Genomic DNA, 50,982 nt, shown 5'->3' with positions numbered 1-50,982 from the left:
AGACCAGGGCCCGCTCGGGCGGGTCCAGATAGAGGCTTTCGCGTGGTGCGGTGGATCAACCCAGCGTGGAAATAGCCTGGTTGAACGTCTTCGACGGCCGCATCACGGCCTCCGCCTTCGCCGGGTCCGGCTGGTAGTAGCCGCCGATGTCGACCGGCGCCCCCTGCACGGCGAGCAGTTCGGCCACGATGGTCTGCTCCTGCTCGGCCAGCGTCTCGGCGAGCGCCGCGAACGCGCCGGCGAGCTGCGCGTCCTCGGTCTGCTTCGCCAGCTCCTGCGCCCAGTAGAGCGCCAGGTAGAAGTGGCTGCCGCGGTTGTCGATGCCGCCGACCTTGCGGCTGGGCGACTTGTTCTCGCTCAGGAACGAGCCGGTGGCGCGGTCGAGCGTGTCGGCGAGCACCTGGGCGCGCGCGTTGCCCGTCGTGGTCGCGAGGTGCTCGAAGCTGACGGCCAGCGCGAGGAACTCGCCCAGGCTGTCCCAGCGGAGGTAGTCCTCCTTGACGAGCTGCTGCACATGCTTCGGCGCCGAGCCGCCCGCGCCCGTCTCGAAGAGCCCGCCGCCGTTGATGAGCGGTACGACCGAGAGCATCTTGGCGCTCGTGCCGAGCTCCAGGATCGGGAAGAGGTCGGTCAGGTAGTCACGCAGGACGTTGCCGGTCACCGAGATGGTGTCCTCGCCGCGCCGGATGCGCTCCAGCGAGAACGCGATCGCCTCGACGGGCGTCTTGATCTCGATCTGCAGCCCGTCGGTGTCGTGCTCGGGCAGGTACGCGTTCACCTTGGCGATCAGGTTGGCGTCGTGCGCGCGGCCCTCGTCCAGCCAGAACACGGCCGGGTTTCCGGTGGCGCGGGCGCGGCCGACGGCCAGCTTGACCCAGTCCTGGATCGGCACGTCCTTGGTCTGGCACATCCGGAAGACATCGCCGGCGCTGACCGTCTGCTCCAGTACGGCGTTGCCCGCCGTGTCCACGACGCGCACCGTGCCGGTGGCGGGGATCTCGAAGGTCTTGTCGTGGCTGCCGTACTCCTCGGCCGCCTGCGCCATCAGACCGACGTTGGACACCGAGCCCATGGTCGACGGGTCGTAGGCGCCGTGGGCGCGGCAGTCGTCGATGACGACCTGGTAGATGCCCGCGTAGCTGCTGTCGGGGATGACGGCGAGCGTGTCGGCCTCGCCGCCGTCCGGGCCCCACATGTGGCCGGAGGTGCGGATCATGGCCGGCATGGAGGCGTCGACGATGACATCGCTCGGCACGTGCAGGTTGGTGATGCCCTTGTCGGAGTCGACCATCGCCAGCGCCGGGCCCTCGGCCAGCTCGGCCGTGAACGACTCCGCGATCTTCGATCCCTCGGGCAGCGACTCAAGACCCTTGAGGATGCCGCCGAGGCCGTCGTTCGGGCTCAGACCGGCTGCGGCGAGCGCCTGGCCGTGCTCCGCGAACGTCTTGGGGAAGAAGGCGCGCACCGTGTGACCGAAGATGATCGGGTCGGAGACCTTCATCATCGTGGCCTTGAGGTGCACCGAGAACAGGACGTCCTCGGCCTTGGCGCGGGCGATCTGCGCGGTGAGGAACTCACGCAGCGCGGCCACGCGCATCGCGGACACGTCCACGACCTCGCCGGCCAGCACGGGCACCGACTCACGCAGGACGGTGGTGTTCCCGTCGTCGCCCACCAGCTCGATCCGCAGGGTGCCGTCCTCGGCGATCACGGCGGACTTCTCGGTGGAGCGGAAGTCGTCGGCATCCATGTGCGCGACGTTCGTCTTCGAATCGGCCGTCCAGGCGCCCATCCGGTGGGGGTGCGCCTTGGCGTAGTTCTTCACCGAGGCGGGGGCGCGGCGGTCCGAGTTGCCCTCGCGCAGCACCGGGTTCACGGCGCTGCCCTTGACCTTGTCGTAGCGCGCCCGTACGTCCTTGTCCTCGTCCGACTTCGGGTCGTCCGGGTAGTCGGGCAGCGCGTAACCCTGCTGCTGCAGCTCCGCGATCGCCGCCTTCAGCTGCGGGATCGACGCCGAGATGTTCGGCAGCTTGATGATGTTCGCCTCGGGCGTCTTGGCCAGGGCGCCGAGCTCCGCGAGCGCGTCATCGATCCGCTGTCCCGCTTCGAGACGGTCGGCGAAACCGGCGATGATCCGTCCCGCCAGCGAGATGTCACGGCGCTCCACCGTGACCCCGGCCGTCGAGGCATAGGCCTCGACCACAGGCAGGAATGAGTAGGTGGCCAAGGCCGGGGCCTCGTCGGTGTGCGTGTAAATGATGGTCGAGTCTGTCACCGGGTGCTCCGCTCCACGTCTGCAACATTGCTCGACATCAAGATATCCCTTGGCCCGGGGTTGCTCGACAGTGGCCCGTACTGAGCGGTATCCGTGTCGAATGAGACATCAACGTCTCATTTGGGCTATGGTTGTCTCATGACAGTCGATCGTGACCAGGTGCTGCGTACGGCCGCCGCCCTCCTCACCCGCAAGGCGACCGCCACCATGGACGAGGTCGCGCGGGCCTCCGGCATCGGCCGGGCCACCCTGCACCGGCACTTCGCGGGGCGCGACGCCCTGGTCAAGGCGCTGGAGGAGCTGGGCATCCGGGAGTTCGAGGCGGCGCTCGACGCGGCGCGGACGGACGAGGGACCCGCGAGCGACGCGCTGCGCAGACTCGTCGCCGAGGTCGAGCCCGCCGCCGGGCTCCTGGCCTTCCTGGTCACCGAGAACCAGCTCTTCGAGGGCGAGGTGAACGAGGGCTGGGACCGGCTCGACGCCCGGGTCGCCGGACTCTTCCGGCGCGGACAGGAGCAGGGCGAGTTCCGCATCGACCTGCCCCCCGCCTGGCTCACCGAGGCGTTCTACGGACTCATCGGCACCTGCGCCTGGGCCGTCCAGGACGGACGGGTCGCCGCGAAGGACTTCCAGTACATGATCGCCGAGTTGCTGCTCGGCGGAGCACGACGGAGCGTGGAGCAATGATCAGCACCGACCTGACGGCGACGGAGACGGACCCCCGGCACCGCCCGGGGCGCTGGCTCGCCCTGTCCGTACTCGTCCTGGCCGTGCTGCTGGTGGCGGTCGACGCCACGGTCCTCGGCCTCGCCACACCCTTCCTGAGCGAGGACCTCAAGCCGTCCGGCACCCAACTGCTCTGGATCGGCGACATCTACTCGTTCGTCATCGCCGGCCTGCTCGTCTCCATGGGCAGCCTCGGCGACCGGATCGGCCGCAAGAAACTGCTGCTGACGGGCGCCGTCGCCTTCGGTGCCGTCTCCGTACTCAACGCGTACGCGACCAGCCCGGAGATGATGATCGTCGCGCGGGCGCTGCTGGGTGTCGCCGGCGCGACGCTGATGCCCTCCACGCTGGCCCTGATCCGCAACATCTTCCACGACCCCAAGGAGCGCAGCCTTGCCATCGGCATCTGGGGCGCCGCGGCCTCGGCGGGCGCGGCCGTGGGTCCGGTCGTCGGCGGATTCCTGCTGGAGCACTTCTGGTGGGGCTCGGTCTTCCTGATCAACCTGCCCGTCATGGCGGTCCTCGTCGTCGTGGGCGTGAAGCTCCTGCCCGAGTCGAAGAACCCCGCACCCGGCCCCTGGGACGTGCAGAGCGTGCTGCTGTCCCTCGTCGGGATCGTCGGTGTCGTGTACGCCATCAAGGAAGCCGCCGCGCACGGGCTGCGCTGGGACATCGCCGCCGCGGCGGTGGTCGGCGTCGCCGCGCTCGTCCGCTTCGTCCGCAGACAGCTCAGGATCCGCCACCCGCTGCTCGACATGCGGCTGTTCAGGAACCGAGGCTTCTCCGGAGCCGTACTCGCCGACCTGCTGACCATCCTCGGCCTGTCCGGGCTCGTCTTCTTCCTGTCGCAGTATCTGCAACTCGTCCAGGAGCGTGGGCCGTTGGAGGCGGGCGTGGCCGAACTGCCCGCCGCCGTGGGCGCCGTGACGGCCGGCCTGCTCGCCGGCCGGGCGGCCCGGCGGTTCTCCGTACGGCTGGTGGTGGCCGGCGGCCTCGCCGGTGTCGGCCTGGCGACCGCCTCACTCGTCGTACTGACCGAGACCACCGGCTATCCGATGCTCGGCGCCGTGCTGCTGGTCGTCGGCGTCGGCGCGGGCTTCTCCTTCACCGTGACGGCCGACGTGATCCTCTCCAGCGTCCCCAAGGAACAGGCGGGCGCGGCGTCGGCGGTGTCGGAGACGGCGTACGAACTGGGCGCCGCGCTCGGCATCGCGCTCCTCGGCTCGATCGTCACGGGCGTCTACCGGGGCTTCCCCACCCCGGCGGGCGTACCCGCCGAGACGGCGGCAGCCGCACACGAGTCACTGGGCGGCGCGGTGGAGGCGGTACGCGTCATCCCCGGCCACCAGGGAGCGGAACTGGTCGCAGCGGCCCAGGAGGCTTTCGTCCACGGCCTGCGCATCGCGGCGGGCGCGGGGGCGGCGGTGCTGCTCGCGACATCGGTGGTGGCGTGGTTCCTGCTGCGCGGCCAGAAGCTGGAGGACGGCGTCGAACCGGCCACCGCGGCGATCGAGGACAGAACACCCAGCCCGTCCCGCGACTGAGGACACCCGCCCGACGGGACCGGCGCCCGCGCTCCTCCCACGAGGGGATGCGGGCGTCGGCGGGGTCGGCCCGGCTCAGGCAGCCTTCGCCTTGGTGGCGTACATGTCCACGTACTCCTGCCCACCGAGCCGCATGACCTCCGTCATCACGGAGTCGGTCACCGCCCGCAGCACATAGCGGTCGCGGTCCATGCCGTCGTACCGCGAGAACTCCATCGGCGCGCCGAAGCGCACCGTCACCTTGCTCGGCCGCGGCATGCCCGACCCGTTCGGCTGGATCTTGTCCGTGCCGATCATCGCGAAGGGGATCACGGGCGCGCCGGTCATCAGCGTGAGCCGCGCGATACCCGTACGGCCCCGGTACAGCCGGCCGTCGGGGGAGCGCGTGCCCTCCGGGTAGATGCCGAACATATGGCCGTCCTCCAGCACCCGGCGGCCGGTCATCAGCGCCGCGACACCGCCGCGCCCGCCGTCACGGTCGACCGGGATCATGCCGCAGCCGGTGAAGAACCAGGCCATCAGCCGGCCCTTGAGCCCCTTGCCGGTGACGTACTCGTCCTTGCCGATGAAGAAGACCTGACGGCTGCCGCAGACGAGCGGCAGGATCATCGAGTCGATGAAGGTGAGGTGATTGCCGGCGAGGATCACCGGACCGGTCCCCGGGATGTTCTCGGCGCCCTCCACCCGTGGCCGGAACATCAGACGCAAGATCGGTCCGAGCACTGCCTTGACGAGCGCAAAGCGGGACAACGGGGTCCTCCGGTTGGTGAGCGGTCGTATCGAGCCGACTAACTCTCTGCAGGTGAGGACGATACTCGCGGGTCGGCCCCCCGCGCACATCGGGTTCATCGATCGGATACGCAGTGTTGACACGAGTTTCCGATGTGTTCGCGCCAGATCTGCCCCGTGTAGGGGGTGACTGCCTACGATCAAGCCCTCGCTTGACAGGTGCGGGACAGCACATGGACATCACATGAAGGAGCGTTCATGACACAGGGTGCGAGCAACATCCCGGGACGACGGACCGTGCTGGGAGCGGCGGTGCTCGGCTCGGCCGCACTCGGTCTCTCCGTCGGCACGGCCGGTACGGCGCAGGCGGCGCAGTCCGACGGGCGCGGCGGCAACCACCGCCCGCCGCACAAGGGCCTGCCGGTGCCGACGATCGTCGGACACCGCGGCGCCAGCGGCTACCGGCCCGAGCACACCCTCGGTTCGTACCAGCTCGCGCTCGACCTCGGCGCGCACGTGATCGAGCAGGACCTCGTGCCCACCAAGGACGGTCATCTCGTCTGCCGTCACGAGAACGACATCACCGGCACCACGGATGTCGCCGACCACCCGGAGTTCGCCGGGCGCAAGACGACCAAGAGTGTCGACGGGGTCAGCCTCACCGGCTGGTTCACCGAGGACTTCACCCTCGCCGAGCTGAAGAAGCTGCGCGCCAAGGAGCGCATCCCGCAGTCCCGTCCGCACAGCACCCTCTACAACGGCCGTTGGGAGATCCCCACCTTCGAGGAGGTGCTGCGCTGGGCCGACGAGGAGGGCCGCCGCCGGGGCGAGCCCGTGTGGCTGTACGTCGAGACGAAGCACCCCACCTACTTCCGGGGTCTCGGTCTCGGCCTGGAGGAGCGGCTCGCGAAGCTGCTTCGCCGGTACGGCAGGGACCGCCGCGACTCGCCGCTCTTCCTCCAGTCCTTCGAGCCCACCAGCATGCAGCGCATGGCCAAGCTGGTCTCGACCCCGCGCGTCGTGCTCTTCGACGCCGCCGACACGCAGCCGTGGGACTTCAAGCAGTCGGGCGACCCGCGTTTCGTGGCCGACCTGATCAAGCCCGAGGGGCTGAAGTGGATCGCGTCCTTCGCGCAGGGCATCGGCCCGTGGGTGGACCTGATCATTCCGCGGGACGCGGCCGGCAAGCTGGGCAAGCCGACCACGCTGGTGCGTGACGCCCACGCCAAGGGCCTGATCCTGCACCCGTACACGATGCGCAACGAGAACAGCTTCCTGCCGGCCGACTTCCGGATCGGTACGGATCCCAACGCGTACGGCGATGCCTTCGGAGCCTTCAAGACCTACTTCGAGCAGGGCATCGACGGCATCTTCACCGACAACCCGGACACCGGTCTGCTGGCGGCCGCCGACTTCAACAAGGACTGATTCCGGCAGCGACGTGTAGTCCGTGCCCCGGCCGGGTGGTTCCCCGCCGGGGCACAACCGGTTGCCGTGGCCGCCGAGTTGGGCATCGGACCGCGGAACGTACACCTGACCCCCACCCCGGCCCCATGGCTGCGATGTTGTCGCCCGACGGCCCCACCCACCGCGAAATCACAGGAGAGTTGGGTATCTCACAGGGTGGTTTGGAGCCATGGCGTTCCCCATGCCTGTGATGCCTGGGCAAAATGCTCACCACAGAGGTTGCAGCTCCTGAACTCCGGGGAAAGGAGCGGTAGACAACCGGCGGCAGCAGGTGAGCGGGAGGCATGCACACATGGGCATGAGCGTGACCATCTCAGCAGCGAGTGCGCAGGACGCGGAACACATCCTGAAGCTGCAGTACCTGTGTTACCAGAGCGAGGCCGAGCTCTACGGTGACTACACCATCGAACCGTTGACCCAGACCCTCGACGACCTCAAGGACGAGATCGCCCGCGGCCACGCTCTGGTGGCCAGGCTCGGCGGCGAAGTCGTGGCCTCCGTGCGGGGCGTCATCGACTCCGAGGGCACGGCCAGGATCGGCAAGCTCATCGTTCATCCGCGGATGCGGCACCACGGTCTCGGCGGCCGGCTGCTCGACGCGATAGAGGGGAGCTTCGCCGGAGCCGAGGCGGCCAAGCGCTTCCAGCTCTTCACCGGCCATCGCAGCGAGGGCAATCTGCGGCTGTACCGGAGCAAGGGGTACGCGCCGGTGGCGAGGGAGACGGCCGGTCGCGGTCTCACGCTCGTGACGCTGGAGAAGGAGGCGGCCACCGAGGCGTTCGTCGCCAGCGCCTGACGGTCATCGACCGCCCCAACCCTCGACCCCCAACCCTCGACGCTCAATCCCCGACCCTCGACCGTTCGACCCTCAGACCGCTCAACGACCGCTCAACCCCGTCGGGACCTGCGCAGCCACAGCATCCCCGTGATCGGCAGCAACACGGGAATGAAGACATAGCCCCAGCCGAACCCGGACCAGACCGTCGCGTCGGGAAAGGCGGAGGGGTCCACGATCGTCCAGGTCCCGACGGTGAGCACACCGACGAGTTCGCCGCCGCAGCACACCAGCGCCGCCTTCCGGGCCGTCTCGCCGCCCCGTACGAGCGTGTAGGTGATGAACACGTACACGACGGCGGCGATGCCCGACAGCGTGTACGCCAGCGGTGCCCGGTCGAACTTGGTGGCGATCTCGAAGGCGGTCCGCGACACCGCGCCGACCGACATCACCCCGTACAGCCAGACGAGCAGCAGTCCGGGCCCCTCGACCAGCCTGGTCCGCCCCGCCGGCCGGCCGTCCGTGCTCGTGCCCGCGTCGGCCCCCGCGCCCGCGTCCGCCCCTGTCCCGGTCTCCACGGTCAGCCTCCCCAGATGTCGTACAGACGCACTTCGAGTACGGCGAGGACGACGGCGCCCGCCGAGACCGTCGCCGAGCCCCAGCGGGTCCGCTCGGCCAGGGACAGGAATCCGGCCGACGGCACGGCGGCGAACGCGCCGATCAGATACGAAACGAAGATCACCGAACTCTCGGCCGGATCCTCACCACGCGCCAACTGAACGATTCCGATGACCAGTTGGGCGAGCGCCAGCACCGTGACCACGGCCATGCCGATGAAGTGCCAGTCCTTGGTGGGCTGGTCCCGGTACGCGGCGAAACCGCACCAGGCGGCGAGGACGAGAGCGGCCACGGAGACCGCGACCGTCAGGGCGACAAGCATGACGACGAGAGTATTACGGCCCGATAAGCCCGGTGCGCTCGCCCCTGTGAGGAGCCGGGCCGCCGACCTCGGCGCCGGGGGCCGCCATGACCGTGACCGTGGCCTTGGCCACAACCCACGACCGGGCCCGACCGGCCGCCGACTTCCCCGCCGACGACCTCACGCCCCTGTCCGTGCAGGTCAGAGAGGTGAATCCGGAGATCGACGCCGTCTTCGGACTTCTTCGCCGCACCTCCCGGCGGGCCCGGAAGACGTATCCGCTATCCGGACAACCGGCCGAACCGGGGATATACGTCTGCTTTACTTACCGACATGACCACGACGAGCAGCCGCATCCTTGCGACCGAGGCGATCACGACGCCCGGTGCTCGCTGTCTGTGTCGAATGTGCGCCCACTGAGGGCCCCTGCCTGAGTCTCGCGCCCCGAAGCGAGGCCCGACAGAAGCGACGCCACATCCGTGGTTACGTCTCGTAGCTCCGCACGTCCCTCACGCGTGACCGGCCATGACTGGCCGCGAGCCGCCGTGAGCCGACGCGCCGTGTCGCGCCGCGCCCTGTCGGACCGCCCGAATCCCCGTGCCCCGCCCGGCCGCAGCGCCGTGCACCCGACAGTGACGGAAACCCCCTGTGATCACCACTACGGGCCTGACGAAGGTCTACCGGTCCGGCCGGTCGCGCGGCCATGAGATCACCGCGCTGGACGGCGTCGACCTGCACGTACGCGAGGGCGAGGTCTTCGGAGTCGTCGGCCGCAGCGGCGCCGGGAAGTCTTCCCTCATCCGCTGCGTCAACCTCCTCGAACGTCCCACCGCCGGCACCGTGACCGTCGACGGGACCGACCTGACCGCGCTCGCCGGGCGCGGCCGACGGGCCGGCAAGGAGCTGCGCCGCGCGCGCAGTTCCATCGGCATGGTCTTCCAGCACTTCAACCTGCTGTCCTCGCGCACCGTCCAGGACAACATCGAACTGCCGCTGGAGATCCTCGGCCACTCCGGCCAGGAACGCTCCCGCCGGGCACTGGAACTGCTCGACCTCGTCGGTCTCGCCGACAAGGCCAAGAGCTACCCGGCCCAGCTCTCCGGCGGCCAGAAGCAGCGCGTCGGCATCGCACGCGCCCTGGCGGGCGAGCCGAAGGTGCTGCTCTCCGACGAGGCGACCAGCGCGCTCGACCCCGAGACCACCCGCTCGATCCTGCGGCTCCTGCGCGACATCAACCAGCAGCTCGGCCTCACCATCCTGCTGATCACGCACGAGATGGAGGTCGTCAAGACGATCTGCGACTCGGCCGCGCTCATGGAGAGGGGCCGGATCACCGAGTCCGGCACGGTCGGCGGGCTGCTCGCCACCCCCGGCTCCCTGCTCGCGCGCGAGCTGTTCCCGGTGGACGGTGCCCAGGCCGGACCCGGCGGCACGGTCATCGACGTGACATTCCACGGCGAGGCGGCCACCCAGCCGGTCATCTCCCAGCTGTCACGCACCTACAACATCGACATCTCGATCCTCGGCGCGGCGATGGACACCGTCGGGGGCCGCCAGATCGGCCGGATGCGCATCGAACTGCCCGGCCCCTTCGAGGAGAACGTCGTGCCCATCGGCTTCCTGCGCGAACAGGGACTCCAGGTCGAGGTCGTGGAAGCGGTCGAAGACGACGTGGAAGCGGACGGAGACGCCGTGGAAGCGGATGGAGACGCCGTGGAACCGGTCGGGGACGCCGAAGACGTCGCCGCCACCGAGCAGCCCGCCGCGCTCACCAAGGAAGGTGCGAAGTGACCTGGTCCGAGATGCAGCCACTGCTCAGCCAGGGGACGCTCGACACCCTCTACATGGTGCTGTGGTCGGCGCTGGTCACCGTCGCCGGCGGACTGCCGCTCGGCGTACTCCTCGTCCTCACCGACAAGGGCGGCCTGCTCCAGAACGCCCCCGTCAACAAGGTCGTCGGCGTGATCGTGAACATCGGCCGCTCGCTGCCCTTCATCATCCTGCTGATCGCGCTGATCCCCTTCACCACCTTCGTCGTCGGCACCTTCATCGGCCCCACCGCGATGATCGTGCCGCTCGCCATCGGCGCGATCCCCTTCTTCGCCCGGCTCGTCGAGACGGCGATACGGGAGGTCGACCACGGCCTGGTCGAAGCCGTCCAGGCCATGGGCGGCTCCATCCCCACCATCGTCCGCAAGGTGCTGCTCCCGCAGGCCCTGCCGTCGATCGTCTCCGGCACGACCACCACCGTCATCGCGCTCATCGGCTACTCGGCCATGGCCGGCGCGGTCGGCGGCGAAGGCCTCGGCTCCAAGGCCGTCACCTACGGATTCCAGCGGTTCGAGAACGGCTTCATGATCGCCACGGTCGTCGTGCTGATCCTCGTCGTCACCGTGATCCAGCTGATCGGCGACCTCGCCGTACGGCTGCTGACCCGCCGGACCCGTACCGCGTAACCCCTCAGATGTCCCACCGGCCCGCACTCCTTGTCCGGGCCCGACCACCGAACACCGGAAAGAGGCACTCTTCGTGCGCACTCACCTCAAGATCGCGGCCGCCGCTGCCACCGCCGCCCTCGCCATCGGCCTGAGCGCCTGCGGCACCTCGTCCGACCCCGCCGAGAAGTCCGCGGACGGCGCCAAGGCCGACGAGTCCAAGCCCCTGCTCGTCGCCGCGTCCCCGACGCCGCACGCCGACATCCTGAACTTCATCAAGGACAAACTGGCGGCGGACGCCGGACTCAAGCTCGACGTCAAGGAGTTCACGGACTACGTCCTGCCGAACACCGCCACCGAGAGCGGCGAGGTCGACGCCAACTACTTCCAGAACAAGCCGTACCTCGACGACTTCAACAAGAAGAACGACACCCACATCGTTCCCGTCGTCAACGTCCACCTGGAGCCGCTCGCCCTCTACTCCAAGTCGGTCAAGGACCTGAGCGGCCTCAAGTCCGGTCAGACCGTGGCGATTCCGAACGACACCGTCAACGAGGGCCGGGCCCTGAAGCTCCTCGCCGACAACGACGTGATCACGCTCGCCGACGGCGTCGAGGGCAGCGGCACCCTGGCCGACATCAAGGACGCCAAGGGCCTGAAGTTCAAGGAGCTGGAGGCCGCCACGCTGCCCCGCGCCCTGAACGACGTGGACGCCGCCGTCATCAACGGCAACTACGCCATCGAGGCCGACCTCAACCCCGCCACGGACTCCCTGGCCCTGGAGAAGACCGAGGACAACCCGTACGCCAACTTCCTCGCCGTCAAGGAGGGCAACGAGAAGGACCCGCGCGTGCTGAAGCTCGCGAAGCTCCTCAACTCGCCCGAGGTGGAGAAGTACATCAAGGACACCTACAAGAACGGCGCGGTCCTGCCCGCCTTCGGCCCGCCCGCGTAATTTGTCCGTGCAACCCGGCCGTCAATCCGGTACGAGCCCCGCACACCCCGGCCGTGTGCGGGGCTCCCCCGATGCTGCATGCTGTGCATTTACGACGGACTGAGGCATGGAGCTGAGCATGACTACCACCTTTCCGGACGTCTCCATCAGCACCGAGCGGCTGGTGCTGCGCCCGTTCGAGGCCGCGGACATCCCGGCGCACATCGAGATGATGAACGACGAACCGGTCATCGCGTGGACGTCGGCACCGCACCCGTACAGCGCCCAGGACGCCGAGGACTGGGTCGGCGCAATCGCTCCCGCGGAACGCACCGAGGGGCGCGGACTGGTCCTCGCCGTCACCGAGTTCCTGACCCAGCGCCTCGTCGGCCTCGCGCGTCTCCAGCACACCAACTGGCGCGCCCGCACGACCGAGATCTCCTACGTCACCGCCCCCTGGGCGCGCGGCGAGGGCTACGCCACCGAGTCGGTGCTCGCCGTCGCGCAGTGGCTCTTCCGCGACCAGAGCTTCGAGCGCATCGAGTTGCGCACCGCCGCCGACAACACGGCCGCCCAGCAGGTCGCGCAGAAGGCCGGCTGCATCAGCGAGGGTGTCCTGCGCAACGCGTGGATAGCGCGTACGCAGACGGAGACCGGCGGCTGGATCGACATCCGCACGGACCTCATCGTCTGGAGCCTGCTGCCGGAGGACCTCGAAGGCGTCGCCGAGCAGATGGCGGACGCGGGCGGCTACGGGTTCACCGACTGGAACTGAACCCCGACACCAGGACCCCGGCGGTCTCGTGCCCGCGAGGACCCCGGAACCCCCGGCCCCCGGCAGACGGCAGGCCGGCCGGCGGGTACCCTCACACGCACCGCCCCGGTGCGGACCCCCCTCACGGCACGACCGATCCGCCGCGGCTCCGGCCTGCGCCGAAACAACCAGCCACACATCGACCCGCGCCACAACAACCTGACGACCTCTGGGGAGACTGACGACGATGGCCGACCGCGTCACGGTGATCGGCTGGGACGGCTCGCCCCTCGCGCCTGCGGCCACGTCCGCCCTCGCCGCGGCCACCCTGGTGGCCGGCGCCGCCCACCATCTCGCCCTGCCGGAAATACCGCCGGACGCAGAACGGATCCGCCTCGGCAGCGTCGACCTCGCCGCCCGCAGGATTGCCGGACACCGCGGCAGCGCCGTCGTACTCGCCGACGGCGACCCGGGCTTCTTCGGCGTCGTACGCACCCTGCGCGCCCCCGAGCACGGCCTTGAGGTCGAAGTCGTACCCGCCGTCTCCGCCGTGGCCACCGCCTTCGCCCGCGCCGGAATGCCCTGGGACGACGCGCAGGTGGTCGTCGCCCAGCAGCGCACACTCCGTCGCGCCGTCAACGTGATCCGGGCGCACACCAAAGTCGCCGTCCTCACCTCACCGGGCGCCGGACCCGCCGAACTCGCCCTGCTCCTCCAGGGAGTTCACCGCACCTTCGTCATCTGCGAGGAACTGGGCACCGACCGCGAACAGGTCACCGTCCTCACCTCCGACAAGGCCGCCGACCACGTCTGGCGCGACCCCAACGTCGTGATCGTCGTCGGCGGCATCGGCACCGCGCCCGTCCGCACCGGCGGCTGGCTCGCGGGCCACGACCCCGAGTACCCGCCCGCCGTTCGGGGTTGGGCGCTGCCCTCCGAGGAGTACGGCATCGACCTCGACGAGGGCGAGTCGACCTGGCTGCGCGCGGCCCAACTCGCCCGGCTCGGCGCCCGTACCGGCGACCTCGTCTGGGACATCGGCTCCGGCAGCGGGGCGCTCGCCGCCGAGGCGGGGCGCTTCGGCGCGGCCGTGATCGCCGTCGACGCGGAACCGGGGGCGTGCGCCAGCACGGCCGCTGCCGCCCGTCGCGCCGGCGTACAACTGGAAGTCGTGGAAGGCCGTGCGCCCCACGTGCTGGAGAATCTGCCCGAGCCCGACGTCGTACGCATCGGCGGCGGGGGAGTGGACGTCGTCATCGCCTGCGCCGACCGCAGGCCCGCGCGCATCGTGACCCACGCGGCGACGCGGGACGAGGCCGAGGCCATCTGCGGCGCGCTCCGCGAGGGTGGTTACGTGGTGGAATGCGTCCTGCTCCAGTCCGTCGAAATGGACACCGGAGCGTGGTCGGAGCGTGAACGCTCCGTGGTTTTCCTGGTCTCGGGCAACCGGCCGGACCGCGCCCCCTGACCCCGTTGTCAGAGGCGCGGGGTAGGCTGACCGATCGTTGTACCGCAGCCGTTCGTTCGTCGCTTCGTTCGTCAATGTCCGGAAAAGGGGGTCGTTTTGGACCCTCATGTGGTACGGCTGCACCGGGGGACGCGCAACGTGGCGCAGCCCACAGAAGGCTGCCGCAGATCACCGTGTGTCGGCCGCGAGAATACGTGAGGGTCGCGGCCCGATTCGTGCCGCGCGGCGCCCACGCTCGTTGACACTGACGGGCGCCGGACGCGCCGCCGAATCGGGCGCCCCGGTCGAAGGGCCGTAGGAGCACAACCAATGGGCGAGGGGTACGCATGACTGACACCGGCCAGGTCCCGGACGAGGGACAGCCGGAGAACGCAGGCATGGTGGAGCAGCCGGGCGACCCCGCTGCCGGCTCCTACGCCTACCTGGGCCCCTCCGAAAGTGCTCCCGAGGACGACGACCTTCTGCTGATGCCGAGTTCGCAGGGCGCGTGGGGCGATCCGCAGCCGGCGCCTCCGGCGGAGCCGTTCGCGCCCGCGGCGCATGTCGTGCCTGTGCCCGAGCCCGTGGCCGCGGCGCAGATCCCGCAGCAGATGGGGCAGGCCGAATTCGCGCCGCAGCAGCCGCAGTCGCAGCTCGCGACGTACTCGCAGCCGGTGCCCGAGCCGGGGCCGGTTCCTGTGCCGCAGTCCGACTCGCTCGGGCACGGCCAGGTGTCGTACCAGCCCCAGACGCCGCCGGAGTATCCGGCGCCGGACATGGCCCATATGCAGGTGCAGCCGACGCAGTCCGCGCAGCCCGCAGCCCAGCACGCCGAGTTCGCGGTGGCGCCGGAGACGTACGCGCCGGCGGAGGCCCTGGTGGAGCCCCAGGTTTCGGAGGCCGTACCGCAACCGGCCCCCGAGTTGGCGCAGGAGTCTGTCCAAGAGGCGCCGCAGGAAGTCGCCGAGGCGCCCGCGCCGCAGACGGTGGCAGCGCCCGCGCCCGTGGCGGCGCCCGTGACCGAACCGGACGCGCACGAAACCGGTGGCCGCGACTCGGGCTCGGTCGACCTCGGGGCCGTACGGGTCCCGACCGCCACGCCCACACCGACGCCGCCCCCCGCGCGTCGGCCGCTGCACATGGGCCCGCCGATGCCCGACTCCACGGGTGGCGTGGTGCGTTCGCTCGCCGACCGTGGTCCCACGAGTACGCCGCCGACCCCCGTTCGCGTACGGACACAGGGGCCGCCCACGACCGGCCCCGAGTATCTGGACATCCCGCGCGAGGAGGCCGAGGCGCTGCCGGGGCCGCAGCTCGGCGCGATTCCCGTGCAGGGCGCGGACCCGTGGGCCTCGCTGCCGCCGCAGTCCGAGACGCCGGTGGCGGAGGTAGCGGTCGTGGTCGCCGAACCGCAGGTGGTGGCGGAGGAAGCCGTCCCCGAGCCTTCCGCAGAAACGGTCGTCCCTGATTTCGGACCGGAGTTCGCCCCGGAGCCGGTGGTGGAGCCCGAACCGGAGCCCGTGCCGGTCCAGGAAGTCGCGCCGGAGCCCGAACAGGAGCCCGAGCCCGAACCGGTGCTCGACGCGGTGGCCGAGCCGACTCCCGAGCCGGTGGCCGAGGAGCTTGTGGCGGAGCCCGCGCCTGAGCCCGTCCCCGAACCAGCCCCCGAACCCGTCGCCGTCGCCGTCGTGGCCGAGTCCCCGGTCGTCGAGCCGGTCGAGGCGGAGGAGAAGCGCGAGCCGATAGCGCTGCCTGGCGCGGCCCCCGCCCCGCCCGCCCCTGCCGAGCCGGAGGCCGTACCCGCGGCACCCGTGCCTGAGCCGGAGCCCGTACCGGTCGCGGCGGAGGCGCCCACCCCGGAGCCCGCACCGGCCCCCGAACCCGCACCGGCCCCGGCACCCGAGCCGGTGGCCACAGCGGTCCCCGTCGCGGCCCCGACCCCCGTGCCCGACGCCGAGCCCGAGGCTCCGGCCGTCGCCGACGACGCGTCACCCCCCGCCCCCGGCTACGACGACGCCGAGCGCGAGGCCGTTCTACGCGTGATGCGCGAACGCCGCGACATCCGCAACGGCTTCCGCTCCGACCCGATCCCGCACGAGGTGCTGCTGCGCGTCCTCGAAGCCGCGCACACCGCCCCCAGCGTCGGCCACTCGCAGCCCTGGGACTTCGTCGTCATCCGTTCCGCCGAGACCCGGCAGACCATGCACGAACTGGCCCAGCGCCAGCGCGACGCCTTCGCCAAGTCGCTCCCCAAGGGCCGGGCCAAGCAGTTCAAGGAACTGAAGATCGAGGCCATCCTCGACACCCCGGTGAACATCGTCGTCACCGCCGACCCCACGCGCGGCGGCAGGCACACCCTCGGCCGCCACACGCAGCCGCAGATGGCGCCGTACTCCTCCGCCCTCGCCGTCGAGAACCTGTGGCTCGCCGCCCGCGCCGAAGGACTCGGCGTCGGCTGGGTCAGCTTCTTCGACGAGCGCGAGATGGTGCGCGCGCTCGGCCTCCCCGAGCACCTGGACGTCGTGGCGTATCTCTGCGTCGGATACGTCGACGAGTTCCCGGAGGAGCCCGAACTGACGCAGGCGGGTTGGTCCAAGCGCCGCCCGCTGTCCTGGGTCGTCCATGAGGAGACGTACGGCCGCCGGGCCCTGCCCGGTGAGGAGCCGCACGACCTCCTTAAGGAGACCATCGCCGGCATCCGCCCGCTCGACGCCAAGGCGCTCGGCGAGGCGTGGGAGCGGCAGAAGCGGATGACGAAGCCCGCCGGGGCACTCGGCATGCTGGAGATCATCTCCGCGCAGCTCAGCGGTCTTTCCCGGATGTGCCCGCCGCCGATCCCGGAGCCCGCCGCCGTCGCGGTCTTCGCGGGCGACCACGGCGTGCACGCGCAGGGCGTCACCCACTGGCCCCAGGAGGTGACGGCGCAGATGGTCGCCAACTTCCTCGGCGGCGGGGCGGTCTGCAACGCCTTCGCGAACCAGGTCGGCGCCGAGGTCTGTGTCATCGACGTCGGCGTCGCGAGCGAGCTGCCCGCCACACCGGGCCTGTTGCCCCGCAAGGTCCGCTCGGGCACGGCCGACTTCACCACCGGCCCCGCGCTGACCCGCGAAGAGGTGCTGGCCGCGATCGACGTGGGCATCGAGACCGCCCGCGATCTGGTGGCGGCGGGCAACAAGGGCCTGCTCACGGGCGAGATGGGCATCGCCAACACCACGGCCTGCGCGGCGCTGATCTCGGTCTACACGGACCTGGACCCGGCCGAGGTCACCGGGCGCGGCACGGGCATCAACGACGAGACGCACGCGCGCAAGATCGACGTCGTCCGGCGCGGTCTCGAACTCCACCGCCCCGACCCCGCCGACCCCATCGGCGTCCTCGCGGCCTTCGGCGGCCTGGAGCAGGCGGCGCTCGTCGGCTTCCTGCTGGGCGGCGCGTCGCTGCGTACACCGGTCATCCTCGACGGTGTGAGCGCGGGAGCGGCGGCCCTTGTCGCACGCGCCATCGCCCCCGAGGCACTGGCCGCCTGCATCGCGGGCCACCGCAGCGCCGAACCGGGCCATGTGGCCGCGCTCAACAAGCTGGGCCTGCGCCCCCTGGTCGACCTGGACCTCCGCCTGGGCGAGGGCACGGGCGCCCTGCTGGCGCTCCCGGTGGTCCAGAGCGCGGCACGGGCGATGCACGAGGTGGCGACGTTCGACTCGGCGGGAGTGACGGAGAAGTAGCCGCAAGCGTCTCTGTCCAGCCCCGCCGACACGTCATCCAGCCCCTCCGGCGTTTGAGGAGCGGGGTCCGGGGCGGAGCCCCGAAACCCAGCCCGCCCGGCGTTTGAGGGCACGGCCGAAGGCCGTACGGGGTCCGGGGCGCAGCCCCGGTTGTGGGAAGGGGCGGGTAGGGGAAAGCTCCGCCACCGGCCAACCCGAGCCCCGCACTAAGCTGGAACCGCTTCCCACCAGCCCCTTCACCACCCCGCACCGTCCCAGAGGAGCCCCCAGCGCCATGGCCGAGCATCCCGCCTACCCCGTCGGCCTCCGTCTGGCCGGGCGCCGCGTCGTCGTCATCGGGGGCGGGCAGGTCGCCCAGCGCCGCCTGCCGGCACTCATCGCGACCGGCGCCGACATCCTGCTCGTGTCGCCGTCCGCGACGCCCTCCGTGGAAGCCATGGCCGACGCCGGCGAACTGCGCTGGGAACGCCGCCCGTACACCGAAGGCGACCTGAGCGACGCCTGGTACGTCCTGGTCGCCTCCAACGACGCCGAGGCGAACACCCGTGCCTCCGCCGAGGCCGAGCGGAACAGGACCTGGTGCGTACGGAGCGACGACGCCGAGGCCGCCACCGCCTGGACCCCGGCCACCGGCCGCAGCGATGGCGTCACCGTCGCCGTCCTCACCGGACGCGACCCGCGCCGCTCCGCCGGCGTACGTGACGCCATCGTCGAGGGCCTGCGCGACGGCACCCTCGCCGCCCCCCGCCACCGCACCCGGACCCCCGGCGTCGCCCTCGTCGGCGGCGGCCCCGGCGATCCTGAGCTGATCACCGTCCGCGGCCGGCGCCTCCTCGCCGAGGCCGACGTCGTCATCGCCGACCGCCTCGGCCCGCGCGACCTCCTCGACGAACTCCCGCCGCACGTCGAGGTGATCGACGCGGCGAAGATCCCGTACGGCCGCTACATGGCCCAGGAGGCGATCAACAACGCGCTGATCGAGCACGCCCAGGCGGGCAAGGCCGTCGTACGGCTCAAGGGCGGCGACCCCTTCGTCTTCGGCCGGGGCATGGAGGAGGCCCAGGCCCTCGCCGACGCGGGTATCCCCTGCACCGTCGTCCCCGGCATCTCCAGCTCCATCAGCGTCCCCGGCGCGGCGGGCATCCCCGTCACGCACCGGGGCGTGGCACACGAGTTCACCGTGGTCAGCGGCCATGTCGCCCCCGACGACCCGCGCTCCCTGGTCGACTGGCCCGCGCTCGCCCGGCTGCGCGGCACGCTCGTCCTGCTGATGGCCGTCGACAAGATCGGCGCCATCGCCCTGGCCCTCATCGCCCACGGCAAGTCGCCGTCCACCCCCGTGGCGCTGATCCAGGAAGGCACCACGGCGACCCAGCGCCGCGTCGACGCGACACTCGAAACGGCCGCCGAAGCGGTCGGCGCGCAGGACGTACGACCCCCGGCCGTCATCGTCATCGGCGACGTGGTCTCCGTCGGTCCCGACCGGGGCACCGGCGGCGGGACCGGCCGTGGCTGAGATCGTCACCGTCGAGGCGGCCCCTGACGGCTCCGCCGACCCCCGCCTCGCCGACTACACCGACCTCACCGACGTCGAACTGCGCCGCCGCCGCGAACCCGCCGAAGGCTTGTTCATCGCCGAGGGCGAGAAGGTCATCCGCCGCGCCGTGGCGGCCGGTTACGAGATGCGCTCCATGCTCCTGACGGCCAAGTGGACCGACGTCATGCGCGACGTCATCGACGAGACCACCGCACCCGTCTACCAAGTGGCGCCGGACCTGGCCGAACGCGTCACCGGCTACCACGTCCACCGCGGCGCGCTCGCCTCCATGCACCGCAAGCCCCTGCCGCCGCCCGCCGACCTCTTGCGCACGGCACGCCGCGCCGTCGTCTTCGAGGACATGGTCGACCACGCCAACCTCGGGGCCGCCTTCCGTAACGCGGCGGCGCTCGGCGTCGACGCGGTGCTCCTCACCCCGCGCTGCGCGGACCCGCTCTACCGGCGGGCCGTGAAGGTCTCGATGGGCGCCGTCCTCCAGGTCCCCTGGACCCGGCTGGAATCCTGGCCGCGCGACGCCGGCCTGCTGAGCGAGGCGGGATTCGTCACCGCCGCCCTCTGTCTGGACGACAAGTCGATCACCCTCGACGAACTCGCCGAGCGGCGTCACGACAGGCTCGCGCTCCTCTTCGGTACGGAGGGCGACGGACTCACGGCCGGCGCGCTCGCCGCCGCCGACCTGCGGGTGAGCATCCCGATGGACGCCGGGGTGGACTCCCTCAACGTCGCCGCCACCTCGGCCGTCGCCTTCTACATGACGCGGCCCCGAGGCTGATCCGGCCTACAACTGCTGCGCCGCCGCGATCCCCAGCGCGACCACCAGCGTCACCACCACGAAGACGATCAGCCGCTGGCGCAGCAGCCGGGGATTGGCCGGCCTGCGTCCGCCGCGTCCACCCGACGTCGTACGCGCCCCGGGCCTGGTGCCCTGACGGCCGCCGGTACGTGAGCCGGTGCGGGACGAGCCTTCGCGGGGCCTCGGCGGACGCCCGCCGCCCGTGCGCGGCGCCGAACCACGCGAGCCGTGCGCCCGGGAGTCGTGCCCGCCCGCCGTACGCCCCTGCGTGGACCGCTCGGAACGGTCCGTCCGCTCCTGCCGCTCCTGCCGTTCGATCCGCTCCGGCCGCTCCGTGCGCTCGGTCCGCTGCGGCATCCGCGCCGTACGCTCCGGAATCCGGCCCGTCGGCACGTCCTGCCCGCTTCGCTCCCGCTGCGCCGGCGGCCGTCCGTCCGGCAGCCCCTGAGCCTCCCGCGCCGCGATCTCCTTGAGCCGCATCGACAGCTGGAGCGTGCTCGGCCGCTCCTCGGGGTCCTTCGCCAGACAGGCCCGCACCAACGGCGCCAGCGCGTCCGGCACCCCGTACAGCTGTGCCTCCTCGTGCACCACCCGGTAGAGCATGACTTCCGAACTGCCGTGCCCGAAGGGCGAGTCGGCCGTCGCGGCGTACGCCAGCGTCGCGCCGAGCGCGAAGACGTCGGTCGACGGGGTCACCGCCGCGCCGCGCACCTGCTCGGGCGCGAGGAAGCCGGGCGACCCCACCGCCGTACCGACGTGTGTGAGCGTGCTCGCCCCGGTCGCCCAGGCGATCCCGAAGTCGATGATGCGCGGGCCCTTGGGGGAGAGCAGGATGTTCGACGGCTTCAGATCGCGATGGACGACCCCGGCCTCGTGCACCGCGAGCAGCCCCTCGGAGAGCGCGGCTCCTACGGAGGCGACCTCGGCGGCCGACAGCGGCCCGTCCTCGGCCACCTTGTCGTGCAGCGAGGGCCCGGGAACGTACTGGGTGGCGAACCACGGCCGGTCCGCGTCGAGATCAGCGGCCACCAGCCGGGCCGTACAGCCCCCGCGGATCCGCCGGGCCGCCGAGACCTCGCGGGCGAACCGGGAGCGGAACTCCTGGTCCTCGGCGAGATCGGGCCTGATCACCTTCAGCGCGACCCGCTGGCCACGCCGGTCGGAACCCAGGTAGACGACCCCCATGCCGCCCTGGCCCAGCCGCCGGTGAATTCTGAACGAACCGACGACACGCGGGTCCTCGCGCCGGAGCCGCATCATCGCCATGTCCATCCCCGCTGCCCGGTCGTCCGTGTGACGTGGCACAGCTTACGTACCCGCGCCCCGGGGCGCTCATAGGCCGCGCCCTCCGGGACGGATCGATTGTCAGTGCCGGGTGAGAAACTTGAGGGGTGGTCAGGGGACCGCGGATCCAAGGTCCTCAGGCCCGTGCGAGATCTCAATGGTCCGTCGCAGAAGGGGGATTGGATCAATGAAGGGTGACCGCGTGGAGATAGTGGTGGACGCGGGTGACACGACACGTACGTACGAAGTCGTGGCAAGTCGGGCAGGCCGCCGGGTGGAGACGGCGGTGCGTCGAGGAGTGGTGGAAGTGAGTGAAGTCACCCGCAACGGTTCCGTGGTGCGTACGGCGCGCTTCATGGCCACCCGGGTGCTCGCTCTGGTCGAACAACCGGTGCCCAGGGAGGACCTCTCCGAGCGTCCCCTCAGGGAAGACCCGCAGGCTTAGGACCCCCTCTCCACCCAGGGGAGTACGCGCAGGGGGTACCGGTCATCCTCCGGGAGGCCCGGCAATCGGTACGCGGGCATGACGACCCAGGCACGGCGCTTACCTAATGTTGTTGTCAAGCGGCGGGTGCAGCACTCGTCCCCCGAGGTCAGACACTCGCCGCTGCCAGACACGACAGGAGAAGGACCATGGCCGACACGGCATCGCGAGCGATGATCCGCACGCAGGGACGCAGGGCATTCGACGCGTTCGGCGGGCGGAATTCCGGTTCGCGCCACCCCTTGGTGGCGACAGCCATGGTTCTCCCTCTCGCGGCCCTGCTGGTCGTCGTATTCGGCGGCTGGGAAGCAGTGGTCACACAAGCGTCGTCCGTGGGCGTGATGCTGGGGCGCTGAGCGGCGCCCCAGGTTCGGGAGAGCGGCCCGAACCACAGACATCCGGCCAACAACCCCGTGGGGACGGGGGTGCGGCGGACGGCAGCGTTTGGCCGGTCAGCTGGGGAGCTGACCGGCCATCGCGCTGTCCGGACCCGTTTCGGCCCCTCATCCCCGAGACCGTACGAGACCTACGCGCCGTACGAAGCCCGCGTAGGCTCCCGGCGGGAACACACCGCACCGGGGGACACCACCGTGACCACATCCGCCTCCACGACCGCGGCCGTCGTACGCGCACTCACCGTCGCCGCCCGTCACGCCGCCCACCCGGAGGCCGCCGACCCGGCCGCGGGATCTCCCTGCCGGGCCTGCGGACGCGACGAGACCGTGCTCGCCGACCGGTCCGACGGCGTGGTCGTACGACACGGGGCCGCGGTCGCCAAGGCCCACGCGCCCGCCACCGACCCGGCGGGACACCGCGCCCGGCTCTCCGTCGCCGCGCATCCGCTGCTCGCCGGGATCCTGCTGCCCCCACTCCCGGCGACCACGACCACGGCCACAGCGACGGCCACGGCCGCCCCGCACATCGAGGGCCGGCCCGTCACCGCCTGGCCGTACGGCACCCCCGTCGACCCCGACCGCCCCGACGACGCGCCCTGGGAAGCGGCGGCGACCCTGCTCGCCCGGCTGCACGCCGTACCGCCCGCCGGCCTCGCGCCGTCGCCGCTCCCGCCCATGCGCGGCCCACTCAAGGCCGCCCGGGCCCTCGCCCGGATGCGGGCCGCCGGACACCACCCGGCCACCGCCGACGTGGAACGCGCCTGGGCCGGCCTGCCCGCCTGGGCCAGGGACGAGGCGCCCGCACCCGTCGGCGGGCTGCTGTGCCACGGGGACCTCCACCTCGGGCAGCTCGTACGGCACCCCGTACCGGACGGCCCGTGGCTGCTGATCGACGTGGACGACCTCGGACTCGGCGACGCCGCCTGGGACTTGGCCCGCCCCGCCGCCTGGTACGCCGCCGGTCTGCTGGCCCCCGACGAGTGGCAGCGGTTCCTCGGCGCCTACCGCTCGGCGGGCGGTCCCGCCGTACCGGCCGACGGCGACCCCTGGCCCCGGCTCGACGTCGCCGCCCGCGCCCTCACCGTCCAGACCGCCGCCCTGGCCGTCGCCAAGTCGACCGAGCAGGGCCGTGAACTGGACGAGGTGGAGGAGACGATGATCGAGACCTGTGCCCGAATTGCCACACTCCCGGCGAAGTTGGCGGCCGGACCCTCGTCGTAAGGTGAACTGACCGTCGCCGGGAGGCATTCCGGCGATGCCGACCGAACGGCGAGGAGCTGACCCGACCCATGCAGTGCCCCAAGTGTCATGCAGCGATGCACACGTACAACCGCAACGGTGTCCAGATAGAGCAGTGCAGCGGCTGCCGGGGGATCTTCCTCGACTACGGCGAGCTGGAGTCCCTCACCCGCCTTGAGGCGCAGTGGGGACAGCAGGCCCCGCCCCCGCCCGCGGCCCCCGGCGGCTACCCCGCTCAGGGGGCCCCCGGCTATCCCGCGCAGGCGGCGCCGGCTCCCGCGTGGGGCGCGCCGCACGGTGGTCACCACGGCGGTCACCATGGTGGCCACCGTCAGAAGGGCTTCGGCCGGATGCTCTTCTCCTCCTGATTCCTGGTCGAACCCCGCGCACGACGAAGCCCCCGGCCAACAGGCCGGGGGCTTCGGGCTGTGCGCGATACTGGGATTGAACCAGTGACCTCTTCCGTGTCAGGGAAGCGCTCTCCCGCTGAGCTAATCGCGCAGGGTGACCCCGCGTGTACTGCGTGCGCGATACTGGGATTGAACCAGTGACCTCTTCCGTGTCAGGGAAGCGCTCTCCCGCTGAGCTAATCGCGCGGGAATCCAAGTGGATCCAGTGGACGATACTGGGATTGAACCAGTGACCTCTTCCGTGTCAGGGAAGCGCTCTCCCGCTGAGCTAATCGTCCTTGGAGGTGGAGACGGGATTTGAACCCGTGTAGACGGCTTTGCAGGCCGTTGCCTCGCCTCTCGGCCACTCCACCAGGAGTACGGGGGACGGGAATTGATCCCCCAACTCGAGCGGACGACCAGGTTCGAACTGGCGACCTCAACCTTGGCAAGGTTGCGCTCTACCAACTGAGCTACGTCCGCGTGCCGTTTCCCGGTCCCTACTGCGTGGTCCGGCGACGTGGTGAACTCTAGCGGATTACGGGGCCAGTACAAAAACGCGTTTGTGCAGCGTGCTGCCGTGCGTTCACGCTGCGGCACCTCCACGGCGCCGTCGCGACACGTTCGCGGTGCGTCCCGGCGGCCGTCCTAGACTCGGCATCGTGTACGACCTCCCTCCGCTGGCCCGCTTCGGTGATCTCGTCGCCACCGATCTGCGCGATGTCACCCGTGACCCGGAAGCCCTCGAATCCGCCGGCTTCTGGGCCGTAGCCATGGACTTCGAAGGGCGTCTCACCTGCGCCCGCTTCGGCGACGTACGCCGCGAACCGGTGCCCGTCCCCGTTCCCGGGCAGTGGCGGGGCCCCGCGGCGGGCGACTGGGCGACGTCGCTCGACCGGGCCGCGTACGTCTCGGGCGTACGGCGCGTACGGGAACTCATCGCGGCCGGCGAGGTCTACCAGGCCAACCTCTGCCGCGTCCTGACGGCGCCGCTGCCCGACCCGGACGCCGCCGACGTCGACGCGCTGACCGCCCTCCTGGCGCGCGGCAACCCCGCCCCGTACGCCGGCACGATCCGGCTGCCCGCCCACGGCGTGGAGATCGCCACCGCGTCGCCGGAGCTGTATCTGCGGCGTACCGGCCGCACCGTGGAGTCCGGCCCCATCAAGGGCACCGGCCGGACCGCCGACGATCTGCTGGAGAAGGACCACGCCGAGAACGTGATGATCGTGGACCTCGTCCGCAACGACCTCGGCCGCGTCTGCGCCACCGGATCCGTGACCGTGCCCGCCCTCTGCGCCGTCGAGCCCCACCCCGGACTCGTCCATCTCGTGTCGAGAGTGCGCGGCGAACTCGCCGAGGACGCGGGCTGGCCGGAGCTGCTGGCCGCGACGTTCCCGCCCGGATCGGTCACCGGCGCGCCGAAATCCAGCGCGCTGAAGATCATCGAGGAGCTGGAGACCGCGCCCCGTGGCCCGTACTGCGGCGCCGTCGGGTGGGTGGACGCCGACCGTGGCACCGCCGAACTGGCCGTCGGGATAAGGACGTTCTGGATCGAACGCGACCCGCCGCGTGGCCCCGTCCTGCGCTTCGGCACCGGCGCGGGCATCACCTGGGGATCCGATCCCGAGCGTGAGTGGCAGGAGACCGAACTCAAGGCGTCGCGGCTGCTGGCGGTAGCGTCGGGAGTGTACGAGGCGACGGGAAGGACGGCTGGATGATGATCTGGGTCAACGGCGGACTGCGGGCGGCCGACGCCGCGCAGGTGTCCGTACTCGACCACGGGCTGACCGTGGGCGACGGAATCTTCGAGACGGTGAAGTCCGTCCGGGGACGGACCTTCGCCCTCACCCGGCATCTGGACCGGCTGACCCGCTCGGCGCGCGGTCTCGGACTGCCCGACCCCGACCACGACGAGGTGCGCGCCGCGTGCGCCGCCGTCCTGGACGCCAATCCGGTGGAGATGGGCCGGCTGCGGATCACGTACACCGGCGGTCTGTCGCCGCTCGGCTCGGACCGCGGCGACGCCGGCCCGACGCTCGTCGTGGCCGTCGGCGAGACGAAGCGCCGCCCCGACACCACCGCCGCGATCACCGTCCCCTGGACGCGCAACGAACGCGGTGCGCTGACCGGGCTCAAGACCACGTCGTACGCCGAGAACGTCGTCGCCCTCGCCCGTGCCCGTGAACAGGACGCCTCCGAGGCCCTGTTCGCCAACACGGTGGGAGATCTGTGCGAGGGCACCGGCTCCAACGTCTTCGTCGTACTGGACGGGCAGCTCCACACCCCGCCGGTCTCCTCGGGGTGTCTGGCCGGTATCACCCGGGCGCTCACGGTGGAGTGGGCCGGAGCCCACGAGACCCGGCTGCCGTTCGACGCGCTCGACCGGGCCGACGAGATCTTCCTGACGTCGTCGCTGCGCGACGTGCAGGCGGTCCACCGCGTCGACGGCCGTGAACTGCCCGGCGCCCCTGGTCCGGTCACCGCCAAGGCCATGCGCGTCTTCGAGGAGCGCGCGGCGGCCGACCTCGATCCGTAAACCTGATGACGCGTGGCCGCGAGATGGGTACAACTCCCCTGATGACCACGACTCTGCGGCCGACCGGGCCGCTTCAGCAGACCGACGACGGTATGAAGTCACGTACCTACGACGTGTGTGACAACAGCCGCCCCGTGGGCGTGATCGAACTCGGCATGGACGGCGCCTTCGGCACCCCGGCAGGTGTCCTGCGCCAACTGCGGATCGACGAGGCGAACCGGCGCCGTGGCCGTGGCACGATCGCCGCGCTGGCCGCCGAGGAGGTCCTGCGCGGCTGGGGCTGCGGGCAGGTGATCGCCTCCGTCCCCGCCGGGGCCGGGGGAGTGCTGCCGCTGCTGGAGACCCTGGGCTACACCGAGCGCAGCAGGAACATGCTGAAGGACCTCGCCCCTCAGCCCCCGGCCCTGCCGCCCGGACTCGTCGGCAGACCGATGGACGAGACGGAGTACGAGGTCTGGGAGGCGGACGCGCTCGACGGCTTCCGGCGGAGCTGGATCGACCGGGGCCTGCCGCCGGACCAGGCCCGCGCCAAGGCTGAGTCCGGCCGCCTCGAAAACCTCCCCGCCGGCCTGGCCACCCCCGACACCTGGATCGAGGTCCTGGCCCATGACGGGGACGTGGTCGGCCATGTGTGGGTGGGCACCAGGGAGATCGCGCCCGGCGTCGTCGGTGCCTTCGTGTACGACGTGAAGGTGTCCGAGCACCTGCGCGGCAAGGGCTACGGCCGAGCGCTGATGCTGCACGCCGAGCGGATCGGCATCCACGCGGGTACGGACGTGCTGGGCCTGCACGTCTTCGGGGGCAACGCCCCGGCGATCGGCCTCTACGAATCCCTCGGTTACGCGACGACGCACCGCAACGTCTTCAAACCGCTGCTCTGAGCACCGCTTCCGGAGCCGGCACGATGCCGCCGCGTCTCGCGACAACCGGCACGTACCGCAACCTGGGCGGGTCGCGGTCGTTGGCGGTCAGTGATCCAATTCCTCTCCGCTCCCGGCCGTGGTCCGACCCCCGAGACCGAATGCGAGGAGGCCGGCGAGCCGGTTCGCCGGCCGTACGACCTCGGGCGTGGACGTCGGCGTGCCTGGACGGTGCTGCTGCTGGTCGCCCTGGTCGCGACGGTGTGCGCGGGCGCGGCCGGGGGGATGTGGGGGCGCCTGGTCAGCGGGGGGTTCGACGCGTCCGGGTCGCAGGCCGTGCGCGCCGACGCCTACGTGGCGAGCCGCTTCGGCGGAGGTGAGCCTCAGCTGGCGCTGCTGGTCCACAGCGGTGCCCCGGTGGACAGCCCGGCGGCCGTGGCGGCGGGCCGTGAGCTGGCGGCCGGTCTGGCCCGTGACCCGGGGGTGGTGTCCGTCATCTCCTACTGGGACGGGCGGGATCCCTTGCTGCGCTCGGCCGGAGGTGACAGCGCTCTGGTCCTCGCGGTGCTGGCGGGCGGCGAGGACCAGCGGGTGCGTACGGCCCGTCGGCTGCTGCCGCCGCTGGTGGGCGACAACGGCGACAACGGCGGGCCACGGGTGGAGGCCACGGGACCGGCGTGGGTGGGAGCGGAGGCGGTCGAGCGTTCGCAGCGCGATCTGCTGCGGGCCGAGTTGCTGACGGCTCCGCTGGTGTTCCTGCTGCTGGTCTTCGCGTTCCGCTCGGTTCTGGCGGCGCTGCTGCCCGTGCTCGTGGCCGCGGTGTCGTCGGTGATCACCCTGGCGCTGTTGCGGCCCCTCGCGTCGGTCGTGGAACTGTCGATGTTCGCACCGAACCTGACGACGGCTCTGGGCTTCGGACTGGCGATCGACTACTGCCTCTTCCTTCTCACCCGTTTCCGGCGCGAGAGAGCCGGCGGTCTGGATGTGGCGGCGGCGGTGGATGTCGCGGTACGGACGGCGGGCCGCACGGTGGTGTTCTCGGTGGTGACGGTGGCCTTGGTGATGGGGTGCCTGTTCGCCTTCCCGGTCCCGTTCCTGCGCTCGATGGCCTGGGCCGGGATCGCGGTCGCGGTCTCCTCGGGTGTGGTGGTCGTGCTGGTGATGCCGGCCGTCCTGCTGCTGGCCGGTGAGCGTCTGTCCCGCTCCGGGCCGCCGGTCGGCCGGTCGCGGGATGGTCGCGCGGGCGACAGTGCCGGATGGGAGGCCAGCGCGGGCTGGCGCCGCTTCGCCGCGCTGGTGTGCGGTCGTCCCGCCCTGTGGCTGGTGGCGGCCCTGGCACTGCTGTCGGTGATGAGCCTGCCGCTGGCCCGTCTGCAGGTCGCGCCGATCGATGAGCGGACGTTGCCCTCGCACGCGTCCTCGCACATGGGCGCCGACCGGATCGGCGGCGAGCTTCCGCAACAGTCCCCCGGGACCATGGTGGTGGTGGCCCTCCCGGCCGCCGCGGAGCACGTCACCGAGGTGGGGGCGTACGCGGCCACGCTGTCACGGCTGCCCGCGGCACAGGTGGTGGACAGTGCGGCCGGCCGCTACGAAAACGGCCACCGGATCGCGCCCGCACCCATGGCGTTCCCGCCCGGCCGTGCCGGGACGTGGCTGGCGGTGCACGCGGGTGTGGACCCCGCGACACCGGCCGCCGGAGCACTGGTGAGTGCGCTCAGGGCCGTCCCGGCTCCGGGCGGCACCGCCTGGGTGGGCGGTGAGGCCGCGCGCTTCACCGACACCACGAACGCGCTTCTGTCCGCGGCCGGGCCCGCCGTCGCATGGGCGGTGGCCTGCATGGCCCTCCTGCTGCTGCTGTTCACCCGCAGCCTCCTGGTCCCGGTGAAGGCGATCGTGGTCGGAGCCCTCAGCCTGGGCGCCTCGGCGGGCGTGGTCGTGCTGGTCTTCCAGGACGGCTTCCTCGCCGGCCTGGTGGGGATGACCTCGAGAACCGGGCCGGTGGACGCGTGCATGCTGCTGCTCGCGCTGTGCGTGGCGTTCGCCCTGTCGATGGACTACGAGACGTTCCTCCTCGCCCGGATCCAGGAGGAACACCTCCTGGGTGTCGGCAACCGCGCGGCGGTGGAGAGAGGCGTCGAGCAGACCGGGCGGCTCGTGACGACCGCGGCACTGGCACTGGCGGTATCCGTGGGCGCGCTCACGACGTCATCTGTCGGCCTGCTCAAAATCCTTGGCTTCGCCCTCGCTCTCGCCGCGCTCGTCGACGCCACCGTGGTACGCGCCGTTCTGGTCCCCGCCTCGATGTGCCTTGCGGGCAAGGCGAATTGGTGGGCACCCGCACCCCTGCGGCGGCTGCTTCCGCACTGGGATCTCCACGGCGCCGCCCACCCGAACCGTGGGAGCGACACGGCGACTGCTACCGCGCTGCCCTCCCCGCGGGTTCTTCGGTAAGGCAGCCGTTACCTCTGTCCGGAGAGCCCGTTACCCACGCGGATGATCAAGAACTATCTGAAGCGGACTGAGTAGCACGAATGGATCCCACACTGGTTGCGGAGCGCGTCCCCGCGCCCGTACTCGCGAATTCGCCCGGGCAGACCGGCCTGGCGGGCGACTGGTCAGATTTTGGCTGCCGGATCAACGCATGGTCCCCCGAAGATCTCTTCGACCGGTACGAGAGCACGCGTTTTCTCTATCCGGCCAAGCGGGCAAGGCTCGACCCCTACTGGCGGGTGATCCTCGACAACTGGCAGCGCGCCCGCCAGGCGGGCGAACTGCTGCACTGCGTGGTGTCGTTCGACGATCCGAGGGGCGGCTGGGCGTCGATGACGTCCTGGCGTTCCACGCACGCCGGCTGGCAGACCCAGCATCTGGTCAGCGATGCCACGCCGGCGGGTGGCCGTGCGGTGATGCTGGGGGCCGTGGCGGTTCGGATGTCCGAGAAGCGGGATGTGTCCCAGCAGAACTGGTTCAGTCCCAGCAACCGATTCGCGGCCCTCGCCTTCGGCGGCCTGGTGCGAAGCATCCCTCCGGGCGGGGCCGCGGTGGTGCCGGGGGACTACGTGATGGTTCCGCTGCCCCTCGCCCGTGTCCTCGGCGGCTCGCACGGCGGTGGTGAGAAGCAGGGACGCGTGGTCGAGCTGGACGGTGGCGCGTGTCCGGAGCTGGCCGACCTCGCGGCCCGCTGCCGAGGCGAGGTGTACGTCCGGGCCGAGGGCCTGGACCGTGATGATCTGCGGCTGGCCGACGTCGACCGGCTCTACCGGCTGGTGGGCCTGCGCCGCTACCGCAGGATCTGGGTCAGCTACGACGCCACCGGCCGGATGCGGGCGGCCGTGCTGGCCTACCGGGGACCGCTGGGCTTCAACTTCTCGTTCCTGGAGAACCGTTGCGACCTGCTGGTGGCACCCGATCTCGACGCGGAAGAGACACAGCGGGTGACGGACGTACTGCTGGCTGCCGCGTGCCCCGCCTACGACGGGTTCGAACCCGGATGCCTGCCCGTCGCGAGTCACCTGCCGCTGGACCGGCTCGTCGCGGCCGGCGCGGAACCTGTCCGCCCGTACAGCCAGGCGCTGTGGCTCGCCGATGCGTACCCCGATTTCTACCGGCACATCGACGGCCTCTACGCGCGGCGCCTGCGCGGCCGGGTCGAGCACCCGAGGAGGACCGTATGAGCGTTCCGTATCTGATGGAGGACAGCCGCGAGGCCGACCGTCTGACCGCCAAGGTCGACGCCGACGCCTGGGTGAGGGAGTACCTCGCCCCCGTGATGCCCCAGGGCGCGCCCGAGGTCCTCGACGTGGGCGCGGGACCCGGCCATATCGCGCAAGCGGTCCACCGGGCCTGGCCCCGGGCGCGGGTCGTGGCCTTCGACGGCAACCCCGACCGGCTGGCCGCCGGTTCCGCGGACCCGGACGGCGCCGCACTCGTACGCCGCTGCGGCGACGCCCGTGAACTCCCCTTCGAAGACGGCACGTTCGACGTCGTCTACTCCCGGCTGATGCTCCAGTACGTCGCCGAACGGGACCGGGCCGTCGCGGAGATGGCCCGTGTCACCAGGCCGGGTGGCACGGTCGTGCTCTTCGATCTCGACGGCCAGCTCGTCTGGCACGACCCGGTCGGCCCGGAGCTGCGCGCGGTTCTCGATCCGGTCGTGGCTGCCCTGGGCGTGACCGGGTTCGACCCTCACACGGGTCGCGGGCTGTACCGGCTGGCCCGGAAAGCGGGCCTCACCGGCCTCACCGTGCGGGTCGATCCGTACCACCTGATCGCCGGAGCGGTGAACCCGACCGAACGCGAGCAGTGGCACCTGAAGCTCGACATCGCCCGCCCAGCCATCGCCCGGGCCCTCGGCTCGCCGACAGCGGCGGACGAGGCCATCGAGATCTACCTCGACCACCTGGACAGTGAGGAGACCCTCACCTATTCCGTGGCGTTCACCGTCACCGGCCGGCGGGACCGGACCGAAGATCCCGGAGTGTAACGAGGGACGTCACGCCCTCACCGGCCATGCTCGGTGAGGGCGGGTGTCAGCCCTCGGCGAGCAGCCGGTCGGCGATCTCCTCGACGCGTTCGCGCAGACCCTCCTGGCTCTTGCCGCCGTCGAGCCGTTCGCCGCCGATGACATACGTGGGGGTGCCGGTCACACCGATCGCCTTGCCCTCGGCCTGGTCGGCGTCGACGATCAGGGTGTGCCGGCCGTCGATCAGCGCGGTGTCGAACTCTTCCTCGTCCAGGCCCAGTTGGCGGGCGACCTCGATCAGCAGCGGCTCGCCCCGGGCGTCCAGCTCCGCGTGGCGGGCCAGGACGGCCTCCGCGTACGGCCAGCCCCGGCCCTGCTCCACCGCTTCCTCGGCCGCCTGGGCGGCGGCGAAGGAGTGCCGGTGCTTGTCCAGGGGGAAGTGCCGCAGCCGTACGTCCAGCCGGTCGCCGTAGCGCGCCCGCAGCGCGCGCAGGTCCGCCAGGGCGGTGTGGCAGTCGACGCACTGGAGCTCGCACCAGACGTCCAGCACGACGGGGCCGGTGGTGGGGAAGTCACTCATGTGTTCAGTCTTCCAGGTCGCCGGGGCCGCTCCCGACCGGGACCTGGGGAGGAGACGAACCCCGGATATCTCCCTGAGGTCCCCCCGGACCGTGGCCTCCACCCCGCCGGGAGGTGCAGGATGGAAGGGTCGACATGTCGGCGTACACCGACACGCTCGACGAGAGTTCCCACGACCGACGACGGCGCCACGCCTGGAGGACCGGATGATTGCCGAGACCATTTGTTCCGCGGTGTCCGCTGCCGGCCTCGGGATCGCGGCGATCACCGCGTACCGCAAGCGTTTCCTGGCGGCGACCAGGATCGCCGCCTACTCGCTGGTGCCCGTGGCGCTCGTGATGACCGGAGTGGTCCAGTGGCTCGCCGACAAGGCGTTCAGCCCGACCGCCTGGCTCGGTGTCGGGCTCCTCGGATTCTCCTGGCTGCTGTTCATGACGACACGGATGGTGGAGCGCCGCGCGGGCGTCGGGACCCGTAAGGAACGCCGGGCGGCGGCCAGGGCCGCGCAGCGCGACGCGGTCGCACCGACCGCCTCCGCGCCCTCGCTCGGCGCCTCCGCGGCCCCCGTGGCGCAGCCGAAGGCGGCCAAGGCGAAGAAGCCCGGCGGCACGGATTCCGGCGACGATTTCAGCGATGTCGAGGCCATCCTCAAGAAGCACGGCCTCTGACCGGGAGCCTCCCCGAGGCCCGCCCGTCTCAGGGGGTGGACGTTTGCCCCGAATCTGACGAACTCGCCTGGCCGGGACGCGTGTTGGTTGTTCGGCGGACCGTCGCCTGCGTCATGATCACCCCGCGATGCTCGATACCTCACGGGGTCAAACCCCCGCACCCACCGAAGAGCCGCGCGGTTGCCTCTTCGCGCTCTCCCAGCCGCCCTTGATGATCTTCCTGGCGGTGATCGGCACCCTGCTGCTGATGGCGGCGGTCCATGATCTGTTCCTGCTGTGACGCTCAGCCGGCCGCTTCCTTGCGGCGCGCCCGGTAGGCGGCCACATGCAGCCTGTTGCCGCAGGTGCGGCTGTCGCAGTAACGGCGGGAGCGGTTGCGCGACAGGTCGACGAAGGCGTGCCCGCAGTCCGGCGCCTCGCAGCGCCTCAGCCGTTCCTGTTCGCCCGCCACCACGATGAACGCCAGCGCCATGCCGCAGTCGGCAGCGAGATGGTCGGCCATCGACGCGTCCGGCGCGAAGTAGTGCACGTGCCAGTCGTAGCCGTCGTGGTCCGTCAGCTGCGGCGTCGTCCCGGCGGCGGCCACCAGGTCGTTGAGCAGCTCGGAGGCCTCACGGGGACCGGGCGCGGCGAACACCTCGGCGAAGCGCGTACGTACGGCCTGTACGGCCCGCAGATCGCGGGGCCCGAGGTCGCCCACACCGCTCACGCTGTGCGCCTGTGCGAAGCCGTACAGGGCCTCGACATCGGGAAGCCCGTCCGCGCCGTCGGCCTCGGGGATCGTGTTCACGAGACTGACGACGGTCTCAAGGGCGTTGCGGGTGTCGTGGGGGATCTGCACGATTCGCTCCCTGGCCTGCTGCGGACCGGTGCCCGCCGGGTTCCGCAGATCCTAGGGCGTGTTCGCGGCGAGGGTGTTTCGGGAGCGCGGCGACGCCGTCGTCGCGGTGGGTTCCGCGGCGACGGCGTCGCTGTCCGCCCGTATGTGGTTGTCCGCGCGGCGCCGTCTCCCCGAGTCGGACGGCGCCGAGCAGCTCTCGGCCTGGCTCAGCTCTCGGCCAGGATGTGAGACAGCTCTGTGTCGAGGTCGAAGTGGCGATGCTCGGTACCGGGTGGCACCGCGGCGTCGGTTCGCTTGAGGAAGGATTCCAGGGCTCGCGCCGGGGCCTCCAGCAGGGCTTCTCCCTCCGGAGAGCTGAGCGCGATGCAGACGACGCCCTGGCCCTGGCTGCGTGAGGGCCAGACTCGGACGTCGCCGGTGCCGGTGGGCCGGTGCAGCCCCTCGGCCAGAAGGTCGCGGGCGAACACCCACTCGACCGTCTCCTCGGCTCCGGTGTGGAAGGTGGCGTGCACGGCGTAAGGATCGGCCGTGTCATACCGCAGGCCCGCGGGTACAGGCAGTGAGGACTCGCTCGATACAACGAGGCGCAGGTGCAGCTCGCAGCTGACCGTGGTGTTCATAAGCGCCAGGGCCTTTCGCTCAGTGTGCGCTCGGGGATTCGCACGTCGGCGAAATCGACATGCCACCTACGGTGCCGTTGTAAACCCCTCTGTCTGTTTTGTGATCCTTCAGGTAGCTCGTACAGGGGTGTGTAACTTCGACTTATGCCGCCATTCCGGTGACGACTCGGCGTCGGGTAGGTTGGGAGTCATGCATGCGGAGAGTGACGAGCGGGGGGATGTCGTCGTACCGACGGCGCAGAAAACCGCGGGGGAATTGACGGTGGAGCCGGCCGAGCGGGAGCTGGGTTCACGCGCTCCAGGCTTTATCAAGAGTTCGAAGACGCTTCATGTGAGCTGGCAGGTCGGCGTATTCGTCGTCGGGCTCGCGGTCGTCGTGGCGGGCGCGGCGATGCTGGTGCTGCCCGGCCCCGGCTGGCTCGTGATCTTCGGGGGTATGGCGATCTGGGCGACCGAATTCGTCTGGGCACAACTGGTGCTCCGGTGGACGCGGCGCAAGGTCACCGAGGCGGCGCAGAAAGCGCTCGATCCGAAGGTGCGGCGGCGCAACATCATCCTCACGAGCGTCGGTGTGGTGATCATCGCGGTACTGGTCGCCATTTACCTCTGGGAGTTCGGATTCACCATGCCCTGGAAGATCGAGGAGTGACCGCGGAGCGGTCCGGCGGCGGTACTGACATGGGGTAATGTTTGCCCTGCGTCCGGGCGATTAGCTCAGTGGGAGAGCGCTTCGTTCACACCGAAGAGGTCACTGGTTCGAACCCAGTATCGCCCACCCGGAATCGATGCCCCGGAGACTTCACCGTCTCCGGGGCATCGGTCGTTTTCGGTACGTGACCGCCGGGCGCCGGCCCGTCAGCGCATCCGGCCCAGGGAGTCACGGAGCCGCCGGGCGTCGTGCAGGCGCCGTTCGTAGGTCGCGCCCACCGCCAGGAGCAGCAGTCCGGCGAGCGCGGGCGGCAGCCAGCGCGGCAGGGCGCCCACGACCTGGACGATGTACGGCGCCAGCTCGTGCAGCGTGTCCAGGGCCAGCACGCCCCCGCCCAGGACCAGCAGCGCCTGGAGCCGCAGCCGGGCGCCGACGAGCGTGACGGCGAGCGCGGCGACCCCCAGCGCCAGCGGGCGCGCCCAGTGCGGGTCGCCCCAGGCGGCGACGAGGCTCGGCAGGAGCGTCGCGGCGAGGCCGGGACCGTACGCCGTCCAGGACGACGCCCCGGGGTCGCCACGGCGCCGCAGGACACCCACGACGAGCGCGGGGATGGTCACCGGCAGGGTGTACGCCTCGGGGGTGGCCACGTCGGAGGCGTACAGCCGCACCCAGGTGGCCAGGACGAACAGCGCCGCCGCTAGGTAGCCGGCCGCCGGGCGGCGCTCCGGGCGCAGCGCGGTGCCCGCCGCGACGACCGCGCAGAGGGCCAGCACGAGGGCGACGGTCCCCGGGTGTCCCGAGGCGAGGACGACGGCGAGCAGACCGGCTCCGGCCGCCGTCAGCTCGATCGGCAGGGCCACGGGATGGCGGCGCAGGCGCGCCCCGAGCAGCGCGACGGCGGCCGGCACGGCGAGGACGGCCAGGGCGATGTGCTCGTGCCGCAGACCGGCGGACGCGCAGGCGGCACACAGCAGCGCGACGGCCGTCGCGACGGCGACGCAGGCCAGGAGCGCCTGGAAGGACCGTGTCAGGAAGGCGCCCGGTGCCTCGGTGGGAGCGGCGCCGTCGGTGGCCGCTCCGGCTTCGGTCACGGCGGTGTTCAGCGTCACCGCGCCGCCGCAGAGCAGGGCGAGCAGCACCCCGAGGGTGATCAGCGTGGTCGTCTCCGTGGCCAGCGCCAGCAGCGACACGGCCCCGGCGCCGGCCAGCGCGCAGATCAGGGCCGTCGTCGAGACCGCCGACAGCGCCGAGGGGGCCGGCCGCCGCGGCGCGGCGGGCAGGCGCAGGTACACCGCGAGCGTCAACGCGCCCGCCGTCAGCGCGAGATGCGTCGCCACGGCCGCCGCGTACCCGAGGTCCAGCGCCGCCGGCAGGACCAGCACAGCGGCCCAGCCGAGCGCCGTCGCACCGGCGAGCGCGGCGGGCCGTGCGGAGGCGGGCAGCCGGCGGTACGCGGCCGCCAGGAGCCCGGCGGCGATCAGCAGCACCAGCGGCGTCGTGGCCATCGCCGACCAGCCCGGATCCGTCCCGAGCGCTTCCCGGGCGCCGCCCGGTGCGCCCGACCAGACGGCCTCCGCCCGGGACATCGGGCCGAGCAGCGCCATGGCCGTCGCGGGCAGCGTCCACAGGACGGCCCCGGCCACGACGACCCCGGCGGCGGTGCGGAGCCCGTGCACCGTCGTGCGGGGGAGCGGAGCCCGTACCGCCGTCAACAGGGCCGCGCCGCACAGCAGATACCCGACGACGGCCCAGCCGATGGACAGCGAGGGCCGCGGCACCCCGCCGGTCGCGGTGATCGCGGCCAGACCGGCCACCAGGGCGCCGGCGAACGAGACGCCGGGCACACGCACGGCCATGCAGAGAGCCAGGCCGGCCCCGGCGAGCAGCATCAGGCCGGGCCGGAGGGCGTCGAGCGGGGTGCCGGCGGTTACGGAGAGGCCGCCCGCGATCAGCAGCGCCGAGCCGCCGGTCACCCAGGCGGTGACGCCGGCGATCGACCTGGCCGGGGCGGGCTTCGTCCACAGCACCATCGCGATGTTCCCGGCGGCGGTCGCCAGCAGCGCCCACGCGAGCGTCAGTTGGCTCGCTCCGGCGGCCAGCGCCCAGAGCGGCAGCGGGAGTTGGGCGGTGAGGACGGCTGCGGGCAGCGGGGCGCGCAGGCGGTCGAGGAGCAGCCCGTAAGCGGCCCAGACCGCCGCCAGCACCGCGCACACGGTGGCCGTGTAGCCGAGCGGGTCCGCGCCGGGGAGCGCGACGCGGTACAGGGCGTAGGCGTCGAGGACCGTCAGCACCAGAGCCAGCGCGCCGACGGCCTCGGCCGTCGAGGCGAGGGCGCGGCGCAGCAGGAGGGCCGGCGCGGCGAGCGCGGCCACGGTGACGGTGCCCAGCACGACGGACCGGCCGCCGATGCCCATGGCGCCCCAGCTGACGACGGTGAAGGCGATCGCCGCGATGGTCAACAGCACACCGCCCAGTGCCAGCAGGGCGTTCTGCACGCTCGGCGGGGACGTCTCGGGCGATCGTGGGGCGGGCCACGGTGGCGGTGCCACGGGTGCCACGGGTGCCACGGGTGACTGTGGTGCCGCGGGTCGCAGCAGCGTCAGCAGATAGGACCTGCGGGCGAGCAACTGTGCTCTGCGCGCCTCGATTCGGGCCAGCTCACCATCGAGGACCGCTAGCTCCTCGGCCGGTCGCGGAACGTTCTCCATGGCCTGGAGTGTGGCCCGCGCCACAGCACGGGCCATCGGCTCTCGTACTCAGATATGTGGGTGAGTACGTGCGAGAGGCGCACACTTGACCCATGGACTGGTATCACTACCGCTTCCGCAGCGTCTGGGATCTCGACGCGTCCCCGGACATCGTCTTCGGAGTGCTGGAGCGGGCCGGTGAGTACCCCGACTGGTGGCCCCAGGTCCGGGAGGTGACCCCGGTCGACGAGCGCAGCGGGACCGCCCGGTTCCGGTCCGTGATTCCGTACGACCTCCTCGTCCGCGCCCGCGAGAGCAGGAACGACCCGCGCGCCCGCGTCCTGGAGATGGAGATGACCGGCGACCTCGAAGGCTGGGCGCGCTGGACGCTGAGCGCCCGGGGCGGCGGCACACGCGCCCTCTACGAGCAGGAGGTCGACGTCAACAAGCCGCTGCTGCGGCGCCTCGCCGTGGCCGGGCGCCCCTTCTTCCTCGCCAATCACGCGCTGATGATGCGGGCCGGGCGGCGGGGGCTGCGGAAGGTCCTCGCGGGCCGTCATACGGTTTGAACGAAACCCGCCGAGACCTGTATGGTTCAGTCCGTTCCCGGGCGATTAGCTCAGTGGGAGAGCGCTTCGTTCACACCGAAGAGGTCACTGGTTCGAACCCAGTATCGCCCACCGGGAAAGGCCGGTCCGTCGATGACGGACCGGCCTTGCTTTTTGCCTCAACTGTCAGGCCACCACGGGCATTCGGGGCCGCAGCGGCCACGCCGGGTCGGGCGCCGCGCGTCCGGCGCCGCGGGCGAACCACTCCTGCTGGCCGCGCGACTGCGCCGCGTGCCAGACCGCCTGCCGCCCGTGCAACTGGGCCGCGGTCAGCTGCTGTGTCGTGGTGGCGAACCGGCGCCCCACCGACCTGACCACTTCGAGCGCCGCCGCCGCGTCGGCCACGGCGTCGTGCGAGCCGTCCAGCACCACCCCGTACAGCGAACAGAGATCGACCAGCCGTCGGCGGCCCTTGCGGACGGGGTCGAGATGGCGGTCCAGCACGCTCGGATCCAGTACGCAGAACGGCGCGTTCTCCAGATAGCGGGCCAGTGACGAGTCGCGGTGACGCCGCATCTCGCGGTCGAGCACCGTCAGGCTGAACGGCGCGTTCATCACCACCAGCGGTCGGCCCGCCATGCACTGCTCGGCCAGCGCCCGCCCCACCTCCTCGATCACCGGCGCCGGCCAGCGGCCGGAGCGCTGGACCAACGCGTCGGTGAGGCCGTGCATTTCGGTGGCCTCGACCGGGATCGGTATCCCCGGATTGACCAGCCAGCGGGTGACCCGGGCCCGGGAGCCCGAGATGTCCTGGACGACGAGGGCGGCCGAGACGATCCGGTCCTCCTCGGCGTCGGTGCCTGTCGTTTCGATGTCGAATGCGGCCAGGGGGCCCTCGTACCAGTGCGTCATCCCCGAACTCCTCGCGCACGCTTGGCAGATGGCATGAGGCCGACTGCCCGAATCGGTGATACCCGCGACCTTTGTGCCGTACGCCGGAGATGACGGCACAATTCAACCGTTTAGCGAGTGGCCCCTCCGGCTCGGTACGATTCCCGTCGCGTACGGAAACGAGCGTGCGCGCCCCCTGAGTGAAGGAGAGACCGGTGTCAGATGTCCGCGTGACCATCGAACGCGATTCCGAGCGGGAAGAGCGCGTGGTGACGACGGGCACTACGGCGGCCGGACTCTTCCCCGGCGAGCGCACCGTGATCGCCGCCCGGGTCGGCGGCGAGCTGAAGGACCTCAGCTACGAGGTCGCCGACGGCGAGACCGTCGAGCCTGTCGAGATGTCCTCCGGGGACGGCCTGAACATCCTGCGCCACTCCACCGCGCACGTCATGGCGCAGGCCGTGCAGGAGCTGTTCCCCGAGGCCAAGCTGGGTATCGGTCCGCCGATCAAGGACGGCTTCTACTACGACTTCGACGTCGCCGAGCCCTTCACCCCCGACGACATCAAGCGCGTCGAGAAGAAGATGCAGGAGATCCAGAAGCGCGGCCAGCGGTTCTCCCGCCGGGTCACCACCGACGAGGACGCGCGGGTCGAGCTGGCCGACGAGCCGTACAAGATCGAGCTGATCGGGCTCAAGGGCAAGGCCGCCGACGCCGCCGAGGGCGCGTCGGCCGAGGTCGGCGCCGGTGAGCTGACGATCTACGACAACCTCGACGCGAAGACCGGCGAGCTGTGCTGGAAGGACCTCTGCCGGGGTCCGCACCTGCCCACCACCCGTAACATCCCGGCCTTCAAGCTGATGCGCTCCGCCGCCGCCTACTGGCGCGGCAGCGAGAAGAACCCGCAGCTCCAGCGGATCTACGGCACCGCCTGGCCGTCCAAGGACGAGCTGAAGGCCCACCTCGACTTCCTCGCCGAGGCCGAGCGCCGCGACCACCGCAGGCTGGGCAGCGAGCTGGACCTGTTCTCCTTCCCCGACGAGCTGGGCTCCGGCCTCGCGGTCTTCCACCCCAAGGGCGGGGTGATCCGCAAGGAGATGGAGCAGTACTCGCGCCACCGCCACGAGGTGTCCGGGTACGAGTTCGTCAACACCCCGCACATCTCGAAGAAGAAGCTCTTCGAGACCTCGGGGCACCTGCCGCACTACGCGGACGGCATGTTCCCGCCCATGCAGTTCGACGGCCAGGACTACTACCTCAAGGCCATGAACTGCCCGATGCACAACCTGATCTTCAAGGCGCGCGGGCGGTCCTATCGCGAGCTGCCCCTGCGCCTGTTCGAGTTCGGCACGGTCTACCGCTACGAGAAGTCCGGCGTCGTGCACGGCCTCACCCGCTCCCGCGGCTTCACCCAGGACGACGCGCACATCTACTGCACCAAGGAGGAGATGCCGCAGGAGCTGGACTCCCTGCTCACCTTCGTGCTGGATCTGCTGCGGGACTACGGCCTGTCCGACTTCGAGCTGGAGCTGTCCACCCGCGACCCCGAGTCCGACAAGTTCATGGGCGAGGACGCGGAGTGGGAGGAGGCCACGGCCGCGCTCCAGCAGGCCGCCGACAAGCAGGGCCTGCCGCTGGTCCCCGACCCGGGCGGCGCCGCGTACTACGGCCCCAAGATCTCCGTACAGGCCAAGGACGCCATCGGCCGGTCCTGGCAGATGTCCACCATCCAGGTCGACTTCCAGCAGCCGAAGCGGTTCGAGCTGGAGTACACCGCGTCCGACGGCACCAAGCAGCAGCCCGTCATGATCCACCGGGCGCTGTTCGGCTCGATCGAGCGCTTCTTCGCCGTGCTCCTGGAGCACTACGCGGGGGCGTTCCCGGCCTGGCTGGCCCCCGTCCAGGCGGTCGGCATCCCGATCGGCGACGCGCACGTGCCCTATCTCCAGGAGTTCGCCGCACGGGCGAAGGCCAAGGGGCTGCGGGTGGAGGTGGACGCGTCGGCGGACCGGATGCAGAAGAAGATCCGCAACCACCAGAAGGCCAAGACGCCGTTCATGATCATCGCCGGTGACGAGGACGTCGCCAACGGCGCGGTGTCCTTCCGCTACCGGGACGGGACGCAGAAGAACGGCATCCCCGCCGACGAGGCGCTCGCCGAGCTGCTGGACGTCGTGGAGCGCCGCGTACAGGTCTGAGGCGCCCACACGGCTCCGTACGGCCCCCGGGAGGGATCAGCTCCCCGGGGGCCGTACGTCGTCCGCCGGCGGACTCTCCCGGCCCGCCCCGCTCGCCCGGTCCTCCCGGCCGAAGACCTGGATCAGCCACGAGGAGAACGAACCCGTCACCGCGCCCAGCAGCGCCAGGCCGCAGCCCATCAGACAGACCGCGAACAGCCGGCCGAGCGGTGTCACCGGGGTGACGTCGCCGTACCCGACCGTGGTGATCGCCGAGCAGGCCCACCACACCGAGTCCCCGAAGGTACGGATGGTGGCGCCCGGCGCGCCGCGCTCCTGCTGGTAGACCGCGAGCGCCGCGGCGAAGCTCAGCAGGGCGGCAGTCACCCCCGCGTACGCCATCACCCGCCCGTACAGGCTCAGCCGGGGCTCGTCGCGGCGGCGCTGGAGTGCCACGTAGGTGTTCACGATCCGCACCGGACGCAGCAGGGGCAGCAGCAGGACGACGGTGTCCAGCCAGTGCCTCCGTACGAAGTGGGCACCCCGGCCGCTCAGCACCAGACGGACCGCGTAGTCCACCGCGAACAGCGCCCAGATCGCGAACAGGATCCACAGTGCGACATCGCGCAGGAGCGCGTCGGGGCTCTCGTTCAGCACGCGCACCGCGTAACAGGCGAGGAAGAGCGGCGAGGCGACGAGCAGCGGCAGTTCGAGGTGCCGCTCCCAGTCGCGCAGCCGGTCGGCTCGGTTCCGGACATGCATCGCGCCAGCATGGCCGGGAGGTGCGCGGGGCGGGCCCGGCGACACGCCTCACCGGGGCGAAGTCATATGCTGCACAGCATGACGAGTGAGCCGGAGCAGCAGATCGGAGTGGGCACCCCGGACGCGTTCCAGCGCCTGTGGACGCCCCACCGGATGGCCTACATCCAGGGCGAGAACAAGCCCACCGGCCCGAACGCGGACGACGGCTGTCCCTTCTGCTCCATCCCGCGCAAGTCCGACGAGGACGGGCTCGTCATCGCCCGCGGCGAGTCGGTCTACGCGGTGCTGAACCTCTATCCGTACAACGGCGGGCATCTCATGGTCGTGCCGTTCCGGCACGTCGCCGACTACACGGAGCTGGACGAGGCCGAGACCGCCGAACTGGCCGCGTTCACCAAACAGGCGATGACCGCGCTGCGTACGGCCTCCGGGGCGCACGGCTTCAACATCGGCATGAACCAGGGCACCGTCGCCGGGGCCGGTATCGCCGCGCATCTGCACCAGCACCTGGTGCCGCGCTGGGGCGGCGACGCCAACTTCATGCCGGTCGTCGCGCACACCCGGGTGCTGCCGCAACTGCTGGCGGACACCCGGGCGATGCTCGCGGACGCCTGGCCGACGGCGTAGCCCGGCTCCCGCGCGCCGGCCTACTTCGGTGACGGGTCCTGGATCGCGCCGCTGAGGAACGAGGAGCGGTTGCCGAAGCGCTCGGTGTCCACGCCGTTCTCCTTCAGCACGCGCAGGGCCGCCGTGTGCGCCACCCGCAGCACCGGCGTCGCGGCGCGCATCGCGTCGTCCGCCATGAAGCGGTGCCGCCACGGCTCCTCCGCCCAGACGTGCCGCAGACCGAACGGCTCGGGCAGCGACAGCTTGCCGCCGAGGAAGTCGAGGATCGGCGGATACCAGGTGAACGGCGCGCGGACGGCGAGCCGCACCGCCTCCTTCGGCTCCACCAGCGGCAGACTGTGCGTCGTCGTCTCCCAGAACCTGACCGTCTTGGGCTTGGTGACCGTCTTCGGCGACGGCTTCGAGGTGAACAGTGAGTTCACCGGCCCCAGGGCGTGGCCGGTCACCTCGATGCGCAGCGTCTCGTGCAGGACCGTCACCGTGATCATCATCGTGATGACCAACTGGCCGTCCCAGAGCACGAACTGGACGCCCAGATAGTGCCGGTCGCCGCTGCCGAACTGCTGGTGGTTGCAGATCCGCTGTATCTCGTGGCCCTTGACCTGGAAGGTCTCCACGTCCTGGCCCTCGGGCCTGCTGACCGATCCGGCCTTCTCACCGACCGGCCGTACGATCCAGTGCTTCACCTCGGGCTTGGTGAAACCACCGGAGTTGAGCGGGCCGCGCTCCAGCATCTTCAGCTGGTCGTGCATCACCCGTATCACGTCGTAGCTGCGGAACTGGTGGATCTCCTTGTCGGCGTCCTTGGGAACCAGCTCCTCCGCGAGCTGCCAGCTGCCCCACCGCGTACCCATGCCCAGTATTTCCTTGGGGCCCGCGTAGAAGATCGCGTTGGACCGCTGCTCGGCCGTCAGCTTCTCCAGTCCGTGGCGCAGTTCCTCCCGTGCGGTCTCGTCCGGGTGCCCCGGCACCGCCTCCGGCACCTTGGCGCCGAGACCGCCGCCCTCCAGGAGGTCGGTCCAGCGGGCGCGCAGGTCCTTCGCCGTCGTCTCACAGATCCGCTTGGCGAGCAGCCAGCCGATGACCGGCGCGATGATCACGCCGCGCAGATACCAGCCGAGGAAGCCCGTGAACGGCAGCGCGACCAGGAACACCACGGCCAGCGCGGCGACACCGAGCAGCAGCGCGCCGCCGATCGCCCCGGCCTTCTTGTCCTTCGAACCCGCCAGCGTCCTGCGCAGCTGGAAGACGCCGATCCACAGCAGCGTCCCCGGCAGGAACAGCACACCGAACAGGACGGTCACCAGGGTGAGCCGGGTGTCACGCTCCTTACGGATGCGGTTCGCCGCCAGACAGTGCTCGACCACCGTCTGCGGTTCCATACCGAAGGACTGGATGAGCGCGGCACGGCCGCCACCGAGCATCCGCGTCTGCACCGCGCGCGCGAACGCCTCGCCCAGATTCGGCTCGAAGAGCGAGACCTTGCCCTTCGACACGGTGGACTTGTGAAGTTCGCTGTCCGCCTCAAGGATCTTCTCCAGCGGACTGTCGCGGTACGCCGCCGAGGCCAGGGCATGCGTCGCCGCCGTCTGACCCGCCGACCCCTGGAGCGGAACCTGAGCTCCAGGAGAGAAATCGAAACCGTCGTGCGCCACTGTCCGCCCCCATCGCCGCGAGCATCCGCTGCTGCGCCCTGTTTCCAACTACCCTGCCCCGCACACCTGCTGAGCTGGGGCGCACCACAGCGTAACCGGGGCACGCCGTCCGCGTCAGGGAGAAACCGGCCCGGCGTCGCACCGTCCCGCCGCTCAGGCTTCCACCGCGGCTCCGGCGCTTGTCCGGAACCGGTCCGCCAGGTGGGGCGGCATCGCCTCGTGCCGGGCGTACGAGCGGCTGAAGCGGCCCGTGCCGTGCGACACCGACCGCAGATCGGCCGGTACGCGATCGATCGCACGGTGCGCAGCCGGGCGCGGGCGTCAGGAGCCGCGCGTGGCAGCTCCAGCGATGCCCACGGTGGTCTTTCGAGCTTTGCACCGTGGTCGGCCCGCGTCCATATGTCGGGCGGACGGGCCGGTTCTGCCCCACCTGGGCGCCCCGGCGGTGGAGGGCGTCGGTCCTGGCTACGATGGGCCAGCCGGTGGCCGATGGGGCCGCCTGCCCAACCGACCGTCGGGAAGGCCATGCTGAACAAGTACGCGCGTGCATTCTTTACGCGTGTCCTCACCCCGTTCGCCGCGTTTCTGCTCCGCCGGGGGGTGAGTCCCGACGCTGTGACGCTCATCGGTACGGCGGGAGTGATGGCGGGAGCGCTGTTCTTCTTCCCCCGCGGAGAGTTCTTCTGGGGCACGATCGTCATCACGCTCTTCGTCTTCTCCGACCTCGTCGACGGCAACATGGCGCGGCAGGCCGGGATCTCCAGCCGGTGGGGGGCGTTCCTCGACTCCACCCTCGACCGGGTCGCCGACGGCGCGGTCTTCGGCGGATTCGCGCTCTGGTACGCGGGGACGGGCGACAACAACGTGCTGTGCGCCGTGTCGATCTTCTGCCTGGCGAGTGGCCAGGTCGTCTCGTACACGAAGGCCCGAGGCGAGTCGATAGGGCTGCCTGTGGCGGTCAACGGGCTCATCGAGCGGGCCGAGCGTCTCGTCATCTCGCTGGTGGCGGCGGGTCTCGCGGGGATGCACAAGACCTTCGGCGTGCCCGGGATCGAGATCCTGCTGCCGATCGCGCTCTGGGTGGTGGCCGCGGGCAGTCTGGTGACACTCGGTCAGCGCGTCGTGACCGTACGGCGTGAGTCCGCCGAGGCGGACGCGGCCCAGGCGAGCGGATCCGCCAGCGCCACCGGATCCGCTTCATGAGCGGCGGGCGGGACCGGCTGGCCGACGCCCTGTACGGACTCGGCTGGAGCACCGTCAAGAAGCTCCCCGAACCGGCCGCCGCCGCGCTCGGCAGGACCATCGCCGACACCGTGTGGAAGCGGCGCGGCACCAACGTGCTGCGGCTGGAGTCGAATCTGGCCCGCGTGGAGCCGGACGCGAGCCCCGAACGCCTCCGGGAGCTGTCGAAGGCCGGGATGCGCTCGTACATGCGGTACTGGATGGAGTCGTTCCGGCTGCCGGTCTGGAGCGACGAGCGGGTGCGGGTCAGCGTCGAGATCAAGGACATCCATCTGCTGACGGAGGGCCTGGAGAGCGGTCGGGGCGTCGTGCTGGCGTTGCCGCACATGGCCAACTGGGATCTCGCCGGGGCCTGGCTGACCCGGGGGATGGGCGTTCCGTTCACCACCGTCGTGGAACGGCTCAAGCCCGAATCGCTCTTCGACCGTTTCGTCGAATACCGCGAGAGCCTCGGTATGGAGGTGCTGCCGCACACCGGAGGCAGCGCCTTCGGTGTGCTCGCCAGGCGGCTGCGGGCCGGCGGACTGGTGTGTCTGGTCGCCGACCGCGATCTGTCCGCGTCGGGCGTCGAGGTGACGTTCTTCGGTGAGAAGACCCGGATGCCGGCCGGGCCCGCGATGCTGGCGCAGCAGACCGGGGCGCTGCTCTTCCCGGTGGAGCTCCACTTCGACGGGCCCAAGCTCATGCGGGGACGGGTGTATCCGGCCGTCGAGGTGCCGGAGACAGGCAAGCGCGCCGAAAAGTCGTCTGTGATGACACAGGCCGTGGCGGACATGTTCGCCGTCGGCATCGCGGAGCACCCGGAGGACTGGCACATGCTGCAACGTCTCTGGCTCGCCGACCTCGAACCACGTCCCGCGGAGAGCACGGAGAGCGCCGGAAGTGCCGCGACCGCCGGGGGGACCGGGTGAAGATCGGCATCGTCTGCCCGTACTCCTGGGACGTACCGGGCGGAGTGCAGTTCCACATCAGGGACCTCGCGGACCATCTGATCCGGCTGGGCCACGACGTCTCGGTGCTCGCGCCCGCAGACGACGAGACGCCGCTCCCGCCGTTCGTGGTCTCCGCCGGGGGCGCCGTGCCCGTCCCGTACAACGGCTCCGTCGCCCGGCTGAGCTTCGGCTTCCTGGCGGCGGCCCGGGTACGGCGCTGGCTGCACGACGGCACCTTCGACGTCATCCACATCCATGAGCCCACGGCGCCCTCGCTGGGGCTGCTCGCCTGCTGGGCGGCGCAGGGGCCGATAGTCGCGACGTTCCACACCTCGAACCCGCGCTCGCGCGTGATGCTCGCCGCGTACCCGATCCTCCAGCCGGCGCTGGAGAAAATAAGCGCGCGGATCGCCGTGAGCGAGTACGCGCGGCGCACGCTCGTCGAGCACCTGGGCGGCGACGCGGTCGTCATCCCCAACGGCGTCGACGTCGGCTTCTTCGCCGAGGCCGAGGTCAACCCCGAGTGGCAGGGCGGCACGATCGGCTTCATAGGGCGCATCGACGAACCCCGCAAGGGGCTGCCCGTCCTGATGAAGGCCCTGCCGAAGATCCTCGACGCCCTTCCGGAGACCAGGCTGCTGATCGCCGGCCGCGGCGACGAGAAGGAAGCCGTGGAGTCGCTTCCCGAGGAGATGCGCGAGCGCGTCGAATTCCTCGGCATGGTCAGCGACGAGGACAAGGCGCGGCTGCTGCGCAGTGTCGACCTGTACGTGGCGCCCAACACCGGCGGCGAGAGCTTCGGCATCGTCCTGGTCGAGGCTCTGTCGGCGGGCGCGGCGGTGCTGGCGAGCGACCTGGACGCGTTCGCGCAGGTCCTGGACCAGGGCATGGCCGGGGAACTGTTCGCCAACGAGGACGCGGACGCGCTCGCGGAGGCGGCGGTACGGCTCCTGGGGGACCCGGAGCGCCGCAAGGAACTGCGGGAGCGCGGCAGCGCGCACGTGCGGCGCTTCGACTGGTCGACGGTGGGGGCGGACATTCTGGCGGTCTACGAGACGGTGACCGACGGCGCGGCGTCGGTGGCCACGGACGAACGGGTGGGCCTCCGCGCCCGCTTCGGCCTGGCGGCCCGCGACTGAGCCGCCGGCCTTCTTGGAAGGCCGAGTCGCGGGTACGGGGCCGGGGGCCCGTCCGGCCCCGTACCCGGTTTCGGGAAGGGGCGGGGTGGGGGAACCGGCCACCGCCACCAGTAGCCTGCCGTTCGTGACCCAAACCCTGATCTGGATCCTCGCCGGGCTGTTGGCGATCGGCCTGTACCTCAGTTGGACCGCCGGCCGCCTCGACCGACTGCACTCGCGGATCGACGCCGCACGGGCCTCCCTCGACGCCCAACTGCTGCGCCGCGCCTCGGTCGCCCAGGAACTGGCCACCGCGGGCGTCCTCGATCCCGCCGCCTCGATCGTGCTCTACCAGGGCGCGCACGCCGCCCGCCAGGCCGAGGAGGAGCTGCGCGAAGTGGCCGAGAGCGAGCTGAGCGAGGCGCTGCGGGCCGTCTTCGGGGAGGTCGCGCAGGTCGAGGCGGTACGGGCCGCCGCGGGCGGCGAGGAGGCCGCGACGGAGCTGGCCGCCGCCGTACGCCGCGTGCCCATGGCCCGGCGCTTCCACAACGACTCCGTACGCGCGGCCCGCGCACTGCGCAGGCACCGCACGGTCCGCTGGTTCCGGCTCGCCGGCCACGCGCCGTTCCCCCTCGCGTTCGAGATGGACGACGAGCCGCCGGTCGCGCTCGCCGACCGGCCCGGCACGTAGCCCCGGTACGTAGCCTCCGTACGGAGGAGGGTCACGAGAAGGGGCCGCGAGAACGATCCACCGGCCTTTCATTGGCCCTTGCTGTGGACTGGTCCGGAGAGGTTTGCTCACCTCGTCGAACCGCTCCCGCCCCAGTTCCCCAGTGAGGTCCTCACCGTGTCCACCACGCTTCCCACCACCGGCCAGAACCCCGAGACCGGCACCGCGCGCGTCAAGCGCGGCATGGCCGAGCAGCTCAAGGGTGGCGTGATCATGGATGTCGTCACGCCCGACCAGGCCAAGATCGCCGAGGACGCGGGCGCGGTCGCCGTGATGGCACTGGAGCGGGTTCCCGCCGACATCCGTAAGGACGGCGGCGTCGCGCGGATGTCCGACCCCGACATGATCGAGGGCATCATCGAGGCCGTCTCGATCCCGGTGATGGCCAAGTCCCGTATCGGCCACTTCGTGGAGGCCCAGGTCCTCCAGTCCCTCGGCGTCGACTACATCGACGAGTCCGAGGTGCTGACCCCGGCCGACGAGGTCAACCACGCGGACAAGTGGGCCTTCACCACGCCGTTCGTCTGTGGCGCGACCAACCTGGGCGAGGCCCTGCGCCGTATCGCCGAGGGCGCGGCCATGATCCGCTCCAAGGGCGAGGCCGGCACCGGCAACGTCGTCGAGGCCGTCCGTCATCTGCGCCAGATCAAGAACGAGATCGCCCGGCTGCGCGGCTACGACAACAACGAGCTGTACGCCGCCGCGAAGGAGCTGCGCGCTCCGTACGAGATCGTCAAGGAGGTCGCCGCGCTGGGCAAGCTGCCCGTCGTGCTGTTCTCCGCGGGCGGCGTGGCCACCCCGGCGGACGCCGCGCTGATGCGCCAGCTCGGCGCCGAGGGAGTCTTCGTCGGCTCCGGCATCTTCAAGTCCGGCGACCCGGCCAAGCGCGCCGCGGCCATCGTCAAGGCCACCACCTTCTTCGACGACCCCAAGATCGTCGCGGACGCCTCACGCAACCTCGGCGAGGCCATGGTCGGCATCAACATCGACACCCTGCCCGCGTCCGAGCACTACGCCAACCGTGGCTGGTGACCAGGGCGCCGCACGCGGCCCGCTGATCGGCGTCCTGGCCCTCCAGGGCGACGTACGGGAGCACCTGGCCGCCCTCGCGGCGGCCGGGGCTGTCCCCACGACCGTACGGCGGCCGGACGAACTGGCCGCCGTGGACGGCCTGGTGATCCCCGGCGGCGAGTCGACCACCATGTCCAAACTGGCCGTCCTCTTCGGGATGCTGGAGCCGCTGCGGACACGCGTACGCGCCGGGATGCCGGTCTACGGCACCTGCGCCGGCCTGATCCTGCTCGCCGAGAAGATCCTCGACCCGCGCTCCGGACAGGAGACCGTCGGCGGCATCGACATGATCGTCCGCAGGAACGCCTTCGGACGGCAGAACGAGTCCTTCGAGGCGGCCGTCGACGTCGTGGGCGTGGGACCCGTGGACGGGGTCTTCATCCGGGCACCGTGGGTCGAGTCCGTGGGCGCCGAGGTGGAGGTGCTCGCCGAGCACGGCGGGCATGTCGTCGCCGTACGGCAGGGCAACGCCCTCGCGACGGCGTTCCACCCCGAACTCACCGGCGACCACCGTCTGCACGGCTTCTTCACGGAGATGGTGCGCTCCGCGGGGTGAGGGGATCCCGGTAGGATCTCTGCCGAACGGAGCAGGATTGGTTACGCGAAGGAGACAGGCAGATGTCCGGCCACTCTAAATGGGCTACGACGAAGCACAAGAAGGCCGTGATCGATGCCAAGCGCGGCAAGCTCTTCGCGAAGCTGATCAAGAACATCGAGGTCGCGGCCCGCACCGGAGGCGCCGACGTCGACGGTAATCCGACCCTTTTCGACGCCATCCAGAAGGCGAAGAAGAGCTCGGTGCCGAACAAGAACATCGACTCGGCCGTCAAGCGCGGCGCCGGCCTGGAGGCCGGTGGCGCCGACTACGAGACGATCATGTACGAGGGTTACGGGCCCAACGGTGTCGCCGTTCTCATCGAGTGCCTGACCGACAACCGCAACCGCGCGGCCTCCGACGTCCGCGTCGCGATGACCCGCAACGGCGGCTCGATGGCCGACCCCGGCTCCGTGTCGTACCTGTTCCACCGCAAGGGCGTCGTGATCGTCCCCAAGGGCGGGCTGGGCGAGGACGACGTCCTCGACGCCGTCCTCGACGCGGGAGCCGAGGAGGTCAACGACCTCGGTGAGTCCTACGAGGTGCTCAGCGAGGCCACCGACCTGGTCGAGGTCCGCACGGCGCTCCAAGGGGCCGGCATCGACTACGACTCCGCCGACACCAACTTCGTGCCGACCATGCAGGTCGAGCTGGACGAGGACGGCGCACGGAAGATCTTCAAGCTGATCGACGCGCTGGAGGACAGCGACGACGTGCAGAACGTCTTCGCCAACTTCGACGTCTCGGACGAGGTCATGGAGAAGGTCGACGCCTGACGTCCGAACCTCGTCGGCGCGCGGTCACCGGCGCCAACTCGGTTGTACGCGGCGGGCCGACGGGGACACACCCCCCGTCGG

The 50,982-nt window shown here is 71.1% G+C and carries 47 protein-coding genes and 7 tRNA genes; 37 read left to right on the top strand and 17 right to left on the bottom strand.

Translation table 11 applies throughout. The features are described 5' to 3' along the window. Positions 1-55 precede the first annotated feature (55 nt). Entirely contained in the window at positions 56-2,275 is a 2,220-nt protein-coding gene (locus ACFT9I_RS31980) for an NADP-dependent isocitrate dehydrogenase (RefSeq protein WP_382570042.1), read from the bottom strand. Positions 2,276-2,413: 138 nt separating this feature from the next. Here ACFT9I_RS31980 and ACFT9I_RS31975 point away from each other — a divergent pair, with 138 nt between their 5' ends. Both ACFT9I_RS31975 and ACFT9I_RS31970 read left to right on the top strand, forming a co-directional pair. Further along, positions 2,414-2,962 carry a TetR/AcrR family transcriptional regulator gene (locus tag ACFT9I_RS31975; RefSeq protein ID WP_382570040.1) on the top strand — a complete coding sequence of 183 codons (549 nt, stop codon included), beginning with the start codon at positions 2,414-2,416 and terminating at the stop codon, positions 2,960-2,962. After that, a complete protein-coding gene (locus ACFT9I_RS31970) occupies positions 2,959-4,545 on the top strand; it encodes an MFS transporter (RefSeq protein WP_382570038.1) in 1,587 nt (528 codons plus the stop codon). Before ACFT9I_RS31975 ends, ACFT9I_RS31970 begins: the two co-directional genes overlap by 4 nt. Before the next feature lie 75 nt (positions 4,546-4,620). Here ACFT9I_RS31970 and ACFT9I_RS31965 read toward each other — a convergent pair whose 3' ends face one another. Beyond that, positions 4,621-5,244: a lysophospholipid acyltransferase family protein gene (locus ACFT9I_RS31965; RefSeq protein WP_382570036.1), complete on the bottom strand. Its 624-nt coding sequence runs from the start codon at positions 5,242-5,244 to the stop codon at positions 4,621-4,623. Positions 5,245-5,532: 288 nt separating this feature from the next. Between ACFT9I_RS31965 and ACFT9I_RS31960 the strand changes: the two genes are divergently transcribed. Continuing rightward, the gene (locus ACFT9I_RS31960; RefSeq protein ID WP_382570034.1) at positions 5,533-6,702 is read left to right on the top strand and encodes a glycerophosphodiester phosphodiesterase; all 1,170 of its coding nucleotides are present in this window, start codon (positions 5,533-5,535) and stop codon (positions 6,700-6,702) included. Between the two features lie 331 nt (positions 6,703-7,033). Further along, positions 7,034-7,537, top strand: a complete 504-nt coding sequence (locus tag ACFT9I_RS31955) for a GNAT family N-acetyltransferase (protein ID WP_382570032.1) — start codon at positions 7,034-7,036, stop codon at positions 7,535-7,537. Positions 7,538-7,629: 92 nt separating this feature from the next. Here ACFT9I_RS31955 and ACFT9I_RS31950 read toward each other — a convergent pair whose 3' ends face one another. Continuing rightward, the gene (locus tag ACFT9I_RS31950; RefSeq protein WP_382570046.1) at positions 7,630-7,965 is read right to left on the bottom strand and encodes a hypothetical protein; all 336 of its coding nucleotides are present in this window, start codon (positions 7,963-7,965) and stop codon (positions 7,630-7,632) included. Between the two features lie 131 nt (positions 7,966-8,096). Beyond that, on the bottom strand, positions 8,097-8,456 hold the full coding sequence (locus ACFT9I_RS31945; RefSeq protein WP_382570030.1) for a hypothetical protein: 360 nt from the start codon (positions 8,454-8,456) through the stop codon (positions 8,097-8,099). Positions 8,457-9,083: 627 nt separating this feature from the next. Here ACFT9I_RS31945 and ACFT9I_RS31940 point away from each other — a divergent pair. The 8 genes from ACFT9I_RS31940 (at position 9,084) to ACFT9I_RS31905 (ending at position 20,057) form a co-directional block, all read left to right on the top strand. Then, on the top strand, positions 9,084-10,226 hold the full coding sequence (locus tag ACFT9I_RS31940; RefSeq protein WP_382570028.1) for a methionine ABC transporter ATP-binding protein: 1,143 nt from the start codon (positions 9,084-9,086) through the stop codon (positions 10,224-10,226). Then, entirely contained in the window at positions 10,223-10,891 is a 669-nt protein-coding gene (locus tag ACFT9I_RS31935; protein WP_382570026.1) for a methionine ABC transporter permease, read from the top strand. The genes ACFT9I_RS31940 and ACFT9I_RS31935 overlap by 4 nt, the downstream gene beginning before the upstream one ends. Positions 10,892-10,964: 73 nt before the next feature. Further along, on the top strand, positions 10,965-11,825 hold the full coding sequence (locus ACFT9I_RS31930) for a MetQ/NlpA family ABC transporter substrate-binding protein (RefSeq protein WP_382570023.1): 861 nt from the start codon (positions 10,965-10,967) through the stop codon (positions 11,823-11,825). 118 nt (positions 11,826-11,943) lie between these two features. Beyond that, complete coding sequence (locus ACFT9I_RS31925; protein WP_382570021.1) at positions 11,944-12,579, top strand: GNAT family N-acetyltransferase; 636 nt, start codon at positions 11,944-11,946, stop codon at positions 12,577-12,579. Between the two features lie 226 nt (positions 12,580-12,805). Further along, positions 12,806-14,026, top strand: coding sequence for a precorrin-6y C5,15-methyltransferase (decarboxylating) subunit CbiE (cbiE, locus tag ACFT9I_RS31920; RefSeq protein WP_382570020.1), 1,221 nt, complete (start codon positions 12,806-12,808; stop codon positions 14,024-14,026). Between the two features lie 326 nt (positions 14,027-14,352). Next, positions 14,353-17,727, top strand: a complete 3,375-nt coding sequence (gene cobT / locus ACFT9I_RS31915) for a nicotinate-nucleotide--dimethylbenzimidazole phosphoribosyltransferase (RefSeq protein ID WP_382570018.1) — start codon at positions 14,353-14,355, stop codon at positions 17,725-17,727. A gap of 274 nt (positions 17,728-18,001) precedes the next feature. Then, on the top strand, positions 18,002-19,243 hold the full coding sequence (gene cobA / locus ACFT9I_RS31910) for a uroporphyrinogen-III C-methyltransferase (RefSeq protein ID WP_382570016.1): 1,242 nt from the start codon (positions 18,002-18,004) through the stop codon (positions 19,241-19,243). Next, on the top strand, positions 19,236-20,057 hold the full coding sequence (locus ACFT9I_RS31905) for a TrmH family RNA methyltransferase (RefSeq protein WP_382570014.1): 822 nt from the start codon (positions 19,236-19,238) through the stop codon (positions 20,055-20,057). Before cobA ends, ACFT9I_RS31905 begins: the two co-directional genes overlap by 8 nt. Positions 20,058-20,063: 6 nt before the next feature. Here the strand turns inward: ACFT9I_RS31905 and ACFT9I_RS31900 are convergent, their stop codons facing one another. Continuing rightward, the gene (locus ACFT9I_RS31900) at positions 20,064-21,344 is read right to left on the bottom strand and encodes a protein kinase (protein WP_382570044.1); all 1,281 of its coding nucleotides are present in this window, start codon (positions 21,342-21,344) and stop codon (positions 20,064-20,066) included. A gap of 205 nt (positions 21,345-21,549) precedes the next feature. Here ACFT9I_RS31900 and ACFT9I_RS31895 point away from each other — a divergent pair, with 205 nt between their 5' ends. From ACFT9I_RS31895 to ACFT9I_RS31880, 4 genes are all read left to right on the top strand, one after another. After that, positions 21,550-21,807 carry a hypothetical protein gene (locus tag ACFT9I_RS31895; protein WP_078494403.1) on the top strand — a complete coding sequence of 86 codons (258 nt, stop codon included), beginning with the start codon at positions 21,550-21,552 and terminating at the stop codon, positions 21,805-21,807. A gap of 188 nt (positions 21,808-21,995) precedes the next feature. After that, complete coding sequence (locus ACFT9I_RS31890; RefSeq protein WP_382570012.1) at positions 21,996-22,202, top strand: hypothetical protein; 207 nt, start codon at positions 21,996-21,998, stop codon at positions 22,200-22,202. A 234-nt stretch (positions 22,203-22,436) separates the two neighbouring features. Beyond that, entirely contained in the window at positions 22,437-23,462 is a 1,026-nt protein-coding gene (locus ACFT9I_RS31885) for a phosphotransferase family protein (protein ID WP_382570010.1), read from the top strand. Between the two features lie 68 nt (positions 23,463-23,530). After that, complete coding sequence (locus tag ACFT9I_RS31880; RefSeq protein WP_382570008.1) at positions 23,531-23,848, top strand: zf-TFIIB domain-containing protein; 318 nt, start codon at positions 23,531-23,533, stop codon at positions 23,846-23,848. Between the two features lie 61 nt (positions 23,849-23,909). On the opposite strand, the gene ACFT9I_RS31875 is transcribed toward ACFT9I_RS31880, so the two are convergent. The 5 genes from ACFT9I_RS31875 to ACFT9I_RS31855 form a co-directional block, all read right to left on the bottom strand. Further along, positions 23,910-23,981, bottom strand: a tRNA-Val gene (locus ACFT9I_RS31875). Between the two features lie 23 nt (positions 23,982-24,004). After that, positions 24,005-24,076, bottom strand: a tRNA-Val gene (locus tag ACFT9I_RS31870). 20 nt (positions 24,077-24,096) lie between these two features. Next, positions 24,097-24,168: transfer RNA gene (locus tag ACFT9I_RS31865), tRNA-Val, on the bottom strand. Between the two features lies 1 nt (position 24,169). Beyond that, positions 24,170-24,243: transfer RNA gene (locus tag ACFT9I_RS31860), tRNA-Cys, on the bottom strand. A gap of 36 nt (positions 24,244-24,279) precedes the next feature. Continuing rightward, a tRNA-Gly gene (locus ACFT9I_RS31855) sits at positions 24,280-24,352 on the bottom strand. Positions 24,353-24,531: 179 nt separating this feature from the next. On the opposite strand from ACFT9I_RS31855, the gene ACFT9I_RS31850 reads away from it, so the two are divergent. The 6 genes from ACFT9I_RS31850 (at position 24,532) to ACFT9I_RS31825 (ending at position 31,754) form a co-directional block, all read left to right on the top strand. Continuing rightward, complete coding sequence (locus ACFT9I_RS31850; protein ID WP_382570006.1) at positions 24,532-25,590, top strand: chorismate-binding protein; 1,059 nt, start codon at positions 24,532-24,534, stop codon at positions 25,588-25,590. Next, positions 25,587-26,408, top strand: coding sequence for an aminotransferase class IV (locus ACFT9I_RS31845; RefSeq protein ID WP_382570003.1), 822 nt, complete (start codon positions 25,587-25,589; stop codon positions 26,406-26,408). Before ACFT9I_RS31850 ends, ACFT9I_RS31845 begins: the two co-directional genes overlap by 4 nt. Before the next feature lie 41 nt (positions 26,409-26,449). Continuing rightward, positions 26,450-27,289 (top strand): GNAT family N-acetyltransferase, encoded by an 840-nt coding sequence (locus ACFT9I_RS31840; protein ID WP_382570002.1) that lies wholly within the window; start codon positions 26,450-26,452, stop codon positions 27,287-27,289. Between the two features lie 90 nt (positions 27,290-27,379). After that, positions 27,380-29,722 (top strand): MMPL family transporter, encoded by a 2,343-nt coding sequence (locus ACFT9I_RS31835; protein WP_382570000.1) that lies wholly within the window; start codon positions 27,380-27,382, stop codon positions 29,720-29,722. Between the two features lie 80 nt (positions 29,723-29,802). Beyond that, entirely contained in the window at positions 29,803-30,945 is a 1,143-nt protein-coding gene (locus tag ACFT9I_RS31830) for a hypothetical protein (RefSeq protein ID WP_382569998.1), read from the top strand. Further along, the gene (locus tag ACFT9I_RS31825) at positions 30,942-31,754 is read left to right on the top strand and encodes a methyltransferase domain-containing protein (RefSeq protein ID WP_382569997.1); all 813 of its coding nucleotides are present in this window, start codon (positions 30,942-30,944) and stop codon (positions 31,752-31,754) included. Before ACFT9I_RS31830 ends, ACFT9I_RS31825 begins: the two co-directional genes overlap by 4 nt. A gap of 46 nt (positions 31,755-31,800) precedes the next feature. Here the strand turns inward: ACFT9I_RS31825 and ACFT9I_RS31820 are convergent, their stop codons facing one another. Continuing rightward, positions 31,801-32,313: a DsbA family protein gene (locus tag ACFT9I_RS31820; RefSeq protein WP_382569995.1), complete on the bottom strand. Its 513-nt coding sequence runs from the start codon at positions 32,311-32,313 to the stop codon at positions 31,801-31,803. A gap of 205 nt (positions 32,314-32,518) precedes the next feature. Between ACFT9I_RS31820 and ACFT9I_RS31815 the strand changes: the two genes are divergently transcribed. Continuing rightward, positions 32,519-32,980, top strand: a complete 462-nt coding sequence (locus ACFT9I_RS31815; protein ID WP_382569993.1) for a hypothetical protein — start codon at positions 32,519-32,521, stop codon at positions 32,978-32,980. Positions 32,981-33,107: 127 nt separating this feature from the next. Then, the gene (locus tag ACFT9I_RS31810) at positions 33,108-33,260 is read left to right on the top strand and encodes a hypothetical protein (protein WP_382569990.1); all 153 of its coding nucleotides are present in this window, start codon (positions 33,108-33,110) and stop codon (positions 33,258-33,260) included. A gap of 3 nt (positions 33,261-33,263) precedes the next feature. On the opposite strand, the gene ACFT9I_RS31805 is transcribed toward ACFT9I_RS31810, so the two are convergent. After that, positions 33,264-33,821, bottom strand: coding sequence for a CGNR zinc finger domain-containing protein (locus tag ACFT9I_RS31805; RefSeq protein ID WP_382569989.1), 558 nt, complete (start codon positions 33,819-33,821; stop codon positions 33,264-33,266). A 206-nt stretch (positions 33,822-34,027) separates the two neighbouring features. Next, entirely contained in the window at positions 34,028-34,441 is a 414-nt protein-coding gene (locus ACFT9I_RS31800) for an SsgA family sporulation/cell division regulator (protein ID WP_023542925.1), read from the bottom strand. Positions 34,442-34,631: 190 nt separating this feature from the next. Here ACFT9I_RS31800 and ACFT9I_RS31795 point away from each other — a divergent pair, with 190 nt between their 5' ends. Continuing rightward, the gene (locus ACFT9I_RS31795) at positions 34,632-35,090 is read left to right on the top strand and encodes a TIGR02611 family protein (protein ID WP_382569986.1); all 459 of its coding nucleotides are present in this window, start codon (positions 34,632-34,634) and stop codon (positions 35,088-35,090) included. 54 nt (positions 35,091-35,144) lie between these two features. Next, positions 35,145-35,216, top strand: a tRNA-Val gene (locus ACFT9I_RS31790). 80 nt (positions 35,217-35,296) lie between these two features. Here the strand turns inward: ACFT9I_RS31790 and ACFT9I_RS31785 are convergent. Beyond that, complete coding sequence (locus tag ACFT9I_RS31785; protein ID WP_382569984.1) at positions 35,297-37,798, bottom strand: SCO7613 C-terminal domain-containing membrane protein; 2,502 nt, start codon at positions 37,796-37,798, stop codon at positions 35,297-35,299. A 92-nt stretch (positions 37,799-37,890) separates the two neighbouring features. On the opposite strand from ACFT9I_RS31785, the gene ACFT9I_RS31780 reads away from it, so the two are divergent. Next, entirely contained in the window at positions 37,891-38,346 is a 456-nt protein-coding gene (locus tag ACFT9I_RS31780; RefSeq protein ID WP_382569983.1) for an SRPBCC family protein, read from the top strand. Between the two features lie 39 nt (positions 38,347-38,385). Further along, positions 38,386-38,457 (top strand) — tRNA-Val (locus ACFT9I_RS31775). A gap of 54 nt (positions 38,458-38,511) precedes the next feature. On the opposite strand, the gene ACFT9I_RS31770 is transcribed toward ACFT9I_RS31775, so the two are convergent. Next, on the bottom strand, positions 38,512-39,237 hold the full coding sequence (locus ACFT9I_RS31770) for an exonuclease domain-containing protein (protein ID WP_382569981.1): 726 nt from the start codon (positions 39,235-39,237) through the stop codon (positions 38,512-38,514). Positions 39,238-39,431: 194 nt separating this feature from the next. Between ACFT9I_RS31770 and thrS the strand changes: the two genes are divergently transcribed. Then, positions 39,432-41,414, top strand: a complete 1,983-nt coding sequence (gene thrS, locus ACFT9I_RS31765) for a threonine--tRNA ligase (protein WP_382569980.1) — start codon at positions 39,432-39,434, stop codon at positions 41,412-41,414. A gap of 36 nt (positions 41,415-41,450) precedes the next feature. Here the strand turns inward: thrS and ACFT9I_RS31760 are convergent, their stop codons facing one another. Next, entirely contained in the window at positions 41,451-42,155 is a 705-nt protein-coding gene (locus ACFT9I_RS31760; RefSeq protein WP_382569977.1) for a potassium channel family protein, read from the bottom strand. Positions 42,156-42,221: 66 nt separating this feature from the next. On the opposite strand from ACFT9I_RS31760, the gene ACFT9I_RS31755 reads away from it, so the two are divergent. Next, positions 42,222-42,782, top strand: coding sequence for an HIT family protein (locus ACFT9I_RS31755; protein ID WP_382569975.1), 561 nt, complete (start codon positions 42,222-42,224; stop codon positions 42,780-42,782). A 20-nt stretch (positions 42,783-42,802) separates the two neighbouring features. Here the strand turns inward: ACFT9I_RS31755 and ACFT9I_RS31750 are convergent, their stop codons facing one another. Then, entirely contained in the window at positions 42,803-44,437 is a 1,635-nt protein-coding gene (locus ACFT9I_RS31750) for a hypothetical protein (protein WP_382569973.1), read from the bottom strand. A gap of 525 nt (positions 44,438-44,962) precedes the next feature. Here ACFT9I_RS31750 and pgsA point away from each other — a divergent pair. The 7 genes from pgsA to ACFT9I_RS31715 all read left to right on the top strand — a co-directional run bounded on the left by pgsA (position 44,963) and on the right by ACFT9I_RS31715 (position 50,901). Continuing rightward, positions 44,963-45,640 carry a phosphatidylinositol phosphate synthase gene (gene pgsA / locus ACFT9I_RS31745; protein WP_382569971.1) on the top strand — a complete coding sequence of 226 codons (678 nt, stop codon included), beginning with the start codon at positions 44,963-44,965 and terminating at the stop codon, positions 45,638-45,640. After that, the gene (locus tag ACFT9I_RS31740; RefSeq protein ID WP_382569969.1) at positions 45,637-46,590 is read left to right on the top strand and encodes a phosphatidylinositol mannoside acyltransferase; all 954 of its coding nucleotides are present in this window, start codon (positions 45,637-45,639) and stop codon (positions 46,588-46,590) included. The genes pgsA and ACFT9I_RS31740 overlap by 4 nt, the downstream gene beginning before the upstream one ends. Then, on the top strand, positions 46,587-47,750 hold the full coding sequence (locus ACFT9I_RS31735; protein ID WP_382569967.1) for a glycosyltransferase family 4 protein: 1,164 nt from the start codon (positions 46,587-46,589) through the stop codon (positions 47,748-47,750). The genes ACFT9I_RS31740 and ACFT9I_RS31735 overlap by 4 nt, the downstream gene beginning before the upstream one ends. 124 nt (positions 47,751-47,874) lie before the next feature. Next, positions 47,875-48,420: a hypothetical protein gene (locus tag ACFT9I_RS31730; protein WP_382569965.1), complete on the top strand. Its 546-nt coding sequence runs from the start codon at positions 47,875-47,877 to the stop codon at positions 48,418-48,420. 156 nt (positions 48,421-48,576) lie between these two features. Continuing rightward, positions 48,577-49,491: a pyridoxal 5'-phosphate synthase lyase subunit PdxS gene (gene pdxS / locus ACFT9I_RS31725; protein WP_382569963.1), complete on the top strand. Its 915-nt coding sequence runs from the start codon at positions 48,577-48,579 to the stop codon at positions 49,489-49,491. Then, positions 49,481-50,086, top strand: coding sequence for a pyridoxal 5'-phosphate synthase glutaminase subunit PdxT (gene pdxT / locus ACFT9I_RS31720; protein ID WP_382569961.1), 606 nt, complete (start codon positions 49,481-49,483; stop codon positions 50,084-50,086). Before pdxS ends, pdxT begins: the two co-directional genes overlap by 11 nt. Before the next feature lie 62 nt (positions 50,087-50,148). After that, positions 50,149-50,901, top strand: a complete 753-nt coding sequence (locus ACFT9I_RS31715; RefSeq protein WP_382569959.1) for a YebC/PmpR family DNA-binding transcriptional regulator — start codon at positions 50,149-50,151, stop codon at positions 50,899-50,901. Positions 50,902-50,982: the final 81 nt, after the last annotated feature.

This window comes from Streptomyces sp. NPDC057137 (assembly GCF_042670825.1).
Lineage (GTDB): Bacteria > Actinomycetota > Actinomycetes > Streptomycetales > Streptomycetaceae > Streptomyces.
This window is presented reverse-complemented; position numbering and strand designations above follow the sequence as displayed.

What these genes read in the sequence shown, in the direction of transcription:
- ACFT9I_RS31975 (WP_382570040.1), top strand. Translation starts at nt 2,414, where the DNA reads ATGACAGTCGATCGTGACCAGGTGCTGCGTACGGCCGCCGCCCTCCTC.
- ACFT9I_RS31970 (WP_382570038.1), top strand. Translation starts at nt 2,959, where the DNA reads ATGATCAGCACCGACCTGACGGCGACGGAGACGGACCCCCGGCACCGC.
- ACFT9I_RS31965 (WP_382570036.1), bottom strand. Translation starts at nt 5,244, where the DNA reads ATGTTCCGGCCACGGGTGGAGGGCGCCGAGAACATCCCGGGGACCGGT.
- ACFT9I_RS31960 (WP_382570034.1), top strand. Translation starts at nt 5,533, where the DNA reads ATGACACAGGGTGCGAGCAACATCCCGGGACGACGGACCGTGCTGGGA.
- ACFT9I_RS31955 (WP_382570032.1), top strand. Translation starts at nt 7,034, where the DNA reads ATGGGCATGAGCGTGACCATCTCAGCAGCGAGTGCGCAGGACGCGGAA.
- ACFT9I_RS31950 (WP_382570046.1), bottom strand. Translation starts at nt 7,965, where the DNA reads ATGTCGGTCGGCGCGGTGTCGCGGACCGCCTTCGAGATCGCCACCAAG.
- ACFT9I_RS31945 (WP_382570030.1), bottom strand. Translation starts at nt 8,456, where the DNA reads ATGCTTGTCGCCCTGACGGTCGCGGTCTCCGTGGCCGCTCTCGTCCTC.
- ACFT9I_RS31925 (WP_382570021.1), top strand. Translation starts at nt 11,944, where the DNA reads ATGACTACCACCTTTCCGGACGTCTCCATCAGCACCGAGCGGCTGGTG.
- cbiE (WP_382570020.1), top strand. Translation starts at nt 12,806, where the DNA reads ATGGCCGACCGCGTCACGGTGATCGGCTGGGACGGCTCGCCCCTCGCG.
- cobT (WP_382570018.1), top strand. Translation starts at nt 14,353, where the DNA reads ATGACTGACACCGGCCAGGTCCCGGACGAGGGACAGCCGGAGAACGCA.
- cobA (WP_382570016.1), top strand. Translation starts at nt 18,002, where the DNA reads ATGGCCGAGCATCCCGCCTACCCCGTCGGCCTCCGTCTGGCCGGGCGC.
- ACFT9I_RS31900 (WP_382570044.1), bottom strand. Translation starts at nt 21,344, where the DNA reads ATGGCGATGATGCGGCTCCGGCGCGAGGACCCGCGTGTCGTCGGTTCG.
- ACFT9I_RS31895 (WP_078494403.1), top strand. Translation starts at nt 21,550, where the DNA reads ATGAAGGGTGACCGCGTGGAGATAGTGGTGGACGCGGGTGACACGACA.
- ACFT9I_RS31890 (WP_382570012.1), top strand. Translation starts at nt 21,996, where the DNA reads ATGGCCGACACGGCATCGCGAGCGATGATCCGCACGCAGGGACGCAGG.
- ACFT9I_RS31880 (WP_382570008.1), top strand. Translation starts at nt 23,531, where the DNA reads ATGCAGTGCCCCAAGTGTCATGCAGCGATGCACACGTACAACCGCAAC.
- ACFT9I_RS31845 (WP_382570003.1), top strand. Translation starts at nt 25,587, where the DNA reads ATGATGATCTGGGTCAACGGCGGACTGCGGGCGGCCGACGCCGCGCAG.
- ACFT9I_RS31840 (WP_382570002.1), top strand. Translation starts at nt 26,450, where the DNA reads ATGACCACGACTCTGCGGCCGACCGGGCCGCTTCAGCAGACCGACGAC.
- ACFT9I_RS31830 (WP_382569998.1), top strand. Translation starts at nt 29,803, where the DNA reads ATGGATCCCACACTGGTTGCGGAGCGCGTCCCCGCGCCCGTACTCGCG.
- ACFT9I_RS31825 (WP_382569997.1), top strand. Translation starts at nt 30,942, where the DNA reads ATGAGCGTTCCGTATCTGATGGAGGACAGCCGCGAGGCCGACCGTCTG.
- ACFT9I_RS31820 (WP_382569995.1), bottom strand. Translation starts at nt 32,313, where the DNA reads ATGAGTGACTTCCCCACCACCGGCCCCGTCGTGCTGGACGTCTGGTGC.
- ACFT9I_RS31815 (WP_382569993.1), top strand. Translation starts at nt 32,519, where the DNA reads ATGATTGCCGAGACCATTTGTTCCGCGGTGTCCGCTGCCGGCCTCGGG.
- ACFT9I_RS31810 (WP_382569990.1), top strand. Translation starts at nt 33,108, where the DNA reads ATGCTCGATACCTCACGGGGTCAAACCCCCGCACCCACCGAAGAGCCG.
- ACFT9I_RS31800 (WP_023542925.1), bottom strand. Translation starts at nt 34,441, where the DNA reads ATGAACACCACGGTCAGCTGCGAGCTGCACCTGCGCCTCGTTGTATCG.
- ACFT9I_RS31795 (WP_382569986.1), top strand. Translation starts at nt 34,632, where the DNA reads ATGCATGCGGAGAGTGACGAGCGGGGGGATGTCGTCGTACCGACGGCG.
- ACFT9I_RS31785 (WP_382569984.1), bottom strand. Translation starts at nt 37,798, where the DNA reads ATGGAGAACGTTCCGCGACCGGCCGAGGAGCTAGCGGTCCTCGATGGT.
- ACFT9I_RS31780 (WP_382569983.1), top strand. Translation starts at nt 37,891, where the DNA reads ATGGACTGGTATCACTACCGCTTCCGCAGCGTCTGGGATCTCGACGCG.
- ACFT9I_RS31770 (WP_382569981.1), bottom strand. Translation starts at nt 39,237, where the DNA reads ATGACGCACTGGTACGAGGGCCCCCTGGCCGCATTCGACATCGAAACG.
- ACFT9I_RS31760 (WP_382569977.1), bottom strand. Translation starts at nt 42,155, where the DNA reads ATGCATGTCCGGAACCGAGCCGACCGGCTGCGCGACTGGGAGCGGCAC.
- ACFT9I_RS31755 (WP_382569975.1), top strand. Translation starts at nt 42,222, where the DNA reads ATGCTGCACAGCATGACGAGTGAGCCGGAGCAGCAGATCGGAGTGGGC.
- pgsA (WP_382569971.1), top strand. Translation starts at nt 44,963, where the DNA reads ATGCTGAACAAGTACGCGCGTGCATTCTTTACGCGTGTCCTCACCCCG.
- ACFT9I_RS31740 (WP_382569969.1), top strand. Translation starts at nt 45,637, where the DNA reads ATGAGCGGCGGGCGGGACCGGCTGGCCGACGCCCTGTACGGACTCGGC.
- ACFT9I_RS31715 (WP_382569959.1), top strand. Translation starts at nt 50,149, where the DNA reads ATGTCCGGCCACTCTAAATGGGCTACGACGAAGCACAAGAAGGCCGTG.